The 51,946-nt window shown below is 71.3% G+C and carries 46 protein-coding genes and 2 tRNA genes; 17 read left to right on the top strand and 31 right to left on the bottom strand.

What is annotated here, in order from left to right; translation table 11 throughout:
• Window positions 1-112 precede the first annotated feature (112 nt).
• The 3 genes from ACZ63J_RS31015 to ACZ63J_RS31005 all read right to left on the bottom strand — a co-directional run bounded on the left by ACZ63J_RS31015 (window position 113) and on the right by ACZ63J_RS31005 (window position 2,681).
• Window positions 113-952: an SAM-dependent methyltransferase gene (locus tag ACZ63J_RS31015; protein WP_465408139.1), complete on the bottom strand. Its 840-nt coding sequence runs from the start codon at window positions 950-952 to the stop codon at window positions 113-115.
• A 138-nt stretch (window positions 953-1,090) separates the two neighbouring features.
• Window positions 1,091-2,188: a sialidase family protein gene (locus tag ACZ63J_RS31010; protein WP_465408141.1), complete on the bottom strand. Its 1,098-nt coding sequence runs from the start codon at window positions 2,186-2,188 to the stop codon at window positions 1,091-1,093.
• A 79-nt stretch (window positions 2,189-2,267) separates the two neighbouring features.
• Entirely contained in the window at window positions 2,268-2,681 is a 414-nt protein-coding gene (locus ACZ63J_RS31005; RefSeq protein WP_465408143.1) for a helix-turn-helix domain-containing protein, read from the bottom strand.
• A 146-nt stretch (window positions 2,682-2,827) separates the two neighbouring features.
• Between ACZ63J_RS31005 and ACZ63J_RS31000 the strand changes: the two genes are divergently transcribed.
• Entirely contained in the window at window positions 2,828-3,256 is a 429-nt protein-coding gene (locus ACZ63J_RS31000) for a hypothetical protein (protein ID WP_465408209.1), read from the top strand.
• Between the two features lie 71 nt (window positions 3,257-3,327).
• Here ACZ63J_RS31000 and ACZ63J_RS30995 read toward each other — a convergent pair whose 3' ends face one another.
• The 3 genes from ACZ63J_RS30995 to ACZ63J_RS30985 all read right to left on the bottom strand — a co-directional run bounded on the left by ACZ63J_RS30995 (window position 3,328) and on the right by ACZ63J_RS30985 (window position 5,794).
• Entirely contained in the window at window positions 3,328-3,492 is a 165-nt protein-coding gene (locus ACZ63J_RS30995; protein WP_465408144.1) for a hypothetical protein, read from the bottom strand.
• Window positions 3,493-3,620: 128 nt separating this feature from the next.
• Entirely contained in the window at window positions 3,621-4,163 is a 543-nt protein-coding gene (locus ACZ63J_RS30990) for a type 1 glutamine amidotransferase domain-containing protein (RefSeq protein ID WP_465408146.1), read from the bottom strand.
• 86 nt (window positions 4,164-4,249) lie between these two features.
• Window positions 4,250-5,794, bottom strand: coding sequence for a SpoIIE family protein phosphatase (locus ACZ63J_RS30985; protein WP_465408148.1), 1,545 nt, complete (start codon window positions 5,792-5,794; stop codon window positions 4,250-4,252).
• 139 nt (window positions 5,795-5,933) lie between these two features.
• On the opposite strand from ACZ63J_RS30985, the gene ACZ63J_RS30980 reads away from it, so the two are divergent.
• Window positions 5,934-10,595 carry a HAMP domain-containing protein gene (locus ACZ63J_RS30980; protein WP_465408211.1) on the top strand — a complete coding sequence of 1,554 codons (4,662 nt, stop codon included), beginning with the start codon at window positions 5,934-5,936 and terminating at the stop codon, window positions 10,593-10,595.
• On the opposite strand, the gene ACZ63J_RS30975 is transcribed toward ACZ63J_RS30980, so the two are convergent.
• Window positions 10,550-10,620: transfer RNA gene (locus tag ACZ63J_RS30975), tRNA-Gly, on the bottom strand. The genes ACZ63J_RS30980 and ACZ63J_RS30975 overlap by 46 nt on opposite strands.
• Window positions 10,621-10,702: 82 nt before the next feature.
• Here ACZ63J_RS30975 and ACZ63J_RS30970 point away from each other — a divergent pair.
• Window positions 10,703-10,776 (top strand) — tRNA-Pro (locus ACZ63J_RS30970).
• 174 nt (window positions 10,777-10,950) lie between these two features.
• On the opposite strand, the gene ACZ63J_RS30965 is transcribed toward ACZ63J_RS30970, so the two are convergent.
• Together ACZ63J_RS30965 and ACZ63J_RS30960 are read right to left on the bottom strand one after the other, a co-directional pair.
• Window positions 10,951-11,814, bottom strand: coding sequence for a trypsin-like serine peptidase (locus ACZ63J_RS30965; protein ID WP_465408150.1), 864 nt, complete (start codon window positions 11,812-11,814; stop codon window positions 10,951-10,953).
• A gap of 191 nt (window positions 11,815-12,005) precedes the next feature.
• The gene (locus tag ACZ63J_RS30960; protein WP_465408152.1) at window positions 12,006-12,386 is read right to left on the bottom strand and encodes a VOC family protein; all 381 of its coding nucleotides are present in this window, start codon (window positions 12,384-12,386) and stop codon (window positions 12,006-12,008) included.
• 106 nt (window positions 12,387-12,492) lie between these two features.
• On the opposite strand from ACZ63J_RS30960, the gene ACZ63J_RS30955 reads away from it, so the two are divergent.
• Together ACZ63J_RS30955 and ACZ63J_RS30950 are read left to right on the top strand one after the other, a co-directional pair.
• Window positions 12,493-13,023, top strand: a complete 531-nt coding sequence (locus ACZ63J_RS30955) for a hypothetical protein (RefSeq protein WP_465408154.1) — start codon at window positions 12,493-12,495, stop codon at window positions 13,021-13,023.
• Window positions 13,008-13,925, top strand: coding sequence for a hypothetical protein (locus ACZ63J_RS30950; protein ID WP_465408156.1), 918 nt, complete (start codon window positions 13,008-13,010; stop codon window positions 13,923-13,925). The genes ACZ63J_RS30955 and ACZ63J_RS30950 overlap by 16 nt, the downstream gene beginning before the upstream one ends.
• Window positions 13,926-14,104: 179 nt before the next feature.
• On the opposite strand, the gene ACZ63J_RS30945 is transcribed toward ACZ63J_RS30950, so the two are convergent.
• Together ACZ63J_RS30945 and ACZ63J_RS30940 are read right to left on the bottom strand one after the other, a co-directional pair.
• Entirely contained in the window at window positions 14,105-14,458 is a 354-nt protein-coding gene (locus ACZ63J_RS30945) for a hypothetical protein (RefSeq protein WP_465408157.1), read from the bottom strand.
• A gap of 406 nt (window positions 14,459-14,864) precedes the next feature.
• A complete protein-coding gene (locus ACZ63J_RS30940; protein ID WP_465408158.1) occupies window positions 14,865-15,644 on the bottom strand; it encodes an NAD(P)H-binding protein in 780 nt (259 codons plus the stop codon).
• A 67-nt stretch (window positions 15,645-15,711) separates the two neighbouring features.
• Here ACZ63J_RS30940 and ACZ63J_RS30935 point away from each other — a divergent pair, with 67 nt between their 5' ends.
• Window positions 15,712-16,095 (top strand): winged helix-turn-helix transcriptional regulator, encoded by a 384-nt coding sequence (locus ACZ63J_RS30935; protein ID WP_465408160.1) that lies wholly within the window; start codon window positions 15,712-15,714, stop codon window positions 16,093-16,095.
• Here ACZ63J_RS30935 and ACZ63J_RS30930 read toward each other — a convergent pair.
• The 3 genes from ACZ63J_RS30930 to ACZ63J_RS30920 all read right to left on the bottom strand — a co-directional run bounded on the left by ACZ63J_RS30930 (window position 16,092) and on the right by ACZ63J_RS30920 (window position 19,110).
• Window positions 16,092-17,663 (bottom strand): carbohydrate-binding protein, encoded by a 1,572-nt coding sequence (locus tag ACZ63J_RS30930; RefSeq protein ID WP_465408162.1) that lies wholly within the window; start codon window positions 17,661-17,663, stop codon window positions 16,092-16,094. The genes ACZ63J_RS30935 and ACZ63J_RS30930 overlap by 4 nt on opposite strands.
• A 116-nt stretch (window positions 17,664-17,779) precedes the next feature.
• The gene (locus ACZ63J_RS30925) at window positions 17,780-18,229 is read right to left on the bottom strand and encodes a nuclear transport factor 2 family protein (RefSeq protein WP_465408164.1); all 450 of its coding nucleotides are present in this window, start codon (window positions 18,227-18,229) and stop codon (window positions 17,780-17,782) included.
• A 5-nt stretch (window positions 18,230-18,234) separates the two neighbouring features.
• The gene (locus ACZ63J_RS30920) at window positions 18,235-19,110 is read right to left on the bottom strand and encodes an LLM class F420-dependent oxidoreductase (RefSeq protein ID WP_465408166.1); all 876 of its coding nucleotides are present in this window, start codon (window positions 19,108-19,110) and stop codon (window positions 18,235-18,237) included.
• A gap of 148 nt (window positions 19,111-19,258) precedes the next feature.
• Between ACZ63J_RS30920 and ACZ63J_RS30915 the strand changes: the two genes are divergently transcribed.
• Both ACZ63J_RS30915 and ACZ63J_RS30910 read left to right on the top strand, forming a co-directional pair.
• Window positions 19,259-20,077: a hypothetical protein gene (locus ACZ63J_RS30915; RefSeq protein ID WP_465342397.1), complete on the top strand. Its 819-nt coding sequence runs from the start codon at window positions 19,259-19,261 to the stop codon at window positions 20,075-20,077.
• 24 nt (window positions 20,078-20,101) lie between these two features.
• Complete coding sequence (locus tag ACZ63J_RS30910) at window positions 20,102-20,941, top strand: type 1 glutamine amidotransferase domain-containing protein (RefSeq protein ID WP_465408168.1); 840 nt, start codon at window positions 20,102-20,104, stop codon at window positions 20,939-20,941.
• On the opposite strand, the gene ACZ63J_RS30905 is transcribed toward ACZ63J_RS30910, so the two are convergent.
• Both ACZ63J_RS30905 and ACZ63J_RS30900 read right to left on the bottom strand, forming a co-directional pair.
• A complete protein-coding gene (locus ACZ63J_RS30905; RefSeq protein WP_465408170.1) occupies window positions 20,929-21,738 on the bottom strand; it encodes an Fpg/Nei family DNA glycosylase in 810 nt (269 codons plus the stop codon). The genes ACZ63J_RS30910 and ACZ63J_RS30905 overlap by 13 nt on opposite strands.
• A complete protein-coding gene (locus ACZ63J_RS30900) occupies window positions 21,738-22,211 on the bottom strand; it encodes a ribose-5-phosphate isomerase (RefSeq protein ID WP_465313230.1) in 474 nt (157 codons plus the stop codon). Before ACZ63J_RS30900 ends, ACZ63J_RS30905 begins: the two co-directional genes overlap by 1 nt.
• A gap of 45 nt (window positions 22,212-22,256) precedes the next feature.
• On the opposite strand from ACZ63J_RS30900, the gene ACZ63J_RS30895 reads away from it, so the two are divergent.
• A complete protein-coding gene (locus ACZ63J_RS30895) occupies window positions 22,257-22,979 on the top strand; it encodes a 2-phosphosulfolactate phosphatase (RefSeq protein ID WP_465408172.1) in 723 nt (240 codons plus the stop codon).
• Window positions 22,976-23,785, top strand: a complete 810-nt coding sequence (locus ACZ63J_RS30890) for an MBL fold metallo-hydrolase (protein ID WP_465408174.1) — start codon at window positions 22,976-22,978, stop codon at window positions 23,783-23,785. Before ACZ63J_RS30895 ends, ACZ63J_RS30890 begins: the two co-directional genes overlap by 4 nt.
• Window positions 23,786-23,792: 7 nt before the next feature.
• Here ACZ63J_RS30890 and ACZ63J_RS30885 read toward each other — a convergent pair whose 3' ends face one another.
• Entirely contained in the window at window positions 23,793-24,413 is a 621-nt protein-coding gene (locus tag ACZ63J_RS30885) for a mycothiol-dependent nitroreductase Rv2466c family protein (RefSeq protein WP_465313233.1), read from the bottom strand.
• A 160-nt stretch (window positions 24,414-24,573) separates the two neighbouring features.
• Between ACZ63J_RS30885 and pepN the strand changes: the two genes are divergently transcribed.
• The gene (gene pepN, locus ACZ63J_RS30880; RefSeq protein WP_465408213.1) at window positions 24,574-27,141 is read left to right on the top strand and encodes an aminopeptidase N; all 2,568 of its coding nucleotides are present in this window, start codon (window positions 24,574-24,576) and stop codon (window positions 27,139-27,141) included.
• A 388-nt stretch (window positions 27,142-27,529) separates the two neighbouring features.
• Here pepN and ACZ63J_RS30875 read toward each other — a convergent pair whose 3' ends face one another.
• Together ACZ63J_RS30875 and ctaJ are read right to left on the bottom strand one after the other, a co-directional pair.
• Window positions 27,530-28,018 (bottom strand): DUF5130 family protein, encoded by a 489-nt coding sequence (locus ACZ63J_RS30875; protein ID WP_465408176.1) that lies wholly within the window; start codon window positions 28,016-28,018, stop codon window positions 27,530-27,532.
• Window positions 28,005-28,259: an aa3-type cytochrome oxidase subunit CtaJ gene (ctaJ, locus tag ACZ63J_RS30870; RefSeq protein WP_465313236.1), complete on the bottom strand. Its 255-nt coding sequence runs from the start codon at window positions 28,257-28,259 to the stop codon at window positions 28,005-28,007. The genes ACZ63J_RS30875 and ctaJ overlap by 14 nt, the downstream gene beginning before the upstream one ends.
• 278 nt (window positions 28,260-28,537) lie before the next feature.
• Between ctaJ and ACZ63J_RS30865 the strand changes: the two genes are divergently transcribed.
• On the top strand, window positions 28,538-28,909 hold the full coding sequence (locus ACZ63J_RS30865) for a hypothetical protein (protein WP_465408178.1): 372 nt from the start codon (window positions 28,538-28,540) through the stop codon (window positions 28,907-28,909).
• A gap of 104 nt (window positions 28,910-29,013) precedes the next feature.
• On the opposite strand, the gene ACZ63J_RS30860 is transcribed toward ACZ63J_RS30865, so the two are convergent.
• A complete protein-coding gene (locus ACZ63J_RS30860) occupies window positions 29,014-29,511 on the bottom strand; it encodes an HNH endonuclease (RefSeq protein ID WP_395926704.1) in 498 nt (165 codons plus the stop codon).
• A 359-nt stretch (window positions 29,512-29,870) separates the two neighbouring features.
• Here ACZ63J_RS30860 and ACZ63J_RS30855 point away from each other — a divergent pair, with 359 nt between their 5' ends.
• Window positions 29,871-30,863: a mechanosensitive ion channel family protein gene (locus ACZ63J_RS30855; RefSeq protein ID WP_465408180.1), complete on the top strand. Its 993-nt coding sequence runs from the start codon at window positions 29,871-29,873 to the stop codon at window positions 30,861-30,863.
• A 2-nt stretch (window positions 30,864-30,865) separates the two neighbouring features.
• Here the strand turns inward: ACZ63J_RS30855 and ACZ63J_RS30850 are convergent, their stop codons facing one another.
• Window positions 30,866-31,378 carry a hypothetical protein gene (locus tag ACZ63J_RS30850; protein WP_465408182.1) on the bottom strand — a complete coding sequence of 171 codons (513 nt, stop codon included), beginning with the start codon at window positions 31,376-31,378 and terminating at the stop codon, window positions 30,866-30,868.
• 120 nt (window positions 31,379-31,498) lie between these two features.
• Between ACZ63J_RS30850 and ACZ63J_RS30845 the strand changes: the two genes are divergently transcribed.
• Both ACZ63J_RS30845 and ACZ63J_RS30840 read left to right on the top strand, forming a co-directional pair.
• Window positions 31,499-31,882 (top strand): globin, encoded by a 384-nt coding sequence (locus tag ACZ63J_RS30845; protein ID WP_326960134.1) that lies wholly within the window; start codon window positions 31,499-31,501, stop codon window positions 31,880-31,882.
• Window positions 31,882-33,435 (top strand): glycoside hydrolase family 13 protein, encoded by a 1,554-nt coding sequence (locus tag ACZ63J_RS30840; RefSeq protein ID WP_465342388.1) that lies wholly within the window; start codon window positions 31,882-31,884, stop codon window positions 33,433-33,435. The genes ACZ63J_RS30845 and ACZ63J_RS30840 overlap by 1 nt, the downstream gene beginning before the upstream one ends.
• Here ACZ63J_RS30840 and ACZ63J_RS30835 read toward each other — a convergent pair.
• The 8 genes from ACZ63J_RS30835 to ACZ63J_RS30800 form a co-directional block, all read right to left on the bottom strand.
• Window positions 33,432-33,869, bottom strand: coding sequence for a hypothetical protein (locus ACZ63J_RS30835; RefSeq protein ID WP_465313241.1), 438 nt, complete (start codon window positions 33,867-33,869; stop codon window positions 33,432-33,434). The genes ACZ63J_RS30840 and ACZ63J_RS30835 overlap by 4 nt on opposite strands.
• A 54-nt stretch (window positions 33,870-33,923) precedes the next feature.
• A complete protein-coding gene (locus ACZ63J_RS30830; RefSeq protein WP_465408184.1) occupies window positions 33,924-34,172 on the bottom strand; it encodes a hypothetical protein in 249 nt (82 codons plus the stop codon).
• A 55-nt stretch (window positions 34,173-34,227) separates the two neighbouring features.
• On the bottom strand, window positions 34,228-34,863 hold the full coding sequence (locus tag ACZ63J_RS30825) for a DUF8010 domain-containing protein (protein ID WP_465313243.1): 636 nt from the start codon (window positions 34,861-34,863) through the stop codon (window positions 34,228-34,230).
• Window positions 34,856-35,275 carry an acyl-CoA thioesterase gene (locus tag ACZ63J_RS30820; RefSeq protein ID WP_465313244.1) on the bottom strand — a complete coding sequence of 140 codons (420 nt, stop codon included), beginning with the start codon at window positions 35,273-35,275 and terminating at the stop codon, window positions 34,856-34,858. The genes ACZ63J_RS30825 and ACZ63J_RS30820 overlap by 8 nt, the downstream gene beginning before the upstream one ends.
• Window positions 35,272-40,257, bottom strand: coding sequence for an NAD-glutamate dehydrogenase (locus tag ACZ63J_RS30815; RefSeq protein WP_465408186.1), 4,986 nt, complete (start codon window positions 40,255-40,257; stop codon window positions 35,272-35,274). The genes ACZ63J_RS30820 and ACZ63J_RS30815 overlap by 4 nt, the downstream gene beginning before the upstream one ends.
• A 600-nt stretch (window positions 40,258-40,857) precedes the next feature.
• Entirely contained in the window at window positions 40,858-43,446 is a 2,589-nt protein-coding gene (locus ACZ63J_RS30810; RefSeq protein WP_465408188.1) for a hypothetical protein, read from the bottom strand.
• A gap of 16 nt (window positions 43,447-43,462) precedes the next feature.
• Window positions 43,463-45,139 (bottom strand): energy-dependent translational throttle protein EttA, encoded by a 1,677-nt coding sequence (gene ettA, locus ACZ63J_RS30805; protein WP_465313247.1) that lies wholly within the window; start codon window positions 45,137-45,139, stop codon window positions 43,463-43,465.
• 148 nt (window positions 45,140-45,287) lie between these two features.
• On the bottom strand, window positions 45,288-47,252 hold the full coding sequence (locus ACZ63J_RS30800; protein ID WP_465408215.1) for a bifunctional copper resistance protein CopD/cytochrome c oxidase assembly protein: 1,965 nt from the start codon (window positions 47,250-47,252) through the stop codon (window positions 45,288-45,290).
• 110 nt (window positions 47,253-47,362) lie between these two features.
• On the opposite strand from ACZ63J_RS30800, the gene ACZ63J_RS30795 reads away from it, so the two are divergent.
• Window positions 47,363-48,001, top strand: coding sequence for a phosphoglycerate mutase family protein (locus ACZ63J_RS30795; protein ID WP_465408190.1), 639 nt, complete (start codon window positions 47,363-47,365; stop codon window positions 47,999-48,001).
• On the opposite strand, the gene ACZ63J_RS30790 is transcribed toward ACZ63J_RS30795, so the two are convergent.
• Both ACZ63J_RS30790 and ACZ63J_RS30785 read right to left on the bottom strand, forming a co-directional pair.
• Window positions 47,975-49,135, bottom strand: a complete 1,161-nt coding sequence (locus ACZ63J_RS30790; protein ID WP_465408217.1) for a sensor histidine kinase — start codon at window positions 49,133-49,135, stop codon at window positions 47,975-47,977. The two genes, ACZ63J_RS30795 and ACZ63J_RS30790, sit on opposite strands and share 27 nt — an antisense overlap.
• 197 nt (window positions 49,136-49,332) lie before the next feature.
• On the bottom strand, window positions 49,333-50,508 hold the full coding sequence (locus ACZ63J_RS30785) for an MFS transporter (RefSeq protein WP_465408192.1): 1,176 nt from the start codon (window positions 50,506-50,508) through the stop codon (window positions 49,333-49,335).
• A 242-nt stretch (window positions 50,509-50,750) separates the two neighbouring features.
• Between ACZ63J_RS30785 and ACZ63J_RS30780 the strand changes: the two genes are divergently transcribed.
• On the top strand, window positions 50,751-51,134 hold the full coding sequence (locus ACZ63J_RS30780) for a peptidase inhibitor family I36 protein (RefSeq protein ID WP_465342379.1): 384 nt from the start codon (window positions 50,751-50,753) through the stop codon (window positions 51,132-51,134).
• The last annotated feature ends 812 nt before the right edge of the window (window positions 51,135-51,946 follow it).

Raw genomic sequence — 51,946 nt, 5'->3', positions numbered from 1 at the left:
ACGTCCCCCCCCCCCCCCCCCCCCCCCCCCCCCCCCCCCCCCCCCCCCCCCCCTCCCCTTCCCCCTCCCCCCCCCCCCCCCCCCCCCCCCCCCCCCCGGGCCGCGGCAGAAGTCATTGCTTGCGGGCGACTCCGCCCAGCGTCAGGAAGTTCAGTTCGGACAGCGGGTGCAGCCGCGGGCCGTCCGGCCACCATTCGTGCAGGTAGACCAGCCCCGGGCGGAGCAGCTCCGTGCCGTCGAAGAATCCCGTGATCTCCTCGCGGGTGCGGTGGACGCTGCCCAGCCCGGTGCCCTGGAAGCTCGTCTCCAGCAGCCGCGCGAGCTCCTGGCGCGGCGAGTCCTCTTCCGGGTCGAAGTGGTGCGTGAGCAGCAGGTACGACCCCGGCGCGAGTGCGTCGACGTACTCCGCGACGATGCGCTTCGCCCGGTCGTAGTCGTCGATGTGGTGGACGATCGACGTCAGCATCAGCGCGACCGGCCGCGAAAAGTCCAGGTACTCCTTGACGACCTCGTCGGCCAGCGTCTCGGCGGGCCGGGTCAGGTCCGCGCCGGTCACGTGGGTCAGGTAGTTCTCCTCGAGCAGCGCCCGCCCGTGCACCTGCACCACCGGGTCGTTGTCGACGTAGACCACCTGCGCGTCCGGGTTGTACCGCTGGGCCACCTGGTGGGTGTTCTCCGCGGTCGGCATGCCGGAGCCGAGGTCGAGGAACTGGTCGATGCCGCGTTTCCCGGCGAGGAACCGCACCGAGCGCACCAGCCACTCACGGTGTTCCTTCGCCATCGCCCGCGCGCCGGGCGCGATCGCCAGCAGCCGCCGCATCGCTTCGCGGTCGACCTCGTAGTGGTCGTGCCCGCCGAGGAGCGCGTCGGACAACCTGGCCAGGCTCGCCTTGCTGAAATCGAGGGAAGCGGCGCCTCCCTCGGTTCCGGACCGCAGGTCGCCAGGCGTCATCGGCTGCTCTCCCACTCGTCGTGGCCGGCGAGCTCCTGCCCGGGCTCGCCCGCCTTGTCCGGCAACGGACAGTGCTCAGACTACGACATGGCGTTCACCAAGTGAACCGGGCCGAAGGGCCTTCCCTGCCAGGGCGTATTACCCGATCACCACCTCGTGCCAAGTGATTGCGCCATCCGTGGTCCGGTACAGCGCGGAGCCACCGTCGGCGTCCGGCTGCCCGTCGACGACCACCCCGGTGCCCCGGCCCGGGAAGTCCAGATCGGTCAGCCCGAGGCCGCGTTCGGAGAGCACGGTCGTCTTCCACGTGCGGCCGCCGTCGGCCGTGCTGTGCAGGAACCCGACGCCGCCGCCGATCGCCGCGACCGTCGCGGACGTCGGCGAGGCCGCGCCGAAACCCTGGGTGATGCCGAGGAACGGCGCGGCGTCACTCCCGCTGAACACCCCGCCGAGCGACGGCGCGTGCCGCAGCCGGCGCTCGGTCGAGCCGGGCTGCGGCGAACCGGGACTGCTGCTGCACAACGCCACGACCTGCCGGTCCCGCACCCCGGCGAGCGACGCGACCGACCCCGCCGGGCACGGCGGATCGGCGCGGGTGAAGCGGACGCCGTCCCGCGAGGTCCAGTACTCCTCCGTCGTGTAGTCCGCGCCGAGCGCGACCTGCAGGCCGCCGCCGACGGCCAGGTCGCCGTAGGTGATGCCGCCGGTGACGGCGAACCCGGGCACCGGGACCAGCACCGGCGAGCCGGCGGCGGCCGAGTACAGCCGCGTCGAACCGCGGCCTTCGCCGTAGGTCGTGACCACGGCGAAAACGCGGCCGCCGGTTTCGGTGATCTTCGAGAGGTAGAACGGTTCCCGCGCGCCGACCAGCCCGACCGGGTGCCAGCTCGCACCGCCGTCGCGGGTCGTGCGCACGTGCACGCCGTCGTCGACGTACCCGACGCGGTCGCTGACGAACGTGAGCGCGACGTGGTTGTGGTTGTCCGGCAAGGGCATCGGCGGCGCGCCGAGCCGCCGCCAGTGCCGCCCGCCGTCGCTGGTGCCGGCCAACGCGGGACACCACGACTTCCCGCACGGCGCGTACCCCAGGACGTAGCCGGCGTCAGGACTGGTCCAGCTCGTCGAGGCGGGCCGGAACCCCGCCGGCACCACGGTTTCCGCCGCCGCGGGCGAGACGATGAGGGCCAGGAGAGCGAGGACGGACACCAGCAGCGCCGAGCGCCGGGGACTTGTCATGATCACGTGGACGTCCCGCACGGGGCGGGGTTGCCCGCCCGGCAGGAGGTTCCACCGCGCGGCTCAGCGCGGGATCGGCTCAGGTCAGGTTCTCGGCGAATCCGGCCACCAGCCTGAGCAGGTCGGCACCGGCCGCGAGGTCGCCGAGCACGATGACCTTCATCGTCGCGCGCTCTCCGTCATAGATCGTCTCGACGCGCAGAACCCGCTCACCCCCGTCTGCCGACGCGACGACCGTGGCCGCGAGCCGATCCGCCGCCGCCCGGTTGATGCCGCTGAGCTCGGCGACGCTCGACAGCTCGGCGGTCCGCTCCGGCCGCGGCTCCGCCATCGGCAGCCCGGTGAACGCCTCGAGGTCGTCCGCCGCGATCCGGTACTGCTTGCCGATCCGGACCGCCTTCAGGCGCCCGTCCCGCACGTAGTTCCGGACCGTCCGGACGTGCAGGCCGAGCCGCTCGGCGACCTGCTCGGCGGAGAAGACCTCCCGCGGCATAACCCTCCTCAAACTGCCCCATCAACACCACTGACAAGGAAGTTTACGGAATACGCGGTTCGCTCACCCGGGTGACGGGTATTCCCCGGTGCCACCGTACGCCCATGTCCGTCCACATCGGACTCCTCGAAAGGACGGCGACGACGATGCCGTATCCCCCTCCGCCCGAGCAGCCGTACGAGCAGCCGTACGAACCGCGGTACGAGCCCGCCACGACCGAAGAAGTCGTGGAGCGCACACCCGCGCGCCTGCGGATCGTCCGCACGGTCAACGCCCTGATCCACCTCGTGTGCGCGGTGTTCGCGCTGGTGCTCGCCGTGCACATCGTGCTGGTGTTCGGCGAGGCGAACGCGGCGAACGGCTTCGCGCACCTGATCTCCGAGTGGTCGGCCGGCGTCTCGCTCGGCCTGCGCGACCTCTTCACCCCGGACTCCGAGAAGTTCCGGGTGTTCTGCAACGACGGCCTGGCCGCGGTCATCTGGCTGGTCATCGGCGCCGTGCTGACCGACGTCATCACGCGCATCGGCGCGCCCGGCCCCAGGCAGGTCTGGTACCGCCGCCGCAGCTACCGCTGACCGGAAAGCCACAAAAAGGCACAAAAAGAGCGCCTCCCCGGCCGGGGAGGCGCTTTTCACGTCCGGACGGATCAGCGCTGGGGCTGCTCGGTGCCGGGTTGAACGGGCTCCGGGCGGGGCTCGGGCCGGGTCTGGTCGGCCGTTTCGACGCCCCGGGGTTCGGGAACACCCTCGGCGGCGATCGCGTCGAAGTGCTCACGGCACCACCGGCCGTAGCGCCTTGCCTGCACAGTCATCGCGTCCACCTCCTCTCCGCGGGCGATCCAGGTCACACCCTCAGCGTCCTCCACCGGGGTGCCGAACACCAACAAATTTAAGCCGGACTTAAGGACACGTCCGGGTGACTGTCCACAGAGGACGTCCGTCAGCCGGCGAACTCGCGCACGACCGTGCGGCAGAACGCCGGCAGGTCGTCCGGGTTGCGGCTGGAGACCAGGCCGTTGTCCACGACAACCTCTTCGTCGACAACCGTGCCGCCGGCGTTACGGATGTCGGTCCGGATGCTCGGGTACGACGTCAGCGTGCGGCCACGCACGACATCCGCTTCGACGAGCGTCCACGGACCGTGGCAGATCACCCCGACCGGCTTGCCCGCCCGCACGAAGTCGCCGACGAACTTGACCGCGTCCCGGTTCGTGCGCAGGTTGTCCGGGTTCATCGTGCCGCCGGGCAGCAGCAGCGCGTCGAAGTCGCCGATGCCGACGTCGGCCACCTTCCGGTCGACCGGGAACCGGTCGCCCTTGTCGATGTCGCCGTTCATCGCCTGGATCTCGCCGGTGTCGAGGGAGACGAGCTCGACCGTCGCGCCCTCGTCGAGGACGGCCTGGCGCGGCTGCTCCAGCTCGACCTGCTCGACGCCGTCCGCGGCCAGGATCGCGACACGACGACCCCGAAGTGCGTCCACCATGAAAACCTCCGTGCGGGAAGATGCGCGTGCACGAAGGAACTACCCCCTCGGACGGCGGCCAAACCCGGTCCTTTGAGGACGGTGGATCAGTCCGCGCACTCCACCGCGAGCACGGCGATGTCGTCGTGGGCGGAGCTGCCGAGCCAGTCGCGCACGGCCTGCCGCAGCCGCCGCACGACCTCCCGGGCGGGCTGGCCCGCCGCGGCCGTCAGCACCGCGCGCAGCCGGTCGTCGCCGAAGAGCTCCGCCTGGTCGTGCCGGTTGCGGGCCTCGGTGATGCCGTCGGTGTAGAGCAGGCACATGTCGCCGGGCCCCAGCCGCACCTGCGCCTCGGCGAAGCGAGCCTGCGGCGAGATCCCGACCAGCGTGCCCGGGACGGTGACCTCCTCGACGGTCCCCGCCCGGCGGACGATCAGCGGCGCCGGGTGCCCGCCGGAGGCCAGCGTCAGGTCGACGCCGCCGTCGACCGGCTTGGCCGTGCCGAGCACCAGGGTGGCGAACCGGCTGCTGCCGCCGGCGATGAGGAGCTCGTTGAGCAGCCGCAGCAGCGTCCGGCCGTCGCGCTCGACCATCGCGAGCGCGGTCAGCGCGTGCCGGACCCGGCCGGTCAGCGCCGCGGCCTCGGGGCCCTTGCCGCAGATGTCGCCGAGCACGAGGAACGCGCTGCCGTCGTCGTGGGCGAGGACGTCGAAGAAGTCGCCGCCGACCGCGAGCACCCCGCCGGCCGGTTCGTACCAGGTCTCGAAGCGGGCGCCGTCGAGCTCGGGCGGGTCGACCGGGCGCAGGGTGGTCTCGAGCCCGCGGGTCGCCTCTTCCTGGCGGGCGTAACGCTGGGCGTTGGCCAGCGCCGTCCCGGCGGCCAGGGCGAACTGCGCCTCGGCGCGGGCCTGCTCGGCGCCGAACTCCGGGTCCGCGCGGCGGCCCAGCAGCAGGGCGCCGGCGCCCGCGCTCTGGCCCAGCGAGACCACGGTCACCTCGGCGTGCCCGGCGAACCGGTCGGCGACCATCGAGGGCAGCGTGGCGACCTCGGCGGCCGGGACGGCGGCGGACTCCGGCTTGCCGGTGGCCGCGAACGTCGCCGCCAGCACGGGCGCGACCTGGGCGGGGACCCGGCGGATCCGCCCGTGCCCCGGCGCGGCCGGGCGCTCGCTGCTCCACCACTCCCACCGGCCGCGGGTGGTCGGCAGCAGCACAAAAACGGTGTCGGCGAGCGCGGACGCGGCCAGCTCGGCGATCACCCGGGCGGTGCCGTGACGCCCACGGGCGGCGGCCAGCCGCGGACCGGCCTCGGCCAGGAAGTCGCCCACGTGCCGCTGCGGGACGTCCTCGGCGGGAACGGTCCAGGCGTGCCAGCCGCCGGGCAGCGCACGGACCCGCGCGGGGCGGCGCCGACCGTTGACTTCGACGTGCCCGGAGGTCTCGGCGACCGGGTGCAGACGCGGCTCGACACCCCCGGTCAGCGTGTGCGCGGCGGGGTTCGCCCAGCGCAGCACACCCTCGGCGTCCTGCAGGAACACGGCGTCACGGACGTCCTCGAGGACCGCCCGCCCGAAGGCGTCGAAGCCCGGCGGCGCGTCATCGGCCGTCATCGGTGGCAGGGCCGCCGACGCCGGGGCCGGACGTGACACCATGCACGGACCTCCTGCCTCCGGACTGCTATCGCACGGCTACCGCGTGAGCGGGCGGACTGGCTCGAAGTGTAGGGCGAATCATGGCACGCTGGGTCGACGACCATGGCTGGCGCATGCGTGGTGGAGAGGGTCGGCACACATGACAACGGAATCCCAGAGCGAAGCGGCGGCGCTGGAACGGCTGCTCGTCGCGGTGCGGGATCTCGGGGACGGCAACTTCCGCCGGCGGCTCGTGCCGCACGGCGACGGCATCTCGGCCCAGCTCGCGGTCGCGTTCAACGACATCGCCGAACGCAACCAGCGGCTGGTCAGCGAGCTGCTGCGGGTCCGCGCCGCGGTCGGCCAGGACGGCAGGCTCAGCGAGCGCGTGGAGGCGGAGGTCGGCCCGGGCGGCTGGACCACCGCCGTGGACAGCGTCAACGGCCTGGTCGAGGACCTCACGCGCCCCACGATCGAGCTGGACCGCGTGCTCGGCGCCGTCGCGGAGGGTGACCTCGGCCAGCCGATGACCATGACCCTCGACGGCCGGCCGCTGCAGGGCGCGTACGCGGCCCTGGCGAAGACGGTCAACGGCCTCATCGCGCAGCTGTCGCGCTTCGCCGCCGAAGTGACGAGGCTCTCCGGCGAGATCGCGGGTGAGGGACGTCTCGGCGGCCAGGCGGTCGTCCCGGGCGTGTCCGGCACCTGGCGCGACCTGACCGACTCGGTCAACGGCATGGCCGACAACCTGACCGACCAGGTCCGCAACATCGCCCAGGTCACCACGGCCGTCGCGCGCGGCGACCTGACCCAGAAGATCACCGTCGACGCCCGCGGCGAGATCCTCGAGCTCAAGAACACCATCAACACCATGGTGGACCAGCTCTCCTCGTTCGCCGACGAGGTCACCCGCGTCTCCCGCGAGGTGGGCTCCGACGGCAAGCTGGGCGGCCAGGCGCAGGTCGCCGGCGTCGCCGGGACCTGGCGCGACCTCACCGACTCGGTCAACCAGATGGCCGACAACCTGACCGACCAGGTCCGCGGGATCTCGCTGGTGGCGACCGCGGTGGCCAACGGCGACCTGACGAAGAAGATCGACGTCGACGCGCGCGGCGAGATCCTCCAGCTGAAGAACACGCTCAACACGATGGTCGACCAGCTCTCCGCGTTCGCCGGCGAAGTCACGCGCGTGGCGCGGGAGGTCGGCTCCGAGGGCAAGCTCGGCGGGCAGGCCGAGGTGGCCGGCGCGGCCGGGACGTGGCGCAGCCTCACCGACTCGGTCAACGGCATGGCCGACAACCTGACCGACCAGGTCCGCAACATCTCGCACGTGACCACGGCCGTGGCGAAGGGCGACCTGACCCAGAAGATCACCGTCGACGCCCGGGGCGAGATCCTCGAGCTCAAGACGACCATGAACACCATGGTGGACCAGCTGTCCGCCTTCGCGGACGAAGTCACCCGGGTGGCCCGCGAGGTGGGCACCGAGGGTCAGCTGGGCGGGCAGGCGCAGGTCCCCGGCGTCGCCGGCACCTGGCGCGACCTCACCGGCTCGGTCAACTTCATGGCGAACAACCTGACCACCCAGGTCCGCAACATCGCCCAGGTCGCGACGGCCGTCGCGCGCGGCGACCTGACGCAGAAGATCGCGGTGGACGCGCGCGGCGAGATCCTCGAGCTCAAGACCACGCTCAACACGATGGTGGATCAGCTGTCCGCGTTCGCGGACGAAGTCACCCGAGTGGCGCGTGAGGTCGGCACCGAAGGCAGGCTCGGCGGTCAGGCCACGGTGCCCGGCGTCGCCGGGACGTGGAAGGACCTCACCGACAACGTCAACTTCATGGCTAACAACCTCACCGACCAGGTCCGGAACATCGCCACGGTGACATCGGCGGTCGCGAAGGGCGACCTGACGCAGAAGATCTCGGTCGACGCGCGCGGCGAGATCCTCGAGCTCAAGACAACGCTCAACACGATGGTGGATCAGCTGTCCGCGTTCGCGGACGAAGTCACCCGAGTGGCGCGTGAGGTCGGCACCGAAGGCAAGCTCGGCGGCCAGGCCACCGTCCGCGGCGTCGCGGGCACGTGGAAGGACCTCACCGACAACGTCAACGTCATGGCCACCAACCTGACCGACCAGGTGCGCAGCATCGCCACGGTCGCGGCCGGCGTGGCCAACGGCGACCTGTCGAAGAAGATCTCGATCGTCGCCCAGGGTGAGGTCGCGGCGCTGGCCGAGACGCTGAACGGCATGGTCGAGACGCTGCGCGCGTTCGCCGACGAGGTCACCCGCGTCTCGCGCGAGGTCGGCACCGAAGGCATCCTCGGCGGCCAGGCCCGCGTCCCCGGCGTCGCCGGGACCTGGAAGGACCTGACCGAGAACGTCAACTTCATGGCGCACAACCTGACCAGCCAGGTCCGGAACATCTCGCAGGTGACCACCGCGGTCGCACGGGGCGACCTGACGAAGAAGATCGACGTCGACGCCCGCGGCGAGATCCTCGAGCTCAAGACCACGATGAACACGATGGTCGACCAGCTCTCGGCGTTCGCCTCGGAGGTCACGCGCGTGGCGCGCGAGGTCGGCACCGAGGGCAAGCTGGGCGGCCAGGCCGAGGTCGACGGTGTGTCCGGCACCTGGCAGCGGCTCACCGAGAGCGTGAACCAGCTGGCCGGGAACCTGACCACGCAGGTCCGCGCGATCGCGCAGGTGGCGACGGCGGTGACGGCCGGCGACCTGACCCGGCACATCGCGGTCGACGCGTCCGGTGAGGTGTCCGACCTCAAGGACAACATCAACCAGATGATCGCGAACCTCAAGGAGACGACGAGGACCAACCGCGAGCAGGACTGGCTGAAGACGAACCTCGCGCAGCTGTCGGGCCGGATGCAGGGGCACCGCGACCTCGCGTCGGTGGCGGCGCTGATCCTGTCCGAGCTGGCGCCGCTGGTCCGCGCGCAGCAGGGCGCGTTCTTCCTGGCCCGCGACGACGACCGCGACGGCACGGTGCTGGAGTGCATCGCCGCCTACGGCCTCGCGCAGTCCCGCGCCGGGCTGCGGTTCGCGATCGGCGAGTCGCTGATCGGGCAGGCCGCCGTCGACCAGCGCACGATCCTGGTCCACAACGCGCCGCCGGAGTACGCGCTGATCTCGTCCGGGCTCGGCTCGGCGTCGCCGGTGAACCTCATCGTGCTGCCGGTGCTGTTCCAGGGCGAGGTGCTCGGGGTGCTGGAGCTGGCCTCGGTCAACGAGCTCAGCACGGTGCACCAGGACCTGCTGGAGCAGCTGCGGCACACGATCGGCGTCAACGTCAACACGATCCTGTCGAACTCGCGGACCGAGGCGCTGCTCACGGAGTCGCAGCGGCTGGCGCAGGAGCTGCGGGCCCGGTCCGAGCAGCTGCAGGCCCAGCAGGGCGAGCTGCGGCGGTCCAACACCGAGCTCGCCGAGAAGGCCGCGCTGCTCGCCCAGCAGAACCGCGACATCGAGGTCAAGAACAGCGAGATCGAGCAGGCGCGCCAGGAGCTGGAGGAGCGCGCCGGGCAGCTGACGGTGGCGTCGCAGTACAAGACCGAGTTCATGGCGAACATGTCGCACGAGCTGCGGACGCCGTTGAACAGCGCGTTGATCCTGGCGAAGCTGCTGTCGGAGAACCCCGAGGGCAACCTGACGGAGAAGCAGATCCAGTTCGCGAAGACGATCTACGCGGCCGGATCGGACCTGCAGCAGCTGATCAACGACATCCTCGACCTGGCGAAGGTCGAGGCGGGCCGGCTCGACATGCAGATGTCGGACATCACGCTGCCCGAGCTGGTGGACTACGTCGAGTCCCTGTGCCGGCCGCTGACCGCGGACAAGGGGCTGGAGTTCGCGGTCCACATCGACCCGCCGGTGCCGGGCAGCGTCCACACCGACGAGCACCGGCTGCAGCAGATCCTCCGCAACCTGCTGTCCAACGCGGCGAAGTTCACCGACGAGGGCGGCGTCCGGCTCCGCATCCGGGCCGCGGACCCGGCGGAGGTGGAGCAGGAGGCCCTGCGGAACGCGCCCGGCATCGTCGCGTTCGCCGTCGAGGACACCGGGATCGGCATCCCGGAGGAGAAGCTCGCGGTCATCTTCGAGGCGTTCCGCCAGGCGGACGGCACCACGAGCCGCAAGTACGGCGGCACGGGCCTGGGGCTGAACATCAGCCAGCAGCTGACCGAGCTCCTGGGCGGCGAGCTTCGCGTGGTCAGCGAACCGGGCGTGGGATCAACGTTCACGCTGTACCTCCCGGTGGCGGCGGCCAACCTGGTCGACCCGGCGGTGACGGCGCTGTCGTCACCGCGCCTGCCCCCGGTGCCCAGCACGCTCTTGGTGGCCGCCCCGGACATCGCCCCGAAGCGCTTCCACGGCGAAAAGGTCCTGATCGTCGACGACGACCTCCGCAACGTGTTCGCGCTGGCGGCGGTCCTGGAGCAGGCGGGCCTGGAGGTGGTCTACGCGGAGACGGGCGTCGACGGAATCCGGGCCTTGGAGCGCCACGAGGACACGGCGCTGGTCTTGATGGACGTGATGATGCCGGAGCTCGACGGCAACGCGACGATCGCGGCCATCCGAGCCGAAGCGGCCAACGCGGACCTGCCGGTGATCGCGGTGACAGCGAAGGCGACCCCGGAGGACAGGGCCCGCACGCTGGCCAGCGGCGCGGACGAGTACATCACCAAGCCGGTGGACACGGACAAGCTGCTGGACGTGATCGCAGCATCGTTGGAAGCGGACGCTGCGTCGTTCGGAGCGGGTGACGGGAATCGAACCCGCGTAGCTAGTTTGGAAGACTAGGGCTCTACCATTGAGCTACACCCGCGTGCCCCCGGAGGGACCCGGGTGCGTGGCCAGCTTAGCGTGACCCGCTACTCTGATCACACACCCCCCTCAGGGGGTGGGACCGGGATGTGGCGCAGCTTGGTAGCGCATCCGCTTTGGGAGCGGAGGGTCGCAGGTTCAAATCCTGTCATCCCGACGACGAGGGCTGGATCTGCGGATTCAGCCCTTTTTCGTGTCGGCGGATCCGGCTCGGGAGCCGGCACAGCGCTTGGTGACACTTCGCCTCGTGGCGCCGGACCTGTCTCCGGCGCGATCGGCGCGCCGGAGACAGACTTCGTCGTCCCCGTCGGTGTCTGGTTCCACCCGGTGACTACGAGTTCGCCAGCTGCCACATCCCGAGCACATCGTTGTCGAAGTAGGGCGAGATGACCTTGCCGTCACCGCCGGTGCTGATGACGCCGTTAACGTAGCCGAGGCTGCTGCCGCCGCCGTACACCTGCAACCACGGTCCGCCACTGGCCCCCGCCTGGAAAACGCACGGGATCTTGAGCTGGTTGTCCGGCGGGATGAGCCAGCGAGCCGTCGTTCCCGAGCACACCTGCTGCGTGTTGTCCAGCCGGTAGCCCCAGACCGTGCGGTCGGCCTCGAGCGGCTGGTCGACCATGAGCCCGTTCCACGACCCGACGGCATCACCGACGTTCTGCCCGAACTCGTTGGGTCCGAGCTGGACGATCGCCACGTCCCACGCCGACCAGCCGTGGTCCTGCCAGCCGGACATCGTCACGACGCTCGTCGCCGTGAAACTGCCGAACGGCGGGTCTTCCGTGCCTCCCGGCGTGAATCCGGGATAGAACCTGATGGTGGGATACGGGCCAGTGCCGTCTCCTGGCGAGACGCAGTGGCCTGCGGTGATGATCAGGTCGTGGCGCCGGCCCGTCAGCACGCTTGCCGTGCATTCGGAGGTACCACTGTGAAAAAGCCGCCCGACGGTCGCGTTGGGCGCCGCACCGGCTGCCAAATCTTTACCAGGCAGTGTTCCCGGCAGGAGCGCCTTCGCGTCGGGTACGGATCGAGCGACCGCGCGAACCTGCCGGGCGCCGGTGGCCAGGTCGAAGCTGACCACCGCGCCTGGATCGTATTTCGCCGCGGCGCCGGATGGCGGCGCGGCACACAGCGACCCCGTGAGCAGAAGGGCGGCAGTGAGCGCAGCCACCTTCGCGAGTGATGCGGACATTCTCGTGCCTCCAGTTTCCGCGGGGCTTGGGAACCCCGGGAACTCACTGTGTGTCCGCCCTCGCCTGCTGATCAAGACGTTGCCCGAGAACCTGCACCCAGGTCCGCGTCAACGGGCACCGGCACGGCGGGGCTGGGCAGTCACCGACGACGAGTAGCGGTCGGTGACGCTCGCCGATCGACCGGCTCGGCTCAGGCGACGCAGAACTCGTTGCCCTCCGGGTCCAGCATCATCACGTAGTCGAGGTTCTCCCCGTCACGCGCCTCACGCACCACCGTCGCCCCGGCGGCCACCAGCTCCGGCACCTTCGCGCCGATCAGCCGTCCCCGCTCCGCCTTGTCCCACGGACCCCGGCCGGCGACTCGAATGTCCAGGTGCAAGCGGTTCTTCACCGTCTTGCCCGACGCCTTCACAAAACCGATCGTCGGGCCCACGCCGGACGGGTCGATGATCGAGGCGTTGTCGGGCTTGTCGAATCCCGGCTCCGGCACGTAACCCAGTGCCAGCGCCCAAAAACCTGCCGTGCGCTCGACGTCTTCGGCGTCGCACACCAGCGTCCAGTAGGCAGCCATGGGTCGACCGTACGGGGCGAAGGCTCGGCGGACGTCTCCTGAAAAGCCTGATCTTGTTGTATTTTCCCGCCTTCTCCCGACTCATCTCACGGAGAGGTGGTGTCCGATGCCCAGAGCGATCCCCTCGCTCGTCCTCGTCGCCGTGGTGGTCGCGGCCTGTGGACGTGCTCCCGAACCCAGCTCCGCCCCGCTCTCCAGCGCGTTGGCGCTGGTCCCGAGCACCGCGACGACCGCGGAAGCCCCCACGACCACCACCGCCGTCCCGGTCTCGAGCGCCACCGCACCACCGACGCACGCCCCCACTTCGGCCGCGACGACGACCGCGAAGCCCCCGGCAAAGACGACAGCAGCACCGCCGCCACCGCCGAAGCCGCCGGATCGGTGGGTGCTCGGCTCCGGGGACCGGCGCAGCATCGAGCAGATGACCGGGCAGCCCTTCGCCGACTTCGCCGTCGACGACTTCTACCGCAAGATCTGCCCCGCGCACGACGCCTGCATCAAGAACGCCTTCCGGGTCGACCCCACCCTGGGCCAGGACGACGTCGACTGCCTGGTCGGCGGCAAGGAGATCCCGGACCCGCTCTTCGAAGGAGGCACGGTCACTTGGGTCGTCAACAACCTGTGCGACCCCGCCTGACCGCGCGCCGCCTGGCCGGGCGGCCGGCGCCCGTCGGCAGCGAGGCGCCGTCGCGAGCGCTGAAGGTGTTCAGCTCCATCCTCGCGCCGACCACCGTGCTGACCGCCCTGCTCTTCTACTTCGGGACGCAGCACGCCAACGCCTTCTGCCGGTGGTTCGGCGTCCACTACTCGGTGCTCGGCCTGTCGGTGTCCGACTACCTGATCCGCGCCAGCGACGGGATGACCGTGCCCATCACCGCGGTCGCCGCCGTCGGGCTCGCCGCGCTCTGGACGCACCGGTTCCTGGAAGCGCGGCTGTCCCCGAAGGCCTGGCAGACGCTGCTGCGCCGGGCCGTGCCGGTGCTCGCCGTGGCCGGTGTCGCGCTGGTGGGCCTCGGCCTGACCGGCCTCGCCGCGCCGGCCCTGCTGTACCGGTTCCCCGGCCTGCCCGGCCTCTGCATCGCCGTCGGGTTCACGTTCTTCCCGCTGGCCGACCGCCTGCACCAGGCCCGCACCGGCCGCCGCGGCTCCCCGACGGCGGCCGTCGTGCAGTGGACGTTCACCTTCGTGCTCGTCACCGTCGGCTCGTTCTGGGCGGTGACGGACTACTCCGCTGCGGTCGGGGAGCTGCGGGCCTACGAGTACGAGGTCGCGCTGCCGAAGATGGCCGAAACCGCGGTGTTCAGCGGCAAGGACCTCGGCGTCCGGACGCGCGGGGTGCGGATCACCCCGTGCGCGCCGGACGCCCAGTACCGCTTCCGCTACGACGGCCTCGTGCTGGTCCTGCAGGCGGGCGGGACGTCGCTGCTGCTGCCCCGCGAGTGGAATCGCGCCGACGGCACGGCGATCCTGCTCCCGTCCTCGGCCGACGTCCGCCTGGAGTTCGCGCCGAACGGCACAACTCGCGACCACATCTGCTGAGCAGCGAACCAACATATGAGCCGCGACGCTAGGAGCAGCGACCCCACTGGCAACCGTGCCGGGCGGGCGGTCGCCGCAGGTGCTCAGCTTCTTTGCACCAGGCACACTTCGATTTACCGGCTTTCACGCATGCGCACATTTCCTACCTCCACGATTCGATCACAGAAGCCGCCTTGCCACTACCTCGCCGGAACAGTTCCCGCCGCCGGAACATTCAGTTCGGGCACCGCCCGCCGATATCCGATGCGGAAGATCTTCCGCATCTGCCGCCCCTCGAAGGAGGTTGCCGCTTTCCAAGGACAGCGCGACAGGCCGACCACGGACAGCGCAACCCACGTCACCAGTACCGGAAGCCAGTACAACGACTTCAGCCACATGAGGAAGAAGAAGATCGGGTTGCGCAGCAGGAACTCGTGCCACGTGACACCCTCCTCCTGCTTGATACCGGTCAGGCCGGCACGTCGGGAATAGACCGCCCAGCTGGCGAAGACGCCTACTAGGTAGGCAAGTCCAAAAAAGGTTGCCGCGTTCATGATTGCCCTCCGAGGCCGATCTGGTGGCACCGAACTTCGGACAAGTCGCCGCGACACCGGTCGCTGTTACGGTTGACGGCGCAAATTTTCTTCCGCCGGTCACCGCGGTCACGAGTCCGCATCGCTTCACTCGTCCCGAAACACCAACCGGTTCCGGATCGATTGATCCACCGAAAGTCGACCGACCAGCACCACGGAAGGAAGAGCGAAATGCCGAGAAACCCCGAGACCGCACCCGAAAAATCCGGCGAACAGAAGCCGAAGGAACGGCGCGATCTGAGCAAGGAACTCGGAAGTGCGGCGCTGAAGAACACCGTCCAGCGAGACGGCAAGCCCCGCCGTTAACGCCGCTCGGCCGGAGCCGCCTGGTCTCTGATCGCATTCTCCGGGCGGCGCCGGCCAGTCGTCACTTGAACGCCGCCGCGGTGCGCGCCACCCAGTCGGCGAACGGACGCGGTGGGCGGCCCAGCACCGCTTCGACGTCGGGACTCACCCGCTGCTCCGCCGCCGTCGGGGTGCCGAGGATGCCCAGCGTCGCGTCCGCGACCTCGGGCGGCATGAAGCCCAGCATGCCCGCACGCGCCTCGTCCCGGGTCAGCGGAACGAACTCGACCGGCTCTCCCACCGCTTCGCCGATGGCCGCCGCTTGCTCGCGCGGGGTCACCGGGGCCGGGCCCGTCAGCTCGTACGTCCGGCCCGCGTGCGAGGCGTCGAGCAACGCCGCGGCCGCCACCGCCGCGATGTCCGCCGGGTCGATCACCGGCAGGGCCACGTCGCCGAACGGGGCGGCGAGCGTCCGGGAGGTCCGCACGCTTTCCGCCCACTGCAACGCGTTCGACGCGAACCCGCCCGGACGCAGGATCGTCCACTGTAAACCCGAGGCGCGCACCGCGTCTTCGAAGAACGCCGGATGCCGTCCGGTTCCGACCCCCTGCGACGACAACAACACGACTCGCGCCCCTGCCGCCTGCTCCAGCACCGGTTCCAAGGGACCTCGGAAGTCGCCCGGCAGCAACAAGAACACCGCCGATGCCCCTTCGAAAGCCGGACGCAGCGTCGCCGCGTCTGACAGATCCCCCGGCACCGGCCCCCGGCGGGACACGGCCCGCACTTCTTCCCCTGCCGCCGTCAAAGCTTCGACCAGCGGTCGTCCGACGTTTCCCGTCGCTCCAGTCACTACGATCATGCGGACGACGCTACATTCCGACATATAGTAGGTACCTAGAGGAAAGTATTGGCTGGAGGCCCCGAACGTGACCGGAACCACACCCGAGCTGGCCTGTCCGATCGCCCCGGTGGTCGACATCGTCTTCAGCCGCTGGACCACCCCGATCCTGTGGACGCTCAAGGAGTACGGGCGGCAGCGGTTCGTGGAGCTGGAGCGCCGCATCGCGACGATCAGCCCGAAGGTGCTCACCCAGCGGCTGCGGCAGCTGGAGCGCGACGGCCTCGTCGTGCGCACCTACCACCCGGAGGTCCCGCCGCGGGTGGAGTACGAGATCAGCGAGCTGGGCCGCAGCCTCGGCCCGCTGTTTGCGTCGTTGTCCGAGTGGTCGGGCAACCTCGAGCACGTCGAAGCGGCGCGGCAGGCCTACGACGCACGCAGTTCGTCGAGTTCGGCCGCCGCCCGCCACTAGGGCGAAACGTCCAGGTAGTCCAGGTTCGCCGGGCCGTCGGCCGTGGTCGCGGTGACGCGGATCGTGTGGGGACCCGCGCCGAGGCCGAGCGTGCGTGTCACCGTGCTCCACGTCGTCCACGCACCCGTCGGCGGGAACGGCACCGCCGCGGCCACCACCGTGCCGTCGACCGCGATGTCCACCGGGCGCGCCGCCGCCGTGCCGTTCGCGTAGCCGAACGTCACCGCCGACGCCGGTCCCGGCACCTGCCACTCGACGTAGCTGCCGGAAGCGTTGGCGCCGTTCGCGAAGCCCGTCCCGGAGAAGCCCGCGTGGTTCGAGTCGATCGTGCCGCCCGCCGAGAGCGTCGCGGACTCGGCTTCGTAGCGCGTCGAGGAGCCGGCGCCGCGGGACACGCGGTACAGCACGGTCGCGTGCGACGGCACCGAAGCGCTGATCGAACCCGAAGTCGTCCGGGTTGCCTTGCTCCACAGGTCTTTCAGCGAGTACGACGACGCGCTGCCGATGCCGGTCGCGGCCGCCGTCGTGCTGATCGTCGCCGTCGAGCCGGTTTCGTTGGACAGCGCCACCGCGCGGTCGCCGTCGGCGAGCACCTTGCTGTAGACGACCAGGCCGCCGCTGGCGCTCAGCACGGTCGCCTGCTTGCCCAGCGGGTCCTGGTCGAGCGCGATCACGTCGGTGTTCTTCAGGATCGAGAAGCTGTCGTCGGACACCTTCCGCAGGTCACTGCCGATCAGCAGCGGCGCCGCCATCATCGCCCAGAGGCTGAAGTGCGTGCGGTACTCGGCCGCCGTCATGCCGCCGTTGCCGACCTCCAGCATGTCCGGGTCGTTCCAGTGGCCGGGGCCGGCGTACTGCGCGAGACCGCGGTTCGTCTGAGCCTTGCCGATCATGCTCGACCACTTGTCGGAGATGTCGCCGGTGGTGCGCCACAGGTTGCCGACCGGCGCGGCCCACGTCCAAGGCTTGTTCTGGCCCCACTCGCAGATCGAGTACGCGATCGGGCGGCCCGACTTCGCGAGCGCGTCCCGCATCGCCTTGTAGCGCTGCTGCGCGTCGACACCCTGGTTGTTGCAGTTGTCGTACTTCAGGTAGTCGACACCCCAGCTCGCGAAGAGGTTCGCGTCGGCCTGCTCGTGGCCGAGCCCGCCGGGGAAGCCCGCGGTGTTGCAGGTCTTCGTGCCGGCGCTGGTGTAGATGCCGAACTTCAGGCCCTTCCCGTGGACGTAGTCGGCGAGCGCCTTGATGCCGTGCGGGAAGCGCGCCGGGTCGGGGACGAGGTTGCCTTTCGAGTCCCGGCTCGGCAGCGCCCAGCAGTCGTCGACGTTGACGTAGGTGTATCCGACGTCTTTGAGCCCCTTGCTCACGAAGATGTCCGCGATGCCCTTGATCATCGTCTCGGTGAAGTCGGCTTTGCACTGCGTGGAGTTCCAGTTGTTGAACCCCATCGGCGGGGTGCGCAGCAGCCCGTTTTCCAGGGCGGACGCGGGGGTCTGGGTCAGGACGGTGCCGCTGGCCGCGAGCGCGAGCGCGGCGGCCGCGACCGCCGTTCGCCGGAGAAAGGACATGCTGGCTCCCTGGTGAAGACATCAGAGGTCTACACCAGTTAGTAAAGAGACCTGCCTAAGCCGGAGTCAAGAGATCATGTATCAGATATGAGATTGGGTTGCCGCTGGCCGGGACGTCACTCCTCCTCGACCTGCCGCGCCGTCGCCATCGCGCGCTCGGTCTCCCAGAACGCCCGCATCGACCGGATCAGCCCGTCCTCGCCGACGCGGTAGACGAACACCCCGTCGGTGTCGACGCGGTAGCCACCCGGCAGGTACGTCGTGATCGTGCCGACGTTGGCGCACTCGTCCCCCGCCGCGTGGGAGTCGCGGATGGTGAACTCGAAGCGCTCGACGTTGCCGATCGTCATGTCCCAGAACGCGCTGATGCCGTCCGGGCCGTGGTGGCCCTTGCCCTCGGCGTCGCACATCGACGGCCCGACCGGGTCCTCGACGACGGCGTCCGGCGCGAACAGCGCCAGCCAGGCGTCCTTATCCCCCGCCGTCACCGCGGTCATCGACGCGAACGCCGCCCGCCGCGCCGCCGGCTGCTCCCGCTCGGTGTCCCAGCTGACCTGCACACCCATGCCCGTCACTCCTCGAACTTCGCGATGATCTCGGCCCCGAACTTGTGGATCGCTTCGAGCTTGGGCTCGACCGGCGCGTCGAACCCGACGCCGTCGAACACCCACGGCATGGTGATGATGTCGGTGACGCCGGCCTCGGCCTGCTCGCGGTAGCCGTCGAGGCCGAACTTGTCGATGCAGACGGCCTGGTACTCGAACGGGTCGTCCGCGCGGCCGCGCTCGGCCAGCAGCTCCTTGATCCGGGCGATGGTGGTGCGCAGCTCCTCGAGCTTCATCATCGCCGACGACCAGCCGTCGGCGACGCGGGCCGCGCGCTTCAGCGCGACTTCGGTGTGGCCGCCGATGTAGAACGGCACCCGCTTCGGCGGCGCCGGGCTCATCTGGATCTTGTCGAAGTCGTAGAACTCGCCGTGGTACTCGACCATGCCGCCGTCGAGGATCAGCCGGAGGACGTCGATGGCCTCGTCGACACGCTTGCCGCGCCGCTCGAACGGGACGCCGCAATACTCGAACTCCTGCGGCAGCCAGCCGACGCCGAGCCCGAGCCCGAAGCGGCCGCCGGTGAGCACCGACGCCGAGCCGACCTGGCGCGCCAGCAGCACGGGGTTGCGCGAGCCGAGCTTCAGCACGGAGGTGTAGAACTCGATGCGGCTGGTGACCGCGCCCATCGCGGCGGTCGCCACGAGCGGGTCCACCCAGGGGGTGTCCGCGGTCCAGAACCGGCTGCCGTCGGGGGTGTACGGGTAGTCCGTGTCCACCGTCTCGGCGTAGAAGAGCGAGTCCGGCAGGGCGATGGAGGCGAAACCGGCCTCTTCGGCGGCCCGGGCGAGCTCGCCCAGCTGATCGAGGGGGTTCATCGCGATCGACAGGGTGAACTTCATAGCGTTGAACTATAACGTGTTCTAGTTTCCTCGGCCAGGTGGAACGGTGTGCCGGATCACTCGCCGGGAACCCTCCGCGTAACGTCCGCGTTGTCCGAATCAAAGGTGACTTCCGGTCACCGAGGCCCGAACTTCTGGGAGTTGGTCCATGGGCACCGCGATCTTCCTGATCGTGCTCGTCGTCGTGATCGTCGGTGGCGGCCTCTACTTCTCGCGGCAGCGCGCCGCGGCCCGGCAGCGGGAGCTCGACGACGCCAAGGCCGACGCGCGGCGGCTCGTCGAGCGGCTCGGCGGTCAGGTCCTCAACATCAGCGGCAACGACACCGCCTCGCAGCAGGCGATGGCCGACGCGGCCGAGCGCTACAACGCGGCCGGCTCGCAGATGGAGCAGGCCCGCACGATCGAGCAGGCCCGGCTGGTCAAGGACACCGCCGTCGAGGGCCTCTACTACGTCCGCGCCGCGCGGGTCGCGATGGGCATGGACCCCGGCCCGCAGCTGCCGGAGGAGGCCGAGCGCGAGCGCGCCGGCAAGGTGACCGAGCGCCGCGACGTCGACGTCGAGGGCCAGCACTACGCCGCTTCGCCCGACGCCGGCCAGGACACGCCGTACTACTACCCCGGCGGCCGTGTGGCCGGCCGGCCGGTGCCGCAGGGCTGGTACAGCGAGCCGTGGTGGAAGCCCGCGCTCGTCGCCGGCGCCTGGGGCCTCGGGTCGATGTTCCTGTTCAGCGCGATGTTCTCCGGCATGGGCGGCATCGCCAGCGCGTCGGCCTGGGAGTCGGGCTACGACGCCGGCCAGCAGGACGCGCTCGAGTCCGGCGACGCGGGCGGCGACGGTGGTGACGGCGGAGGCGACTTCGGCGGCGACGGCGGCGGAGACATGGGCGGCGGCGACTGGGGCGGCGGCGGTTTCGACGGTGGCGGCTTCGATGGTGGCGGTTTCGACGGCGGCGGTTTCGACTTCTGATCACCGGCTGGCATCCTCTGGCGCATGGCGACTGTCCTGATCCCGGTCCCGGCGCGGGATGCCGACCCGTCCGAGGTGGCGGTGAGCCACGCGGTGCTCACCGCCGCCGGGCACACCGTGCGGTTCGCGACGCCGGACGGCGCGCAGGTCACCTGCGACGAGATCATGGTCACCGGCGAGGGCCTCGACCTGTGGAGCCGGGTGCCGGGCCTGCGGAAGTTCACCGCGCTCGGCCGCGTGCTGCGAGCCGACGAAGCCGCGCGTGACGCCCACCGCGCGTTGCTCGAGGATCCGGCGTGGCGGTCGCCGTCACGCTGGGACGAGGTCGAGCTGGAAGACGGCCTGCTGCTGCCCGGCGGGCACCGCGCCCGCGGCATGCGCGAGTACCTCGAAAGCCCCGTGCTGCAGGGCGTCGTCGTCGAAGCGTTCCGCCGGGACCTCCCGGTCGCGGCGATCTGCCACGGCGTCCTGCTCGCCGCGCGCAGCGTCGACCCGGACACCGGCCGCTCGGTCCTGCACGGCCGCACGACGACGGCCCTGACCTGGCAGCTGGAGCGCACGGCCTGGCGGCTCGCGCGGCGGACCCGGTTCTGGGACCCGGACTACTACCGCACCTACCGCGAGGACCCCGGGCAGCCCGAGGGGTACATGTCGGTGCAGCAGGAGGTCACGCGCGCGCTGGCCCCGCCGGCGGACTTCCGCGACACGACCGACCGCGTCCAGGCGAGCGGCCGGGCCCGCGACCGGCTCGACGACGAGCGTCCGGCGTTCGTCGTCGAGGACGGCAACTACGTCTCAGCGCGCTGGCCCGGCGACGTCCACACCTTCGCGAAGGCGTTCGCGAAGCGGCTTCAGGCCGGCTGACAGGTGGGGCACCAGTAGAGGTTCCGGCCCACCAGTTCCGACGTCAGCACCGGCGTCCCGCACACCAGGCACGGCTCGCCGGCGCGGCGGTAGACGTACACCTCGCCACCGTGGCGGTCGACGCGCGCCGCGCGGCCCATCACCTCCGGCAGGTGCTCCGGGCGGACCGTGTCGATGCGGCCGACACGGACGCCGTCGCGCATCAACGTCACCAGGTCGGCCCAGATGTCGTCCCACAGCGCCCGGTCGAGCGCGCGGCCCGGCGTCATCGGGGCGACGCCGTGGCGGAACAGCACCTCGGCGCGGTAGACGTTGCCCACCCCGGCCAGCACGGCCTGGTCCATCAGGAGCGCGGCGACCGAGACCTTCGACTTCGAGATCCGCGCCCACGCCTTTTCCGGCTTCGCGTCGCGGCGCAGCGGGTCGGGGCCGAGACGGCCCTTGATCGCGTCGGCCTGGGCCGGGTCGAGCAGCTCACACGTGTTGGGCCCGCGCAGGTCCGTCCACTGTGTCCGGCCGACGAGCCGCATCCGGACCGCGCCCACCGGCGGCGGCGCCGGAACCTTGCCCTCGCCGAAGATCCCGATCAGGCCCAGGTGGATGTGGACGATCCCGTGCGGGCCGTAGTCGTGGAAGAGGTGCTTGCCGTACGCCTCGGCGCCGACGAGCACCTGACCGTCCAAACGGGACGCTTCGGCGGCGAACCGGCCCTGCGGGCTGCTCACCTCGACCGGCGCGCCGGCGAACCGGCGCTTGTGCAGCCGCGCGAGCCGGTGGAGCGTGTGCCCCTCGGGCATCAGGCCTCCGGCAGCGCCGGCGGCGTCCCGGTGCGCTCGTAGTCCAGCAGCTGCTGGACGCGGCGGGCGTGGCGCTCCTCGGGCGAGACGTCGGTCGCCAGGAACGCCTCGACGATCTCGGTGGCCTGCTCGACGGTGTGCATCCGGGCGCCGACCCCGATCAGCTGGGCGTGGTTGTGCTCGCGGCACAGCTTGGCCGTCTCGACGCTCCAGGCCAGGCCGGCCCGCGCGCCGGGCACCTTGTTCGCCGCGATCTGCTCGCCGTTGCCCGAGCCGCCGACGACGATGCCGAGGCTGCCTTCGTCGGCCACCACGCGCAACGCCGTCTCGACGCAGAACGCCGGGTAGTCGTCGGCCGCGTCGTAGACCCGCGGGCCGATGTCGGTGACCTCGTGGCCCTGCTTCTCCAGGTGAGCCACCAGGTGGTTCTTCAGCTCGAAACCGGCATGGTCGGATCCCAAGTAGACACGCACGGCTGGGAGTCTGCCACCCCGTCCGGTTTCGGGCATGCTCCGGGGGTGGGCATCTGGGAGCAGTCCGGCTACGACGTCCGGCTCGACTGGGGCGGCGAAGGCGTCGCCGCGCTCGGCCGGGAGTGCGCCGTGCTGGTGGTCGTCGACGTCCTTTCCTTCAGCACCACGACGGATCTCGTGGTCGGCCGCGGCGGCCGGGTGCTGCCGGTGCGGTGGCGCGACGAGCGCGGCGTGGCGCAGGCGCGAGCGGCCGGCGCGGTGGTCGCGGGTGAAGGCGCGTTCACCCTCAGGCCGTCTTCTGTGACGGAAATCCCGCCGGGAACACTGCTCGCGCTCCCCTCGCCCAACGGCGCGACGCTCTGCGAAGCCGCCGCGACGACCGGCGCCCACGTGCTGACGGGCTGCCTGCGCAACGCTTCCGCCGTCGCGGTCAAGGCACGGGACCTGGGCGGCCCGATTGGCCTGGTCGCCGCCGGGGAACGCTGGGGCGTGAACATCTTCGGCGACGGCGGCACGTTCGGGCCGCTGCGCCCGTGCGTCGAAGACCAGGTCGGCGCGGGCGCGATCGCCGCCGCGCTGGCCGGGCACGGCCTCTCGCTGTCCCCCGAAGCCGCGCTCGCCGCCCGATCGGTGGACGTCGGCGCGCTGGCGTCCTGCGTCTCCGGCCGGGAGCTGACCGAATCGGGGCACGGCGCCGACGTCACGCTGGCCGCGCGGCTCGACGTGAGCGATGCTGCACCCGTCCTGAGCGAAGGAGTACTGGCATGAGCGGGCACTGGATCGAGGTCGCCGACGGGGTGCACGCGCGCCGGTACGAGGAGCTGGACCTCACCGTCGGGCTGGTGGTGGGCGCCGAGCGCTGCCTGGTCGTCGACACGCGCGGTGACCTCGAGCAGGGCGCCGAGCTGGCCACGGCGGTCCGCGAGCTGACCTCGCTGCCCTGGTCGGTGGTGTACACGCACGCCCACTTCGACCACACCTGGGGCACCGAGCGGTTCACGCCCTGCCCGGTCTGGGCGCACGAAGGCTGCCGCGCCGAGCTGACCGAGTACGCGGAAGACGCCCGCGCGAAGTGGATCGCCTACTACCGGCAAGAAGGCAAGGCGGCGACCGCCGACGCCATCGCGCGCACCACGTTCGTCGTGCCTGACCACCTGTTCACCGACCGGACCGAACTCGACCTGGGCGGCCGGACCGCCGTCCTGCTGCACCCCGGCCGCGCCCACACCGACCACGACGTCGTGGTGCACGTGCCCGACGTCGACGTGCTCTTCGCCGGCGACGTCGTCGAGAACGCCGAACACGGCTTCAGCGCGTTCTCCTTCAGCACCGAATCCGACCTGACCGCCTGGCCGGACACGCTCGACACGCTCCTCGAGCTGAAGCCGCGGGTGATCGTGCCCGGCCACGGCGAGCCCGTCGACGCCGACTTCGTCCGCTACCACCGCCACGGCCTGCACGAGCTGATCGCGCTCAAGGCCGGCGTCGGGCGCGGCGAGACGACCGAGGAGGCCGCCGTGGTAGCTTCGCGCTACCCCGGCGACGTCACCTTGGCCGCTCTCGGGACGCCTTGAAGGCGTCTCAGCCGAAGTTGAGCTCGCCCGAGCGGGTGCGCTTGAGCTCGAAGAAGTCCGGGTAGCTCGCCAGCGCGACGGCGCCGTCGAACACCTTCAGCGCGTCCTCGCCCCGCGGGATCGAGCTCAGCACCGGGCCGAAGAACGCCACGCCGTCGATGTGGATCGTCGGGGTGCCGACGTCCATGCCGACCGGGTCCATGCCCTCGTGGTGGCTCTTCTTCAGGGCCTCGTCGAACTCGGTCTTGTCGGCCGCCTCGTAGAGCTCCGCCGGCGCGCCGATGGCGGCCAGGGCCTCCTTGATCACGGCGTCGCGGTCCTTGTTGCCCTCGTTGTGGTAGCGGGTGCCGAACTCGGTGTAGTAGTCCCGCAGCGCCTTCTCGCCGTTGAGCTGCGACAGCGCGACCGCCACGCGCACCGGGCCCCAGCCCTGCGACAGCAGCTTCTTGTACTCCTCGGGCAGCTCGTCCCGACCTTCGTTCAGGACCGAAAGGCTCATGATCCGGAAGTTCAGGTCGAGGTTGCGGTGCTTCTCGACCTCGAGGATCCAGCGCGACGTGATCCAGGCGAACGGGCAGATCGGGTCGAAGTAGAAATCGACCTTCGTGGGCTGCTGGGCAGCGGTCATCAGGTACTCCTGTGCGAATCAGGTCCGGTCTGGGTGCGGGCACACCCCCACACAGCGGGCCAACACCTCGGGACGCAGGCTTGTTCCCTTATCGCCCGCCACCCCGTCCCCATGATTGGATGCGGGGAGTTGAAAACCGATCCCACGACCAGAGGTGCCTGTGCCCGCCCCCAACCTGACCCGCGACCAAGCCAAGCTGCGCGCGGATCTGCTCGACGTCACCCGCTACGACATCGAGCTCGATCTGACCGACGGCCACGGCGGACCCGGGGAGAAGACCTTCGCGTCGACGACGACCGTCCACTTCTCCAGCGCCAAGGCCGGGCTGGAGACCTGGGTCGACCTCGTCGCCGACCGCGTGCACTCGGCCACCCTGAACGGCGCGGACGTCGACGTCAGCGCGTACGTCGAAGACCGCGGCCTCACGCTGGCCGGCCTGGCCGAGGCGAACGAGCTCACGGTGCGCGCCGACTGCCGGTACATGAACACCGGCGAAGGCCTGCACCGGTTCGTCGACCCGGTCGACGACAGCGTCTACCTGTACACGCAGTTCGAGACGGCCGACGCCAAGCGGATGTTCGCCTGCTTCGACCAGCCCGACCTCAAGTCGGTCTACCGGCTGACGGTGATCGCGCCGGCGGACTGGAAGGTCGTCTCGAACACGATGGCCGAGTCCACCTCCGAGACGCCGGAAGGCGCGGTCCGGACGGTGTTCAAGGAGTCCGAGCGGCTCTCGACCTACCTGGTCGCGCTGATCGCCGGCCCGTACGCCGAGTGGCGCGACGAGTACACCGACGCGCACAAGACGATCCCGCTGGGCATCTACTGCCGCGCGTCGCTGGCCGAGCACATGGACGCCGACCGGCTGTTCACCGAGACCAAGCAGGGCTTCGGCTTCTACCACGAGAAGTTCGGCACGCCCTACCCGTTCTCCAAGTACGACCAGCTCTTCGTGCCGGAGTTCAACGCGGGCGCGATGGAGAACGCCGGCGCGGTGACCTTCCTCGAGGACTACGTCTTCCGCAGCCGCGTCACCCGCTACGCCTACGAGCGGCGCGCCGAGACGCTGCTGCACGAGATGGCGCACATGTGGTTCGGCGACCTGGTCACCATGCGCTGGTGGGACGACCTGTGGCTGAACGAGTCGTTCGCCACCTTCGCGAGCGTGCTGGCCCAGGCCGAGGCGACCGAGTACAAGAACGCGTGGACCAGCTTCGCGAACATCGAGAAGTCGTGGGCCTACCGCCAGGACCAGCTGCCTTCGACGCACCCGATCGCCGCGGACATCGTCGACCTGCACGCGGTCGAGGTGAACTTCGACGGCATCACCTACGCCAAGGGCGCGAGCGTGCTCAAGCAGCTCGTCTCCTACGTCGGGCTCGACCACTTCCTCGACGGCCTGAAGGTGTACTTCGGCAAGCACGCGTGGGGCAACGCCACCCTGGCCGACCTGCTGGGCGCGCTCGAAGAGGCGTCCGGCCGCGACCTGTCGTGGTGGAGCGCGCAGTGGCTCGAGACCACCGGGCTCAACTCGCTGAGCCCGCGCTACGAGGTCGGCGCGGACGGGAAGTTCACGTCGTTCGCCGTCGTGCAGTCCGGCGCGAAGCCGGGCGCCGGTGAGCTGCGCACGCACCGCGTCGCCGTGGGCATCTACGACGAGGACGGCGGCGGCAAGATCGTCCGGACCCACCGCGTCGAGCTGGACGTCGACGGCGAGCGCACCGAGGTCCCGGACCTCGTCGGCCAGGCTGCGGGCAAGCTCGTGCTGGTCAACGACGACGACCTGACCTACTGCACGATGCGCCTCGACCCAACGTCGCTCACGACGCTGATCGACCGCGTCGCCGACATCACCGAGTCGCTGCCGCGGACGCTGTGCTGGTCGGCGGCGTGGGAGATGACCCGCGAGGCCGAGCTGAAGGCCCGCGACTTCGTCACGCTGGTGCAGCGTGGCATCCACACCGAGAGCGAGGTCGGCGTCGTCCAGCGGCTGCTGCTGCAGGCGCAGACCGCGCTGAACTCCTACGCCGAGCAGGAGTGGGCGGCCTCGACCGGCTGGCCGGCGTTCACCGCGCGGCTGCTGGAGCTCGTCCGCGGCGCCGAGCCGGGCTCGGACCACCAGCTGGCGTTCGTCAACTCCCTGGCGGGCTCGGTGCTGGACGAGGCCGCGTTGTCGGTGCTGGCCGGCTGGTTCGACGGCTCGTCGCCGCTTCCCGGTCTCACGGTGGACACGGACCTGCGCTGGCGCCTGCTGCACGCGCTGGTGGCGCACGGCAAGGCGGACGCGACGGAGATCGACGCCGAGCTGGCCCGCGACAACACGGCAACGGGCCGCCGCCAGGCCGAGCGGGCCCGGGCCCTGCGCCCGACGGCCGAGGCCAAGGCCGACGCGTGGCAGCGCGCGGTCCACGACGACGAGCTGCCCAACGCGGTCAGCGACTCGCTCATCTCGGGCTTCTCGCACCCCGGCCAGAAGGCGCTGCTGGGCTCGTACGTGGCCAAGTACTTCGAGGTGATCGACGAGGTGTGGCAGCGGCGCTCCAGCGAGCGCGCGCAGCCGATGGCGATCGGGCTGTACCCGTCGTGGGCGGTGGCCCCGGCCACGGTGACGGCCTCCGACGAGTGGCTGGCGGGCGACCACCCGCAGGCCCTGCGGCGGCTGGTGTCGGAGGGGCGCGCGGGGATCGTCCGGGCGCTCGCGGCCCGGGACTTCGACGCCCAGGCCTGAGTTTCGTTTTGGCGGCGGGCCGTGCTCCGGCACGCCCCGCCGTTCGTTTTGTCGTGGCGGCTGGGTAGGACGCAGCGTCGGAACCGGCCCGGTCCGTTTTTGGCCGGGAGGTGTGCGTCCGGACGTCGTGACCGCGGCTCGCGCGTCGCTAATGACCCATTCGAGACGCCAGACGTCCCCAATGACCCATTCGCGACACCGGAACCGAAGCCACCCGGCAAGAGGCCCCGCTCCCCTCTCCCCCGGACCGACGTGCCCGGACCGCGCATCCGGAAGCCGTGACCGCCACCCACACGTCCCCGATGACCCATTCGCGACACCGGAACCGAAGCCGCACGTAAAAGAGCCCCGCACCTCACTCGAGGTGCGGGGCTCTTTTGTGTCTACGTCAGCGGGGCGCGGGACCCGCCTGGTCGGACAGCATGCGCAGCGCGTTCACCAGGCCGTTGACGAGCCCGCGAACGAGATCGCCCTCCTTGAAGGACGCCACCATGCTGGCCACCGCCAGCTTGGCGCCGCGGTCGGGCAGGCGCTGGTACGCGAGCCGGCCCGTGACGATCTCGATCTTGCGCTCGCCGGGCGAGACCGCGATCAGGACCGCGTTGGCCGGGTCGGCCGTTGTCGCGTGCAGCTTCTCCGCCTCCGTGCGGCTGTCCTCGCCGAGCTCGCCGAGGTACACGCTGAAGTCCAGGCCGGTCTCGCGGCTCGCGAACGTCAGCGCCTCGTCGAGGCGGGCCAGCTGCCGGGTGTTGAACGGGCCGGAGGGCACCTCGGGCTCGTACATCTTGGCCGCGGACCGGCGGCCGCTGCCGGTGATCGCCTCGCCGTAGGCCAGCTCGGTCTCGTCGACCGGCTTGACCAGCTCACCAGTTGCCACGAGCGCCTCCCGCCGCGGTCGGGGCGCCCGCGGGCGCGCTGTTCTCGGCGCCGGCGTGCCGGTGCCCGTCGCCCACCCCGTCGGGGTTGGCGCTCCACCACATGGCCGGAAACTCCCACGCCTGGCCGGACCGGAACCGCGCTGCGCCGCCGGACCTGCGCCGGAGCGTCAGCAGCCCGGCGAGGCCGTAGATGGCCAGCGGGATCACGGCGAAGACCACGATCGTCTCGACAACGTTCACGGCGCTGAGCGTATCGGATGACCTCCACGACCACCGCGCGCGCCGCACTCGACCGTTCGTCGTAAGCCGGGCGCCGTCCGCCGCTTGGCTCGCGGCCGATGGAACGTTGGGGCGAAGACCGTCGGGCCGAAAGGTTGCAACTCAACGTACAGGCGGCCGCACCCGCCGCTGTCGTCTTGTTGTTGCCTTGAAATCCTCGTAGCTTTTTCACCTGTACGGGCCTTGCGCCCCGCTCCCCAGCCCCAGCAGGTAACGCACCGGTCCCAGGAGGCCTTGCCATGAACAGCGTCGACACCCCCGCACAGGCGATCACCGAGACCACCACGTCACTCAGCGACATCGAATTTGTGCCCGGAACGCGTGTGACGGCGGGCACAAGGGTTACCCGGGGTACACGCGTCACTCGCGGTACACGGGTCACGGCGGGAACGCGCGTCACCATGGGCACCCGGGTGACGGCCGGCACGCGGGTCACCCGAGGCACCCGGGTCACCCGGGGCACGCGCGTCACGATGGGCACGCGGGTGACGGCCGGAACGCGCGTCACCTGTGGCACCCGCGTCACGCGGGGCACGCGAGTCACCCGGGGCACGCGCGTCACGATGGGCACCCGCGTCACCTGCCAGAGCGACTACGCGCTCGCTGCCTGACCCCGCACCCCAGGGCCGCACGCACTACCTGAACACGCGCAAGCACCCGGCTCGCCCCGGCCGCCGCAAGGCAGCCGGGGCGCCGTTATGTCCAGGCTCGGAGACTAAGCAGCCGAGCCGAGATAGGGCCGCCAGAGCGGATCGGCCTCTTTGGAATGCGCGAGCAGCCGCCAGTGCGGGCCGTGGGGCGCCCGCGGGACGACGCGCAGCCGCCAGTTGATCTCCGAGAGCAACCGGTCCGCCTTGCGGTGGTTGCACTTGGCGCAGCAGGCGACGCAGTTGGTCCAGCTGTGAGGTCCGCCACGGCTGCGCGGGATGACGTGGTCGATCGTCTCGGCCCGCCCTCCGCAGTACGCGCAGCGGTACCGGTCGCGGTGCATCAGCCCGGCGCGGGTCAGCGGCACCTGGGCCCGGTACGGCACCCGCACGTACGTGCTGAGCCGGATCACCGAGGGCACCGGCAGCGACACCGTCGCGGCGTGCAGCTCGATGCCGCCGGGGTCGCCGTGCACCACTTCGGCCTTGCCACACATCACCAGCACGACCGCGCGGCGCAGGGGCAGCGCGGTCAGCGGCTCGAAAGTGGCGTTGAGCAGGAGCACCCGGCGCCGGCCCCAGGCCGGGGCCGCCGGATCCCGGCCTCTACTACGCTGTCCGGGCGGGCGGGTAACTCCCCCTGGGCGGTTCCCCGGCCCGGCCGGGACGGCGCCGCCGGATGCGGATCCCCCCGGGTAGGCGCGCAGAACCACCTCTGACGTCTCTTCGGCCATGGCTTGGCCGGAGACGCCGCGGGGGCTGGGTTGTCGGTCTGGCACTCGACCACCTCCAGGGGCGTAGGCATAGTCGACCACAGAACTGGTCCCCAGCGCACGTGTGTTACAAGACGTGTCACATCCGCGCGACCCAACATCCACTCGAAGTTGGGAAAACCGACCTGATCGGAAAGGATGATCGAACTCCCGTGTCCCCCCTGCTCACCGCGGCCGGCGGCCAGACGCCTTGCATCACGGACGCCAGCACCCTCTGCTACCAGGTGTTCCAGGCCACGAACAACGAGTGGCTGGCCGGCTCGACCAACTGGCTGCTGACCAAGCCGCTGAAGATCCTGATGATCGTCGTGATCGCGTTCGTCGTACGGCTGATGATCAGACGGCTGATCAACCGCGTCACGACGCTGCCCCGCTCCGGCGGCAAGCTCCCCGCGCTGCTGCGGCCCCTGCGCGAGCGCGCCCCCGAGGTGCTCGGCTCCGCCGTGATCGAACGCCGCCGCCAGCGCGCCCAGACCATCGGCTCGGTGCTGAAGTCGATGGCGACGTTCCTGGTCTACGGCCTCGCCTTCATCCTCGTGCTGGGCGAGCTGGGCCTGAACCTCGGCCCGATCATCGCCTCGGCCGGCATCATCGGCGTCGCGATCGGGTTCGGCGCGCAGAACCTGGTGAAGGACTTCCTGTCCGGCATCTTCATGATGGTCGAGGACCAGTACGGCGTCGGCGACGTCGTCGACATCGGCGAGGCCACCGGCACCGTCGAGGCCGTGGGCCTGCGGATCACCACGCTGCGCGACCTCAAGGGCACGGTCTGGTACGTCCGCAACGGCGAGGTGCTGCGCGTCGGCAACTCGAGCCAGGGCTTCGCGGTCGCGGTGGTCGACGTCCCGCTCGGCTACACCGCCGACGTCGAGCGCGCGTCCACTGTGCTCATGGCCGCCGCCTCGGCGGCCACCGAGAGCGAGACGCTGCAGGCGAACGTCCTCGAGCCGCCGGAGATGCTCGGTGTGGAGAGCGTCACGCCGGAAGGCATCCAGCTGCGCCTGACGGTGAAGGTGCGCCCGGGCAAGCAGTGGGCGGTCCAGCGGGCCCTGCGCGGCCAGCTGCTGGCCGCGCTCGAGGAAGCCGGCTTCGAGCCGCCGCTGGGCCGGCTGTTCCCGAACTCCGCCACCGCCCTCGAGAAGTGACGTCAGCCTGAGAAGTACTCGCGGCGCCCCGCGAGCCGGGCGGGCCGGTCCCGCTCGGCGTCCGGGTCCTCCGCCAGGTGCTCCCGGAAGTACTCCAGCACCTCGTCCCGGTCGGCGCGGTCACTGCGCTCGACGTGCTCGAGAGTCGCGGCCACACCGGCGGGGAACAGCAGGAAGGCGTCGACGCCGGAAAACGTGTCGAAGCTCGTGGTCTTCGCTTCCCAGATGAGCCAGACGTCTTCGGCGTGGCCGCACTCGCCGAGCAGCAGGACCGCCAGGCCGAGGCTGTCGTCGAAGCCCCAGCCGTCCTCGTGGAGGCGGATCTCCTGCTCCAGGAGGTACCGGAGGAACCCGGCGTCGGAATCACGGCGGTCCCGCAGCAGCAGGTGGAGCACGGCTTCCCGCGCCGCGTGGTGGGCGTCGCCGGGCAGGCCGTCCTCGTCGAGGGTCCCGGCGAAAGCGAGCTCGCTCCACCGTTGCGGGTCGGCGCGCCAGCCGTCGAGTCCGGTGGTCACGGTCCGAGACCCTAACCCCGCGCCGTTACGCTGGGAAACGGGTTTGCGACCATCCGGAAACGTTCGGTCCCCGGCGTCGGAACCCCGCACCCGAAGGGCAAAATGGAAGGCGTGTCTGCAGTGAGCGAACCGGCGAACCTCTACGAAGCGGTGGGCGGCGAACCCACGTTCCGCCGGATCGTCGGGCGGTTCTACGAGGAGGTGGCGCGGGACGAGATCCTGCGCCCGCTCTACCCCGAGGAGGACCTCGGCCCGGCCGAGGAGCGGTTCCGGCTGTTCCTCATGCAGTACTGGGGCGGCCCCCACACCTACTCCGACCAGCGCGGGCACCCGCGGCTGCGGATGCGGCACGCGCCGTTCAAGATCGGGCCGATCGAGCGGGACGCCTGGCTGCGCTGCATCCGGATCGCCGTCGACGAAGAGAACCTCGACGAGCCCTACCGGCAGCAGCTGTGGGCGTACCTCGAGATGGCCGCCCACAGCATGATGAACAGCTTCGTCTGATGAGAGCCGGGCCCGACTGGTGGCGGGATGCCGTGTTCTACCAGGTCTACGTGCGCTCGTTCGCCGACTCGGACGGCGACGGCGTCGGAGACCTGGAAGGCATCCACTCCCGGCTCGGTTACCTGGAGCTGCTGGGCGTCGACGCGCTGTGGCTGACGCCGTTCTACCGCTCCCCGATGGCCGACCACGGCTACGACATCGCCGACCCGCGCGACGTCGACCCGATGTTCGGCACCCTCGGCGACTTCGACGTGCTGCTGACCGAGGCGCACAAGCGCGGCATCAAGGTCACCGTGGACGTCGTCCCCAACCACACCAGCAACCAGCACGCCTGGTTCAAGTCGGCGATGGCGGCCGCGCCGGGCAGCCGGGAGCGCGAGCGGTACGTCTTCCGCGACGGCGTCGGCCCGAAGGGCGAGGACCCGCCCAACAACTGGGTCAGCGCATTCGGCGGCCCGGCCTGGACCCGCGTGCCCGACGGCCAGTGGTACCTGCACCTGTTCGCGCCGCAGCAGCCGGACCTGAACTGGGCCAACCCCGAGGTCGCCGCCGACCTGGAGCGCACGCTGCGGTTCTGGCTCGAACGCGGCGTCGACGGCTTCCGGATCGACGTCGCGCACGGCATGGCCAAGCCGCCCGGCCTGCCGGACATGGACCCGCGCGCGAACGCGCTGGGGCCGAGCCACTACTACGACCCGCGGTGGGACCACGACGGCGTCCACGAGATCCACCAGATGATCCGCAAGGTGCTCGACGAGTTCCCGGACGCGATGGCCGTCGGCGAGATCTGGGTGACCGACGAGGAGCGGCTCTCCCGCTACCTGCGGCCCGACGAGCTGCACCTGGCGTTCAACTTCCGGCTGGTGCTGACCCACTTCGACGCCGATGCGATGCGCACGGCCATCGAGCGGTCCCTGGCGGTGCCGGCTCGCACCGGGGCGCCCGCGACCTGGACGCTGGGCAACCACGACGTCTGGCGCCAGGTCAGCCGCTACGGCGGCGGGCCCACCGGAGTCCGGCGCGCCCGGGCGATGGCGCTGGTCGAGCTGGCCCTGCCCGGCGCGGTCTACCTGTTCAACGGCGAAGAGCTCGGCCTGGCCAACGTGGACATCCCGGTCGCCGAGATGGCCGACCCGCGCGCGAAGACGAGCGGCGCCGAGTTCGGCCGCGACGTCTCCCGCGTCCCCCTGCCCTGGGAGGGCGACCTGCCGCCGTTCGGGTTCTCCCGCAACCCGCGCACGTGGCTGCCGATGCCGGCCGAGTGGGCCGGGCTGACGGTGGAAAAGCAGATCGAGGACGAGGACTCGACGCTTTCGCTGTACCGCCAGGCGATCGAGCTGCGCAAGACGCATCCGGCGTTCGGCGGGGAAGAGCTGGAGTGGTACGGCGCGCCGGCGGGGTGTTTCGCGTTCCGCCGCAAGGGCGGCGGGCTCGTGTGCGCGCTGAACACGTCGGCGAGCCCGATCGCGCTGCCGCCGGGCGAGGTGCTGCTGGCCAGCAGCCCGCTGGTGAACGGCAAGCTCCCGGCCGACGCGGCGGCCTGGCTGGTCTAGAGCGGGACCCACCGGCCGGGCTTGACGACTTCGGCCGCCTCCGGCGCCGTGCCGCGCGCGATCTGGTTGACCCGCTGGTGCGACAGGCCGACCAGGTCGGCGATCGCCCGCTGCGGGATCTGGCCGTTCAGCGTGGCGACCAGGCGGGCGCGGACGCCTTCACGCCACCGCGTCACCTCTTCGGCGAGCCGGTCCGCCTCCTGGTACTGCAGGACTAGGTCGGTCGCGTCCGCGTCGTCGAACTCGTAGCGCCAGCGGAGGTGGAACCGCTCGGCCGGGAGACCCGTCAGGTTCGCGACCGTCTTCCGCATGCCGGGCTCGACGTCGGCGAACTGCTTGAACTCACCCTCGGCACCGTCGAGGCCGTCGGTCACCTTCGCCGTCCACAGACCGGCTTCGCGGGTCACGGCCACGGTGAACGCCGGGAACCTCATCAACTGGCTCACCTCCGGGAAGGCGCGGACCGTAACCAATCGGTCCCGAGGCTGTCAACCGCCCTGGTCGCCCGAGCCGTCGTCGAAGGCGCCGCTCGCCAGCCACGCCACGAGGGCCGCGGCCTGGAGGTAGGGCGCCGCTTGGGCGGCCGCCCGGCCCGCCGCTCGCGTGCGGCCCCACCTCTCAGGTCTTCCGGCGCGCTCCGGCGCCTGCTCACCCGGTGGGCGGTCACGCCGCCACGGCGTCTCCGAAGTGCGGACCTCGTCGAGGAAGTCCGCGGTCGGGTCGTCGTCCGGGGTCATGCCTCCAGCGTGCCACCGACCACCGGTGCACGCCCGAGCCACAAGGATTCCGTAATCAGAACAGCAGCGGCAGCAGCGCGTGGCGGCGCCGGACGATCGCGCCGTAGCGGGCGTCCAGGCGCATCCACGAGTCCGTCGCCGTCACGCGGACGACGTCACCCTCGACGTCCGAATCCACAAAACCCATGCCCGACATCGCGAAGAGGCAGCGCATCTGGACCTTGATCTCGACCGAACCGCCGGTCACCGTCAGCACCGCCTGGTCCATCAGCGACGCCGGCGGGGTGCCGTGCGGGCCGGCGTTGTCCCTGGCCAGCGTCACGCCGCGGTCGGCGAGGTCCGCGACGACGGCTGCGGGGAGCTCGTCGACCAGCTGCCAGCGGCCGGGCGCCGGCAGCTCGCCGTGCCACAGCAGGTCGCGCGCCGGGCCCGGGTCCATCCGCGGCCCGCCCGCCACCGTCAGCGCGGCGAGCAGCTCGTTGCCGGACACCGTGACGTCGCCGGGGGTGACGTCCCCGGCCACCGCGCGGGTGGCCAGGCACTCGAACGGCGTCGCCGTCCAGGCCTCGACAACGCCGTCACCGCGCCGGCGCAGCCGGACGGCCGTATTGCCGTCCAGCCGGACCGCGCGGGCGACAAACGCACCGAGGGTCTCCCGGTCCGCCGCGTCCGGCACGAACAACTCAGGCATCCGCGAACCCCTGCTTCAGAAACTCCGACTCGGGCGGGCTGAGCCTACGCGGCCGCAGCGCGACCGTGTCGTACGGCGCCAGCACCGTCTCCGCCGTCACCGCCACCGGATCCGCGGCGTCCGGCCCGGTGTGCACGCGGTAGGACAGCGTGAAGCTCGCCGCCCGCAGCTCGGTCAGGTCGATGTCGACGCGCAGCTGCTGCCCGGTCACCACGATCGGCGCCTTGTAACCGACCGCCAGCCGGACCACGACGATGCCCTTCGGCAGCTGCTCGACGCCTGCCTTCACCGCCCCCTCGAACAGCAGCGGGATCCGCGCCTCTTCGAGCAGCGTCACCATCTTCGCGTGGTTGATGTGGCCGTAGACGTCCATGTCCGTCCAGCGCGGACGGACCAGCGAAACGTAGGTCACCGCACCGTGCTCCGGATCTGGCGCGCGGCCACCGAGAGCGTCGCCAGGTCGAGCCGGCCGGACTTGTGGATCTCGTCCAGCGCGACGCGCGCCCGCTGCAGCCGCGAGGAGTTCGTCTTCTCCCACTGGGCGATCTTGGCGTCGCCGGACGTCCCGGGATCGCTGTGCCGCAACGCGTCCAGCGTGATCGCCCGCAGCGAGCCGTAGACGTCGTCGCGCAGCGAAAGCCGGGCGAGCGCGTGCCAGCGGTTGCCGCGTTCGAGCGCGCTGATCTCGGTCAGCATCTTGTCGACGTCCAGGTGGTCCGAAAGCGCGTAGTACAGCTCCGCGGTTTCGGCCGGGCTGTGCGTCGCGTCCACGCCGATCTGCTGCTCGGCGAGCTCGGCCACCTCGGTGACGTCGAGCAGGCCGTAGGTGTGCAGCAGCAAGGAAACCCGGCGGGCGAGCCCCGGCGGGACGTTGCCCGCGATCAGCTCGTCGACGTGCGTCTGCACCGACTCCGCCTCGCGGCCGCGCAGCAGGTCGCCGATCTTCGGGACGAGCTCGCCGAGCACCCGGCCGAAGCGGTTGATCTCCGCCAGCGGCGCGAGCGGCTGCGGCCGGTTGGTGAGGAACCAGCGCGCGGCCCGGTCGAGCAGCCGCCGTGTCTCCAGCACCATCTCGTCGGCGACGTCGGTGTGCACGACGTTGTCCAGCGCGTCGATCTCCGCCCACAGCGCGGGCAGGTCGAACACGCGCGTCACCACCGCGTACGCGCGCACCGCGTCGGTCGCGGTCGCGTTCATCTCCTCCATCAGCCGGTAGACGAAGGAGATGCCCCCGCCGTCGACAACCTCGTTGGCGATGAGCGTGGTGATGATCTGGCGGCGCAGCGGGTGCTCGCCGATCGCGGGGGCGAACCGTTCGCGCAGCGGCTTCGGGAAGTACTCGGGCAGCCGGCCGGCGAACACCTGCGAGTCGGGCAGGTCACTGGCCAGCAGCTCGTCCTTCAGCTCCAGCTTGACGTGCGCGAGCAGGGTCGCGAGCTCCGGCGAGGTCAGGCCCTTGCCCGCCTTCTCCAGCTCGCGGAACTCCGAGTTGCTCGGCAGCGCCTCGAGCTTGCGGTCGAACGCGCCCGCGGACACCAGCGCCTGGACCTGCCGCGCGTGCACCGACAGCATCGGCGCGGCGTGCGCCCGGCTGACGCCGAGCACCGCGTTCTGCCGGTAGTTGTCGTCGAGCACGAGCGCGCCGACCTCGTCGGTCATCTCCACCAGCAGCTCGTTGCGCTGGGCCTCCTCGAGCTTCCCGGTCTGCACCAGGTGGTCGAGCAGGATCTTGATGTTGACCTCGTGGTCGGAGCAGTCGACGCCGGCCGAGTTGTCGAGCGCGTCGGTGTTGATCTTGCCGCCGGCGCGGGCGAACTCGATCCGGCCCAGCTGGGTCAGGCCGAGGTTGCCGCCCTCGCCGAACACCTTGACGCGCAGCTGCTTGCCGTCGACGCGGATGGCGTCGTTGGCCTTGTCCCCCGCCGCCGCGTGGGTCTCGGACTCCGCCTTGACGTAGGTGCCGATGCCGCCGTTCCAGAGCAGTTCCACCGGCGCCAGCAGGATCGCCTGGATGAGGTCCATCGGCGCGAGCGCGGTGACGTTCTCGTCGAGGCCGAGGGCGGCGCGGACCTGCGGGCTGATCGGGATCGACTTCGCCGACCGCGGGTAGATCCCGCCGCCTTCGCTGATCAGCGAGCGGTCGTAGTCGTCCCACGAGCTGCGCGGCAGGTCGAACAGCCGGCGGCGCTCGGCGAACGTCGCCGCGGCATCCGGGTCCGGGTCGAGGAACACGTGCATGTGGTTGAACGCCGCGACCAGCCGGATGTGCTCGGACAGCAGCATGCCGTTCCCGAAGACGTCACCCATCATGTCGCCGATGCCGACGACGGTGAAGTCCTCGGTCTGGGTGTCCTTGCCCAGCTCGCGGAAGTGCCGCTTGACGCTCTCCCAGGCACCCTTCGCCGTGATGCCCATGGCCTTGTGGTCGTAGCCGACCGAGCCACCGGAGGCGAAGGCGTCCCCGAGCCAGAAGCCGTACTTCGCCGACATCTCGTTGGCGATGTCGGAGAACTTCGCGGTGCCCTTGTCCGCCGCGACGACCAGGTACGAGTCGTCCGCGTCGTGCCGGACGACACCCGGCGCGGGCACGGTCTTGCCCTCGATCCGGTTGTCGGTCAGGTCGAGCAGGCCGGCGATGAACATGCGGTAGCAGGCGATGCCCTCGTTCAGCTGGGCGTCGCGGTCGATGCTCGCGTCCCCGGTCGCGACCGGCGGGCGCTTCACGACGAAGCCGCCCTTCGCGCCGACCGGCACGATCACGGCGTTCTTCACCGCCTGCGCCTTGACCAGGCCGAGGATCTCGGTGCGGAAGTCCTCCCGCCGGTCCGACCAGCGCAGACCACCGCGTGCGACCTCGCCGAAGCGCAGGTGCACACCCTCGACACGCGGCGAGTAGACGAAGATCTCGAACCGCGGGCGCGGCTCGGGCAGGTCGGGCACCCCGGCCGGGTCGAGCTTGATCGCCAGGTAGCTCCGCGGGTTCCCGTCGAAGTCCGTGACGTGGTAGTTCGTCCGCAGCGTGGCCCGGATGACGGCCATCAGCCGGCGCAGGATGCGGTCTTCGTCGAGGCTGGTGACCTCGTCGATCATCGCGCTCAGCTCGCTTGCCAGCGCTTCGGTGGCGGCTTCGCGGTCGGTCTCGCCCAGCTGCGGGTCGAAGCGGGCCTCGAACAGCCGCAGCAGCTTCGTCGCGACCTGCGTGTGGTTCAGCAGCGTGTTCTGGATGTAGTCCTGGGAGAACGCGCTCCCGGCCTGGCGCAGGTACCGCGAGTACGCGCGCAGCACGGCGGCCTGGCGCCAGGTGAGCCCGGCCCGCAGGACCAGGCCGTTGAGCCCGTCGACCTCGGCGTCGCCCCGCCAGGCGGCCTGGAAGGCGTCCTGGAAGCGGTCGCGCAGCTCGCTGACGGCGGCCTCGCTCGCCTCGCCGAGCATCTTCTGGTTGATGCGCAGGCCGAAGTCGTAGATCCAGCACGGGCCGCCGTCTTCGCGGTGCAGCTCGTACGGCCGCTCGTCGACCACCTCGACGCCCATCGCCTGCAGCACCGGGAGCACCTTCGACAGCGTCACGCCCTCACCTCGGAGGTAGAGCTTGAACCGCCGCTCGCCGGGCTCGGCGTCGCCGGGCAGGTAGAACGACAGCGCGAGGTCACCCTCGTCGCTGAGGGAGTCCAGCGCCCGGAGGTCGGCGAGCGCCTCACCGGCGGAGAAGTCCTCCTTGTAGCCCTCGGGGAAGACGCTCGCGTAGCGCTGCCCCTGCTCGGTCGCCGACTCCTCGCCGAGGACACCGACGGCCACCCCGCCGTCCGAGCGCTCCCGGCGTTCGTCGAGGACCGCCTCGACCATCCGGTCGTCCCAGCTGCGCACGGCGTTGTTCAGCCGCTCCTGGATCCGCTGCGTGTCCGGCTCGAGCCGGCGCGCGGGATCGGTGTGGACCATGAAGTGCACCTGCGCCAGGACGGTCTCGCCGATCCGCGCGCTGTATTCGAGCTGGGTGCCTTCGAGCTCTTCGAGCAGGACCTCCTGCATCGCCAGCCGCGACCGCGTCGTGTAGCGGTCCTGCGGGAGGTAGACGAGGCAGGAGTAGAAGCGGCCGTACGGGTCGCGGCGCAGGAACAGCCGCAGCCGGCGGCGGTCCGACAGCGTGATCGCGCCGGTCGTCGTCGAGTACAGCGAGTCGGTGTCGGCGGAGAACAGGTCGGCGCGCGGCCAGTTCTGCAGGACCTCGAGCATCCGCTGGCCGGAGAAGGACTCCATCGGGAACCCGGCGCGGTGGATGACCTCGCGGACCCGCTTGCACACCACCGGGATGTCGAGCACGTTCTCGTGCAGCGCGGTGGTGGTGAACATGCCGAGGAAGCGGTGTTCGCCGGTGACGGTGCCTTCGGCGTCGAAGGTCTTCACCCCGACGTAGTACGGGTAAACCGGCCGGTGCACGGTCGACGGCGCGCTGGCCTGGGTCAGCACCAGCAGCGTCGGCGAGAGCGCGGACGCGGCGGTGTCCGGGCCCGCGGTGAGGCCGCGGGCGGCGAGGCTGTCCTGGCGCAGCACGCCCAGGCCGGAGGCCAGGACCGCGCGCAACGCGGGGTCGTCGGCGTCCGGGTGCGGGTTGTCGATCAGCTCGTAACGGCGGTAGCCGAGGAAGGTGAAGTGCCCGTCGGCCAGCCAGCGCAGCAGCCGGGCGCCCTCGGCGACCTCGGCCTGCGGCAGCTGCGGCGGGTGCGTCTCCAGCTCTTCGGCGAGCTGGCAGGCGGTCTGGGCCATCTTGTCGGCGTCTTCGACGACCTCGCGGACGTCGCCCAGCACGCTGGAGAGCCGGTTGTCGAGCTCGCGGGCGCGGTTCGGGTCGGTGACGAAGTCGATCTCGATGTACATCCACGACTCGGCGGCCGAGTTCGCCGGCGGCGCGGCCGGGTCGGCGTCCGGGTGGACTTCCTGCAGCTCACCGGTGAGATCGCGGGTGACGACGACGATCGGGTGGACGATCCGCTGCACCTGCACGCCGTCCCGGGCGAACTCGGCGGCAATCGAGTCGACCAGGTAGGGCATGTCGTCGGTGACCACCTGCACGACGGTGGCTTCGCGCGCCCAGCCGTCTTCGGCGACGGTGGGGTTCAGCAGCCGCACGGCCGGGCGGCCGGGCATCCGGTGCTTGGCGAGCTGCAGCTGCGAGCGGACGGCGCCGACCAGGTTGACGGGCTCGTCGCCGACGATCTCTTCGGCCGGGATGTGCCGGTAGTAGAGCCGGATGAGCTCCCCGATCTCCGGCGCCAGGCCGGCGGCGGCGTCGATCAGGTCGTCCCTGATCTGCTCCGGGCTGGCCGGGGAGCGCTGGCCGAACTCGGGTTCGGTTTCGGCTCCGGTTCCGGGTAGGGACGAGACTCCGGTCGAGCTCATTTGAGGCAACTCTCCAGTATGCGTGAGGTGGCACCGTGCCGGTTCGGCTCTGAACCGGACCACCCCACACTAATGCGCCGCGCCCACTGATCACACGAAGACCCGGGGGGTTGGTTCGCAGGGAAAACCCCTACCCGGCCTGCGAATTCGCGTGATCGGTCAAGCTACTGACGGGTTGTGTCCGGCCCGGGCGCGCGGCGCTGACCAGCCGCGCTCAAGGGCCGTCACCGGCCACGGAGCCATCATGATCGGTTCAGCTGGAGGTGTTGCGGGGAGGCCGACGCCGTTCGGCGAACGGTGACGGCCGGTCGGCGACCCCGCAAGTGCGACCGATCCCACTGCGACGCGCCCGGGGTGATTCGGCGACGGGCTGGGGTGGTTCGGCGACCGAGAGGGGTGCGGCGGGGGTGAACCCCGGCAAAACCGGCGATTCGGCGAGTGTGGCGCAGGACCCGCGCGGCGGCATGACTGCGGTATCGCCGAGGGCGGCGGCGTGGGGCCGCCCGCGGCGCAGCCGCAGGCCAACCGCCCAAGCCCGCTGCAGCGCAAAACTGGCACCACGCCAGTCATCGCGAACCGCAGCAGCGCGAGGCCGCCGGATCAGTCGCCGGAGCCGTGGCGGCGGGAGTCCGAAACCTCCGCGCCGTGACCGTTGCGGCCGTGGCCGTTGCGGCGGCCCGTGTCCTGCGACCCCAGCTTCTTGACGAGCGCGGCCGCACTGGCCGTGCCCGCCTGGTGCTCGGCGAGCGCGCGGGCGAGGAGGTCGGCGAGCCCGGCGTCCGGCGGCGGCTCGTCCTCCGCGATGGCGCGGGCGTAGCTCTCCGGGAACGGCGCGGTCGCCGGCGTCCAGTGGCCGAAGTCCTCCATCGGCTCCAGCGACGGCGGCATCCGCAGCCGCGGCAACCAGGGCTCGACCTCGTCGCGGTAGTCCGGCGCCGACGGCGGCTCGTCCTCGGGCCGCGGCGGCGGGGCGAGCTCCGGCTCGGGCCGCGACGGCTCCTCGGCACGCGCTTCGGCATCCTCCGCCCGCCGGCGGCCGCCCCCGGCGCCGCCACCCGAGGAAGAGATGCCCAGCCGGTCGAGCACCGACCGCGCGGCTTCGGAGCCGTGCTCGGCATCGTGCCGCGTCGACGGCTGCGGCTCACGACGTCCACCGGGCTCCCACGGCTCCCGCTCGGCGGCCGGCTCGGGCGCGAGCGGCAGGGCGGGCGTGACGCGCGTGGGCGCCGACTCCCGTTCGGCTTCGGTCTCCTTCAGCCGCGCCTCCGCGAGGGCGGCCCAGGAGAACTTGGTCTTCCCGCCGTCGACGGGCGTGGGCGCCTCGGGGGTGCGTTCCGGACGCACCTCGACCGGCTCGGACCGGAAGTCCGGCTCCGGCGACGCGGACCGCACCTCGACCGGTTCCGCCGAAAAGTCCGGCTTCGCACGCCGCCCCGGCGCCGCGGGCCGCGACTCGGCCGGCTCCGCCCGGAACTCCGGTTCCCTACGCTGTCCCGGCGACGCCTCGGCCGCTTCCGGCCGATTCCCCGATCCGGCGGACCGCACCTCGGGCTCCGGCTCGGCACGCTTCCCAGTCGACGCAGACCGCACCGGCTCCGGCGCTGCGGGCCGCGCCTCTGACCGCACCTCGACCGGCTCCGCCCGCCGCTCCGGCGCGGGTCGCACCTCGACCGGCTCGGCCCGGAACTCCGGCTCCGCCCGCCCCACCGGCCCGGACCGCACCTCGATCGGCTCGGGACGGGCCGCCGGGCGCTCCGGACGTCGCTCGACGACCACCGGTTCCGGCCGCAGCCGCGGTTCGGGCCGCCGGGCCGGCGCGGGTTCGTCGCGCACCGCGGGCATCAGCGTCGTCTCGGCCGCGTCCGCGGTCACCTTGGGCCGCTCGAACGACCACGCGGGCGCCGGCTGCCGGGGCGCCGGGTTCTCCTCGCGGCCGAACGACCACGTGGGCGTCCGCGGCTCGGCGGGCTGCGGGGTGGGAGGAGCTGCCGGCGGCGAAACCGGCTCGGCCGCGACCACCGGCACCGCCCGTGACGGGACCGCCTTCAGCACCTCGTCGAGATCGACCGAAGCGGGCTCACCCGAGCCGAACTCGCCGGCCAGGACGTTGCACGCCTGCCGCCGCGCTCGCGCGTGCAGCTGCTCGGCCGCCCGCGAGCGGTACAGGCACGCGATGGCTTCTTCGGGCTGCCCGAACCGCTCCTGCAGCTGCGCCAGCTCCAGCCACAACCGGGCGGTGACGGCGGACATGCCGTGCCGGTCGGTGCTCGCCACGGCTTCGCGGACGAGCTCGATCGCCGCCTCGCCGGCGCCGGCGGGCAGCATGATCCGCGTCGCGACGGCCAGCCGCAGCCAGCCCGCCGGCGCGATGCCCGCCGCTCGCACGGGTTCGGCCAGCACCGGCTCGGCGATCTCGTACGCCATTTCGGTGTCGCCGCGGTCGAGCAGCGTGCTCACCAGCAGCAGCACGAGCCGGATCCGGACGAGGCCGCCGTCGTCGGCCGGGTTGTCGAGCTTCTCCAGGAAGCCGAGCCCGGTCCGCGCCGCGTCGGCCGCCGCCGTCAGGTCGCCGTGGCGACGCCGGTGGGCCGCCGTGCCGACGCGCAGCAGCGCCCGCACCAGCAGCTGGGTGTCGGCGCCGAGGGACTCGTCACCGAGGACCAGCTTGTCCGCCTCGACGAGCGCCCGGTCCAGCTCGGTTTTCCGGCCCAGCAGACCGAGGCAGCCGACCAGGTGGGTCAGCGCCGCGGCGCGGTGGACCGGCGACACGACCGGGTCGGTCAGCACCGGCCGCAACGCGGCGAGCCCGGTCAGCGGCACGCCCAGGCCGCGGGCGCAGACGGCGAGGTCGATGCGCAGGCGGGCGGCGATGTCGCCGTACCCGGCGTGCTCGGCCGCGCGCAACGCCGCGACCGCGCGCCCGACCGTGCCCGGCCGGTCGCCGAGCCGGACGCGCGCGGACACGACCAGGCTCTCGGCCCGGATCCACTGCTCGTCGGCGCCGGCGGCTTCGGACAGCGCGGCGGCGCGCTCCCCGAGCACGAGCGCGAGCTCGGGCGCCCGCAGGTGCAGGGCGTCCGCCCGCTCGATCAGCCGGCCGACTGCGGAGAGGGTTCCCCCGGCATTGGCGGAGCGCCCGCTCTCCTCCCGGGAGAACGGGCCCGTCCGGTGCGCTTTGCTGGCTTCCACGGGGAAACCCGCCCCCTCAGTCGCGGGTCAGCTTGCGGTGGGTGACACGGTGCGGGCGGGCGGCCTCGGCGCCCATCCGCTCCACCTTGTTCTTCTCGTACCCTTCGAAGTTGCCCTCGAACCAGAACCACTGCGCGGGGTTCTCGTCGGTGCCTTCCCAGGCCAGGATGTGCGTCGCGACCCGGTCGAGGAACCACCGGTCGTGGGAGATCACGACGGCGCAGCCGGGGAACTGCTCCAGCGCGTTCTCCAGCGAGCCCAGCGTCTCGACGTCCAGGTCGTTCGTCGGCTCGTCGAGCAGGATCAGGTTTCCGCCCAGCTTGAGCGTCAGCGCCAGGTTGAGCCGGTTGCGCTCACCACCGGAGAGCACGCCCGCCGGCTTCTGCTGGTCCGGGCCCTTGAAGCCGAACGCGCTGACGTAGGCGCGCGACGGCATTTCGGTCTGCCCGACGTGGATGTAGTCCAGCTCGTCGGAGACGACCTGCCAGACCGTCTTCTTCGGGTCGATCCCGCCGCGGTTCTGGTCCACATAGGACAGTTTGACCGTCTCGCCGATCTTGACGACGCCGTCGTCCGGCTCCTCGAGCCCCACGATCGTCTTGAACAGCGTGGTCTTGCCGACGCCGTTCGGGCCGATCACGCCGACGATACCGTTGCGCGGCAGGTCGAACGACAGGCCGTCGATGAGGACGCGGTCGTCGAAGCCCTTCTTGAGCTTCTCGACCTCGACCACGACGTTGCCCAGCCGCGGGCCCGGCGGGATCTGGATCTCTTCGAAGTCGAGCTTGCGGTGCTTGTCCGCCTCCGCCGCCATCTCCTCGTAGCGGTCGAGCCGCGACCGGGACTTGGTCTGGCGCGCCTTGGCGTTGGACCGCACCCACTCGAGCTCGGTCTTCAGCCGCTTGGCGAGCTTCGCGTCCTTCTTGCCCTGGACCTCGAGGCGCTCGCGCTTCTTCTCCAGGTACGTCGAGTAGTTGCCCTCGTAGCCGACGACGCGGCCGCGGTCCAGCTCCATGATCCACTGGGCCACGTTGTCGAGGAAATACCGGTCGTGGGTCACGGCCAGGACGGCGCCGGCGTAGCGGGAGAGGAACTGCTCCAGCCACAGGACACTCTCGGCGTCCAGGTGGTTGGTGGGCTCGTCGAGCAGCAGCAGGTCCGGCGCGGACAGCAGCAGCTTGCACAGCGCGACGCGGCGGCGCTCACCACCGGAGAGGTGCGAGACGCCCTCCTCGGGCGGCGGGCAGCGCAGCGCGTCCATCGCCTGCTCGACGGTCGAGTCGAGCTCCCAGGCGTCGGCGTGGTCCAGCTCCTCCTGGAGCTGGCCCATCTCCTCCATCAGCGCGTCGCTGTAGTCGGTCGCCATCAGCTCGGCGATCTCGTTGTAGCGGTCGAGCTTGGTCTTGATCTCGCCGAGGCCCTCCTCGACGTTCCCCCGGACCGTCTTCTCCTCGTTGAGCTCCGGCTCCTGCATGAGGATGCCGACGCTCGCGCCCGGCTGGAGGAACGCTTCGCCGTTGCTGGCCGTCTCGATCCCCGCCATGATCTTGAGAACGGTGGACTTACCGGCACCGTTCGGCCCCACCACGCCGATCTTGGCGCCGGGGTAGAACGCGGTGCTGACGTCGTCGAGGATGACCTTGTCCCCGACGGTCTTGCGCACCTTCTTCATGGTGTAGATGAACTCGGCCATACGCACGATCGTAGAGCGCACGTGATCGCGACCTGACGCCGGTCACCGTCGGACTACCGAAAGTCAGCCCGGGATCACCGGGAGAACACCGAAACCGCCGTTTTGCCCCGCTCCGGGCCCAGGCTCAAGCTCAACCAGAAGTCGAGACTCAGTCGGCGCGCTTGCCCTCGGCGAGGTTCTTCAGCATCGCGTTGTAGGCGTTCAGCTCTTCGTCGCCGGTCGCCGCTTCGCGCCGGTCACGCCGCTTCGCCTCGCGCTCGTCCTGGCGCGACCACTGCACCAGCAGCGCGATCAGCACCAGCAGCACCGGCAGCTCGCCGGACGCCCAGGCGATACCGCCGCCGAGCCGCTGGTCGGTGAGCAGGTCCGGCACCCACGGCAGGTGCAGCTGGCTGTAGAACGCCTGCCCGATCACGGTCTGGGTGCTCATCAGGATGACGCCGAAGAACGCGTGGAACGGCATGGCGGCGAACATCATGCCGAGCCGGCCGAGGTACGGGATCCGCCGCGGCGCCGGGTCGACGCCGATCACCGGCCAGTAGAAGACGTACCCGGCGAGCAGGAAGTGCGCGTTCATCGCCAGGTGCGCCCAGTGGTAGTTCAGCGCGTTGTCGAACAGGCCGGAGAAGTACAGCGCGTAGAACGAGCCGACGAACAGCAGCAGCGCGACCACCGGGTGGGTGAGGAACCGCGACACCGGGGAGTGCACCGCCGCGACGAGCCACTCGCGCGGGCCGGGCGGGGCGTCCTTGCCCGCGGCCGGCAGGGCGCGCAGCGCGAGCGTCACCGGCCCGCCGAGCACGAACAGCACCGGCGCCACCATCGACAGCAGCATGTGGTTGCCCATGTGCACGCTGAACATCGCGGGCGCGTACCGGCCGATGCCCGACGACGTCGCGATCAGCAGGACGACGCAGCCGGCGATCCAGGCGACCGTGCGGCCCACCGGCCAGGTGTCCCCGCGGCGGAGCAGCCGCCGGACCCCGGCGAGGTACAGGCCGCCGACGACCAGCGCGAGCGTGCCGTAGACCAGGTCGAACCGGGTGTCGAAGAGCAGCCGCCACACCGTGGGTGGGCCGTCGAGGTTGTAGCCGATCAGCAGCTCGGTGGTGGACGGCTGGGTGACCGCGTCCGCCGGTGGCGGCGTCCGGGCCAGCCCGGCGGCGATGCCGATCGTCACGAACATGATCAGGATCTCGACCGCGGCCAGCCGCATCAGCTGGCCGCCGCCCTTGCCGTCGACGAGGTCCGCGACGCCCTTCTGCCGTTGCTGGTGGCCGAAGACCCCGAGCAGCAGCAGCGCGACCGTCTTCGCGACGACCAGGAGGCCGTAGTCGGTGGTGAACAGGTCGTTCAGGCCGATCCGGACCAGCGCGTTGACCACGCCGGAGATCGCCATCACGATCCAGCAGACCAGCGCCAGCCGCGAGAACCGCTGCGCGGCCAGGCTCAGGTGGTTCCCGCGCCGGTAGCCGAGCGCGAGCAGCGCGACCAGCCCGCCGACCCACAACGACGCGGCGACCAGGTGGAACAGCAGGCTGTTGGTGGCGACGTCGTGCGAGCCGCCCGACGCCGAATGCCCGGTGACCGCGACCGGGACCAGCCCGCCGACGGCCAGGAAGAACAGCACCGCCGTCCAGCCCCAAGACAGCGCAAGCCGGCAGCCGAGCGCGACCAGGACCGCGATCAGCGCCGCCCACAGCCAGGCCTTCGGCTGCTCGATGGCGCCGACGAGGTCGAGCAGCGTCTGCGGGTCCAGGACGTCGCCGAACGGCTTCCCGGCGGTGTCGGCGGCGGTGAAGGCGACCGAGAGCAGCGCCGCGGCGAACCACACCCAGGCGGCGATCCCGGCCGCGCGCAGGGCGCCGTAGCCCTCGGCGCCGAGCGTGCCGGACTTCTGCGGCGGCACCAGGAACGCGGCCAGCAGCAGCGACCCGACGCAGATCACCGACGCGGCTTCCGACAGCACGCGCATGACGGTGATGCCGTACTTGGTCACCAGGCCCGGATCCGGCAGGCCGGCGATGACGTACCCGGCCCCGCCGGTGAGCGCGATCAGCCCGATCGCGACGACCGCGGCCAGCAGCACGCCGACCGAAACGAGGGGTAGCACGCTGGCCCGGCGCTGCGAGGGGACGCCGGTTTTCGTCACGGACTGCTCGGACACGCCCCTGAGCGTATGCCCCGGCCGGGTCATGCCCGCGTGACGGGCAGGATGGAAGCGTGAAGATGATCCTCCTGCGGCACGCCGAGTCGCTCGGCAACGTCGACGAGCTCGCCTACACGCGGATCCCGGACCATGCCCTGCCGCTGACCGACGCGGGCCGCAAGGAGGCCGCCGCGGTGGCCCCGGAGATCGTCCGGCTGCTCGGCGGCGCGCGTCCCGCCGTGTACGTCAGCCCGTACCTGCGCACCCGGGAAACGTTGCGGCTGCTGGACATCGAGGCCGCGTGCGAGCGGCTGCTGCAGGAGCCGCGGCTGCGCGAACAGGACTGGGGCAACCTCCAGGACCCGGCCGAGCAGGAGCTCCAGAAGGCGCGGCGCAACGAGTTCGGGCACTTCTTCTACCGGCTGCCGTTCGGCGAGTCCGGCGCGGACGTCGACGACCGCGTCGCCGCGTTCCTCTCCGACCTGCGGCAACGCGACGAAACTCACCCCGAGACCGTGCTGATCGTCTCGCACGGGCTCACGCTGCGGCTGCTGTGCCGCCGGCTCTTCGGCTGGAGCATCGAGCTGTTCGAGTCGCTGTCCAACCCGGCGACCTGCGAATACCGCGTCCTCGAGGAATACGGCGGCAAGTGGACGCTGGACCGCCCGTTCGCCCAGTGGCGGGACTCACCCGACGGGGAAACGCAGCTCTAGCGGCGCGGTCAGCACGACCCGGGTGCCCTGGCCCGGCGCCGAGTCGATCCGGGCGCCGCCGCCGATCTCGGCCATCCGGGCGTGGATCGAGTTCTCGATGCCGAACCCGGCGCGGTGGGCGCCGGTGTCGAAGCCGGTCCCGTGGTCGCGCACGGACACCGTGACGACGTTTTCGCGCGCTTCGAGGCACACGACGGCTGTGTAGGTTTTCGCGTGCTTCAACGTGTTTCGCAGCGCTTCGCGGGCCGCGTCGTGCAGCGCGTTGACGACGGCTTCGGGCACGTCGGACGGCTTCGCGAGCGTGACGAGGTCGACGCGCAGGCCGTCCGCCGTCATCTCGACCGCGAGCGCGCCCAAGCGGTGTTCGAGGCCACCCGGCTCCGCGGGCACGGCGCCGTCCAGGCTCAGCCGCAGGCGCAGGGCGTGCGCGCGGGCGGTCCGGCGGACCTGGTCGAGGCTGCCGACCGGGTCGAGCGCGTCCCGGGGCGCCGGCAGCGCGAGCGACTCCATCACCTGCAGGACGGTGTCGTGCACGTCCCGGCGGTGCCGTTCCCGCTCGGCGGCCCGGCCGCGCTGCTCGCCCAGCCCGAGCGCGAACCGCATCGACCCGGCGACCAGCAGCACGATCGCCAGCGCCGTCAGTGCGGCCGCAACCAGGGCGAGCAGGATCCACGTCGCGGGTGCGGGCGTGCCCGAGAGCTCGGCCATGCCGTAGCGCAGCAGCACGGCGCCGAGGATCGCCACCGCGCCGGCCGGCGCCCCGCGCAGCAGCGTCCACACCATGACCGTGCCCATGATGTTCGGCCAGGTCAGGGTGAGCAGGTCGGGTGAGTGCGCCGCGAACCCGGCCGCGGCCAGGCTCGTGACGAGCGTGTACGCGGTGTCGGCGGCCAGCACCGGCTTGATGCCGGCGGCCCGCTGGAAGACCCAGGCCACCTCGAGCAGGTTCGGCACCAGGTAGAGCGCGACGGCGAGCCAGAGCACCGGCGCGCTCAGCGGGCCGCCGGCCCAGACCGCCTGCAGGAACAGCGCGAGCCGGAACGCGACCGGCACGAGCACCAGCCGCGGCACGGCGCCCTGCACCAACGGAAATCCTGCCCCTCCGGCGAGCGCCCCCGCTCCGCCGAGCAGCACAGTTCTCACGACGTCCTCCCCGGATCAAGGCCCCTACCCTGACCAGCCCACCTGAAACCGTAACGTCGGTGTATTCATTTCAGCTTACGACGCGATCAGCTTGCCCCGCGCGCTTCCGCGCTGTCAACGGGGGTGGGGACCGTAGGGTCTGTCCGGGAAGAGACGCGGCCCGGGAGCGCCCGGCTCCCGGGTTTTTGTCACGATTCGACCGTCAGCGCGGCGTCTTCCCGCCGCCGGGCCCGGCGGGCGCCGAGCGCGGCGGGCAGGATCAGGGCGGCCACCGCGGCGACAAAACCGAACGCGACGCCGTAGTTCGTCACCTGCGCGATGCCGCCGACGATCGGCGGCCCGCCGAGGAAGCCCGTGTAGGCGATGGCCGTGACGAAGCCGATCTCGCGCTCGCCGCCGGTGCCGTCACCGCGTTTCCCGGCGTCCCCGGCGAGGCTGAGCGCGAGCGGGAACGACGCGGCGAGCCCCGCGCCGGCCAGCGCGAACCCGGCGTAACCGATGGCCGCGACGGGGACGGTGGCCGTGGCGAGCAGCCCGGCGGCCGCCACCGCGGCGCCCACGGCGAGGCAGCGGGTCGGGCCGAACCGCCGCTGGGTCCACGGTCCGGCCAGCCGGACCAGTGCCATGACCAGCTGCAACCCGGCGAACGCCAGGGCCGCCGCACCCTGGCCGACACCGCGTTCGGCCGTCATCAGCAGCGCGGACCAGTCCGAAGCCGCGCCTTCGGCGATGGCCGAGCACAACGCGACCGCGGCGAGCAGCCACAGCACCGGACGGCGGATCGGCGCGCGGCTGCGGGTCACGACGGGTGCTTCGGTGTGCTCGGGGTGGATGCCCGGCACCGCGCGGACCACGAGCAGCAGCACCACGACCGCGACGACGGCGGCCACGGTGAGGTGGCGAGCCGGCGACCAGCCGTAGCCGGCGGCGAGGCCCGCGGCCAGTGAGCCGGCGAGCGCGCCGAAGCTGAACCCGGCGTGGAACACCGCCATGACCGGCTTGCCGGCCCGGCGTTCGACGGCCACGGCTGCGACGTTCATCGCGACGTCGAGCATCCCGACGCTCACGCCGATCACGAGCAGCGCGCCGGCCAGCAGCGGCACGTTCGGCGCGTAGCCGATCAGCACCAGCGCTACGGCGGCCAGCGTGGTGCTGCCGGCAACGACCGCGCGGGCCCCGGCCCGTTCGATGAGCCGTCCCGACACCGAGGCGGCGGCGAGCATGCCGACGCTGGCGCCGAGCAGGGCCAGGCCGAAGATCCCCGGGGACGCGTGCACCTGCGCGGCCAGCGCGGGCGTGCGCGACGCCCACGAGCCGAGCGCGAGCCCGTTGAGGGCGAACACGGTGAACACCGCGGTCCGCATGGCTGCCCCTTCCGTCGTGCGCTTCGGGGAGTGTCTCGCAGGCCGGCTGCACATAACATCGCCTCCCCCTCCCCGCAAGACCTCCCGCGAAGTTGTGGACAACCATTCCCCCACCGGGTGACCGGCGCCGACTTGTCCACAGAATCGAATTTGCGGGCTGACAAATCCTCGCCCGCCCGCCAATCTGGAATCACACGTTCACCGCGGCCCCCAGAGCCGCGACTCCCGAGGGGAAACCATCCATGTCTTCACTGCGCCTTCGTGCCCGCGTCCCGCACCTGCTGATCATGGCCGCGCTCAGCCTGCTGACCTGCACCGGAGCGGCCCAAGCCGCCTCCGCCGCGGAGGATCCGGGCTGTCAGAAGGGCGAGTTCTGCCTGTGGTCGTCGAACGTCTACGAAGGGGACACGCAGCGTTTCGACCTGCGCACCGCGAATCCCGGGGAATGCATTCCGCTGCCGGAAGGATTCGCCGGCTGGTCGTTCGCGAATCTGATGAGCCGCGACGTCACGGTGTACCAGAGCGAGGAATGCTCGACGGAGGGCGATTTCACGACGTACCCGGGCGGCGGCACGTACGTCCCGGACGCGCCGTTCGTGGTCCGCGGCATCCAGATCTGGGAGTGACCGAGTGACCCGGGCCCGAGCCCGCCGCCCGCTCCAGGGGGAGCCGGCTCGCGGCGGCGGCCGGGCCCGCCCGGGGCCGCTCCCCCCGAACAGCGGCCCCACCCGTGGGCGCACCACTGCGGCGTGGCGCGCCCACGGGCCCCCTAACCAGCGGCTCGCCGCCTGTGGCCGCCCGCAACACCGGGCCTCACGCCTGGTTCCGAGCGGCGACTGCCCGCAGGAGCCGGCTCATCACGACCGGTTCCACCCGGCGGACGCTTCCTCGCCGCGGCGGCTGCACCTGGCACGGGTTCAAGCCCGGAGGCCTCTCCATCTGCGGTTTGGTGTCCGGCTGGCCCGCCTCCCGTTCCGGCCCGGCGGGGCATCTCTCCGCGCAGTTGCGAACGGCCCCTGTGCCGATTCGCAGGCAGGCGCCACCCGGCGGCTGCGACCTGGCGTCCAGGACCGGTCAAGGCCGAGCAGGCACCTCTCCGCAGCATCGGCGGCCTGGTGTCCAGCACCGGCCAGGCTCAGCAAGCACCTCACCACCCACAGCTGCAGCCCCGCACCCAGAACCAACCAGGCCCAGCAACCGCACCTGCAGCCCGACATCCCAGCTCGCCCACCTCAGATCCCCGCCCGGCGGCGCATCTCTCCGCGCAGTTGCGAACGGCCCCCGGGCCGATTCGCAGGCGAGCAGGGCGCCACCGGCGGCTGCGACCTGGCGTCCAGTACCGCTCAAGGCCGAGCAGGCACCTCTCCGCAGCATCGGCGGCCTGGTGTCCAGCACCGGCCAGGCTCAGCAAGCACCTCACCACCCACAGCTGCAGCCC

This window comes from Amycolatopsis sp. NPDC104863, assembly GCF_055582965.1.
The sequence above is the reverse complement of the archived record's forward strand: the minus strand, read 5'-3'. Positions and strand labels throughout refer to the sequence as shown.

What these genes read in the sequence shown, in the direction of transcription:
- ACZ63J_RS31015 (WP_465408139.1), bottom strand. Translation starts at nt 952, where the DNA reads ATGACGCCTGGCGACCTGCGGTCCGGAACCGAGGGAGGCGCCGCTTCC.
- ACZ63J_RS31010 (WP_465408141.1), bottom strand. Translation starts at nt 2,188, where the DNA reads ATGACAAGTCCCCGGCGCTCGGCGCTGCTGGTGTCCGTCCTCGCTCTC.
- ACZ63J_RS31005 (WP_465408143.1), bottom strand. Translation starts at nt 2,681, where the DNA reads ATGCCGCGGGAGGTCTTCTCCGCCGAGCAGGTCGCCGAGCGGCTCGGC.
- ACZ63J_RS31000 (WP_465408209.1), top strand. Translation starts at nt 2,828, where the DNA reads ATGCCGTATCCCCCTCCGCCCGAGCAGCCGTACGAGCAGCCGTACGAA.
- ACZ63J_RS30995 (WP_465408144.1), bottom strand. Translation starts at nt 3,492, where the DNA reads ATGACTGTGCAGGCAAGGCGCTACGGCCGGTGGTGCCGTGAGCACTTC.
- ACZ63J_RS30990 (WP_465408146.1), bottom strand. Translation starts at nt 4,163, where the DNA reads ATGGTGGACGCACTTCGGGGTCGTCGTGTCGCGATCCTGGCCGCGGAC.
- ACZ63J_RS30985 (WP_465408148.1), bottom strand. Translation starts at nt 5,794, where the DNA reads ATGGTGTCACGTCCGGCCCCGGCGTCGGCGGCCCTGCCACCGATGACG.
- ACZ63J_RS30980 (WP_465408211.1), top strand. Translation starts at nt 5,934, where the DNA reads ATGACAACGGAATCCCAGAGCGAAGCGGCGGCGCTGGAACGGCTGCTC.
- ACZ63J_RS30965 (WP_465408150.1), bottom strand. Translation starts at nt 11,814, where the DNA reads ATGTCCGCATCACTCGCGAAGGTGGCTGCGCTCACTGCCGCCCTTCTG.
- ACZ63J_RS30960 (WP_465408152.1), bottom strand. Translation starts at nt 12,386, where the DNA reads ATGGCTGCCTACTGGACGCTGGTGTGCGACGCCGAAGACGTCGAGCGC.
- ACZ63J_RS30955 (WP_465408154.1), top strand. Translation starts at nt 12,493, where the DNA reads ATGCCCAGAGCGATCCCCTCGCTCGTCCTCGTCGCCGTGGTGGTCGCG.
- ACZ63J_RS30945 (WP_465408157.1), bottom strand. Translation starts at nt 14,458, where the DNA reads ATGAACGCGGCAACCTTTTTTGGACTTGCCTACCTAGTAGGCGTCTTC.
- ACZ63J_RS30940 (WP_465408158.1), bottom strand. Translation starts at nt 15,644, where the DNA reads ATGATCGTAGTGACTGGAGCGACGGGAAACGTCGGACGACCGCTGGTC.
- ACZ63J_RS30930 (WP_465408162.1), bottom strand. Translation starts at nt 17,663, where the DNA reads ATGTCCTTTCTCCGGCGAACGGCGGTCGCGGCCGCCGCGCTCGCGCTC.
- ACZ63J_RS30925 (WP_465408164.1), bottom strand. Translation starts at nt 18,229, where the DNA reads ATGGGTGTGCAGGTCAGCTGGGACACCGAGCGGGAGCAGCCGGCGGCG.
- ACZ63J_RS30920 (WP_465408166.1), bottom strand. Translation starts at nt 19,110, where the DNA reads ATGAAGTTCACCCTGTCGATCGCGATGAACCCCCTCGATCAGCTGGGC.
- ACZ63J_RS30915 (WP_465342397.1), top strand. Translation starts at nt 19,259, where the DNA reads ATGGGCACCGCGATCTTCCTGATCGTGCTCGTCGTCGTGATCGTCGGT.
- ACZ63J_RS30910 (WP_465408168.1), top strand. Translation starts at nt 20,102, where the DNA reads ATGGCGACTGTCCTGATCCCGGTCCCGGCGCGGGATGCCGACCCGTCC.
- ACZ63J_RS30905 (WP_465408170.1), bottom strand. Translation starts at nt 21,738, where the DNA reads ATGCCCGAGGGGCACACGCTCCACCGGCTCGCGCGGCTGCACAAGCGC.
- ACZ63J_RS30890 (WP_465408174.1), top strand. Translation starts at nt 22,976, where the DNA reads ATGAGCGGGCACTGGATCGAGGTCGCCGACGGGGTGCACGCGCGCCGG.
- ACZ63J_RS30885 (WP_465313233.1), bottom strand. Translation starts at nt 24,413, where the DNA reads ATGACCGCTGCCCAGCAGCCCACGAAGGTCGATTTCTACTTCGACCCG.
- ACZ63J_RS30865 (WP_465408178.1), top strand. Translation starts at nt 28,538, where the DNA reads ATGAACAGCGTCGACACCCCCGCACAGGCGATCACCGAGACCACCACG.
- ACZ63J_RS30840 (WP_465342388.1), top strand. Translation starts at nt 31,882, where the DNA reads ATGAGAGCCGGGCCCGACTGGTGGCGGGATGCCGTGTTCTACCAGGTC.
- ACZ63J_RS30835 (WP_465313241.1), bottom strand. Translation starts at nt 33,869, where the DNA reads ATGAGGTTCCCGGCGTTCACCGTGGCCGTGACCCGCGAAGCCGGTCTG.
- ACZ63J_RS30830 (WP_465408184.1), bottom strand. Translation starts at nt 34,172, where the DNA reads ATGACCCCGGACGACGACCCGACCGCGGACTTCCTCGACGAGGTCCGC.
- ACZ63J_RS30825 (WP_465313243.1), bottom strand. Translation starts at nt 34,863, where the DNA reads ATGCCTGAGTTGTTCGTGCCGGACGCGGCGGACCGGGAGACCCTCGGT.
- ACZ63J_RS30815 (WP_465408186.1), bottom strand. Translation starts at nt 40,257, where the DNA reads ATGAGCTCGACCGGAGTCTCGTCCCTACCCGGAACCGGAGCCGAAACC.
- ettA (WP_465313247.1), bottom strand. Translation starts at nt 45,139, where the DNA reads ATGGCCGAGTTCATCTACACCATGAAGAAGGTGCGCAAGACCGTCGGG.
- ACZ63J_RS30785 (WP_465408192.1), bottom strand. Translation starts at nt 50,508, where the DNA reads ATGCGGACCGCGGTGTTCACCGTGTTCGCCCTCAACGGGCTCGCGCTC.
- ACZ63J_RS30780 (WP_465342379.1), top strand. Translation starts at nt 50,751, where the DNA reads ATGTCTTCACTGCGCCTTCGTGCCCGCGTCCCGCACCTGCTGATCATG.